This is a genomic window from Methanobrevibacter sp. (assembly GCF_017427765.1).
Taxonomy (GTDB): Archaea; Methanobacteriota; Methanobacteria; order Methanobacteriales; family Methanobacteriaceae; genus Methanocatella.
In genome coordinates this window covers 115344-171091 of sequence record NZ_JAFRSC010000033.1, presented here as the reverse complement: position 1 = coordinate 171091, position 55748 = coordinate 115344, and the positions used below count along the sequence as shown (strand labels likewise).

Here is a 55748-nt window from a genome sequence, read left to right as displayed (position 1 = left end):
GCCATTAAAGTCAAACCTAAATTAATGGTTTTAGGTTCCAAATGCAAACAGGACCCAATAGTAATTCCTTTGAAAGGTTGAGTTTCTTCATATTCGGCTTTAATAGATTCCAAAACAGGCATGTGTTTTTGAACCCATTCAATTTTTCTTACACCTTCAGGTGCAAGTGACATGTCCTTAACTTTACTCATAAAAATCACCATGATAATAATTATTAATAATATAATTATATTATTAGAAGTTATTAAATATATCTCAAAATTTAAAAAAAATACCAAATATTGCAAAAAAACAAAAACTTTAAATGTAATGATAAAAATAAATATATTTGTTAGATGCCGGGGTGGCTCAGCTGGTTAGAGCGCACGGCTCATAGGGTAATAAAGCAGTGCTCTGACTTATTCCTGGGATACCGTGAGATCGCGGGTTCGAATCCCGCCCCCGGCATCCAATATCCCAGGAATTCCATCTTAACTACTTTTTTTAAAACACTTTTTCAAAACATAACCATTTTATATTTAAGTAATAATATATAATATTGAGGTTTTGGAAATGTTATATAATACGCTTGGAAAAACAAACTTAAAAGTCTCAAGATTGGGTTTTGGAACAATGAGGCTTCCAACAAAAGGTTCTAATGACCAAATTGTTGAAGATGAAGCTACTGAAATGCTCACTTACGGGATTGAAAACGGAATAAACCTTATTGATACTGCATATCCATATCATAATGTAGAATTGTCCGGCAGCGGAAACAGTGAAATATTTTTAGGTAATTTTTTAAAGGAAAATAGCTATAGGGATGACATTATATTATCCACCAAATCACCTACATGGGCAATTGAAAAAAAAGAAGATTTCGATACCTTCTTAGATGAACAGCTTAAAAAACTCCAAACTGATTATATTGACATATACTTACTCCATTCACTTACAGAACCCATTTGGGCGCATATTAACGATTTGAACGTATTGGACTTCCTGGACGACTGTCTCAGTTCCGGAGTAGTGAAACATATTGGATTTTCATCACATATCGAAGTTGATTATCTAATCGAAATTCTAGACGAATATCCGAAATGGGAAGTGGCTCTAACCCAAATGAACTATCTTGATGAATACTACCAGTCAGGAGTAATGGGACTTAACTACCTAAAAGAAATTAATGTTGGAAGCATGATTATGGAACCGTTGCGCGGAGGCAGACTGGTAAATAATATTCCCGAAGAAGTTAAAGCATGGTGGGAAATAGCTGAAGTTAAAAGAACCCCTGTTGAATGGGCTTTACAATACCTATGGAACCGTGATGATGTGGATTGTGTTTTAAGCGGTATGACAAGTTTAAAACAGGTGAAAGAAAACATCAAATATGCCTCTAATGAAGATATCATTAATGAATATGACCAGGAAATCATAAGAGAAGTTGCAAGGCAGTATAAGGCTTCATCTTTGGGAAATGATTGTACAAGATGCGGTTACTGCATGCCCTGTCCTGAAGGAGTGGACATCGTTAACTGCCTAACCGAATACAACATTGCTCAAATGATGAGGGATCCTAAGGCCAGTGCAATGCAATATTTCTCATTAATTGGTGAGAATTCCAGAGCAGACAGCTGCATATCATGTGAAAAATGCCTACCATTCTGTACTCAAATGTTAAACATCCCTGAAGAACTTCAAAAAGTTTATGAATACTTTGGAAGTGAGTTTGACCACTTTTAATGGTGAAATGATGGATTATTGGGAAATCTTAACACGCCAATTAAGTCTGGTTACAAAAGAGGAACAGGAAAAATTCAAAAATGCCAAAATTGCAGTTATAGGTTGCGGTGGAATCGGAGGCCAGACCATTGAAATGCTTGCAAGAATGGGCGTTGGCGAACTTGTTTTAGTTGATGAGGATTCTTTTGATGTATCAAACCTTAATAGGCAAACATTTGCAACATCCGATGATATTGGCCAATCCAAAAGTGATGTTGCCGCCAGAAAAGTTAAATCGATTAATCCGAATGTTAAAGTTACTAATTTTAATGAGCGTGTAGATGCAGCAAACATTGAAAAAATCATTGACGAATCAAATATTGTTGTAGATGCTTTAGACAACATAATAACCAGAGTTATCACCACAAGACTTGCAAAAGAAAAATCAATTCCTTTTATTCATGGTGCAATTCATGGAACATTAGGCCAGGTTACTGTTTTTCTATCAAATACAATAAGTTATGAAGAAATGTTCAACCTGCCGTCAGCAGGTAAAGACTTGAGTGAAAAGGTCATTGAAGATTTGAATAAACTTACTTCAGGCGTTCCACCGGTTATCGGACCAACTCCAAATCTGGTTGGTTGTCTTGAAGCTATGGAAGCCTTTAAAATCATTACTGGAATTGGCAAAGTTACTGTTGCCCCAAAAATATTAACATTTGATTTATTGGACTTTTCATCGTTTTCGGTTGATGAAATCTAAACAGAAAATCAAATTTCAATTTATTTTTTATGCAAATTTAAACAAAATTTCATTATTTTTTAAAATTGATGTCATAATATCTACTAAAAAAACAAAATAATTATACATTAATATATGAAAATTTACATAATAGATATCAATTACTAGTTTTTTCAAAACATTTATATACAATAATATGGAATATATTTTTAAGTAGGAATATATTTTCCGACTGATTTTTACTAACCCGATAATTATTTAAGGTTATTGGAGCATGATTCTATGAGCGATATTAACGAAGAAAAAATGGAAAGAGTTATCGAACAAATGGTAGAAGACAACATTAAATTTATTCGTCTGCAATTTGTTGATATCAATGGTACTGTTAAAAATATTGTTATTCCATTCAATAAAGAAGATATGGAAGATTTAATTAATGAAGGAATGTTATTTGACGGATCCTCAATAGCAGGATTTGTCGGAATTAATGAAAGTGACTTGGTTTTAAAACCAGACATTAACACCTACTCCCGATTATCCTGGAGACCTGAAGAATCTGCAGTGTGCAGATTTATTTGTGACGTATGGACTCCTGAACATGAACCGTTTGTTGGAGACCCAAGAAGCGTTCTTAAAAAATCATTAGCAAAAATAGGTAAAATGGGTCTGCAATACAACATCGGTCCGGAACCTGAATTCTTTATCGTGGACATCGATGAAAACGGATATCCGATGCCATACGATGAAGCAGGCTACTTTGATGTGGAACCACTAGATAAAGGACCGGACTTCAGAAGAGAATTAACCCTAAACTTAGAAGAACTTGATTTTGAAGTAGAAGCTTCTCACCACGAAGTGGCACCAGGTCAAAACGAAATCGCATTTAAATTCAAAGACGCTTTAAAAACTGCAGATGCAGTAATTACATTCAAACAGGCTATTAAAGCTATTGTAGACAATATGGCTACCTTTGACCAAATGGACTACCGTGTAACATTTATGCCAAAACCGTTCTTCGGCGTTAACGGTAGTGGTATGCACTGTCACCAATCTGTGTTTAAAGGTGATAAAAACTTATTCTCAGACCCAGATTCAGAAAACGGTCTTTCAAAAGATGCGCTTCACTTTATGGGAGGATTGCTGAAACACGCTCCAGCTATTACTGCAATTACCAACCCGATTGTAAATTCATACAAACGTTTAGTACCAGGTTATGAAGCTCCAGTATACAGAGCATACGGTCTTAAAAACAGATCTGCTTTAATCAGAGTGCCTGCAGCACGTGGAAAAGCAACACGTATTGAATACAGATCACCAGACCCTGCATGTAATCCATACTTAGCATTTGCAGTAATGTTGGAAGCTGGTATCGACGGTATTCAAAACAAAATTGATCCTGGAGACCCAATTGAAGCGGACATTTACAGCATGAGCGAAGAAGAAAGAGAAGCACTTGGAATTAAAGTTTTACCAACAAGTTTGTGGGAAGCTTATCACTCCCTTGAAGAAGACCCACTCATTTTAGGAGCTTTAGGCGACCACATTTCAGAAAAATTCCTAGAGCTCAAATACCAAGAATGGGACGAATACCGTGTTCAAGTATTTGGATACGAACAAAGAAAATATTTAGATATCTAAATCTAAATATTATTTTTTTTATTTTGAATTTAATTATCCGATTAAATTTGAAAGTATGGAGCATCATTTATGTCTGAATCAGAACGCCGAATGATAGAAATACTAAGAATACTAAACGCTCAAGATAAACCAACAGGATCCAAATTAATTGCTGATGAACTAAAAAATAAAGGATTTAACCTAGGTGAACGTGCAGTTAGATACCACATGCAAATACTTGATGAAAAAGGATATACCGAAAGAATGGGATATTCAGGAAGGCAAATTACCGACCTCGGTCGTGAAAAATTGGAAAAGGGATTGATATATGACCAGGTTGATTTCATTAATTCAAAATTTGAAGAAATGATATATTTAGCTGACTTTAACTATATGACACAAAGCGGAAATGTAGTTGTCAATACATCAACCATTTATAATGAAGAGTCAATTAATATAATGAAAGATATTATTGAAAGTGGTCTTTGTGTAAGTCCTTACGTTAATTTAAATAAAGTTGGAAAGAAAGATAAAATTGAAGTAACAACATTGTGTGGAACAACAATCGACGGGATACTTCTAAATGAAGGAATACCATCACAACCAAAATATGGTGGGCTTTTAAAAATAGAGGACACCCACCCAGTCAAATTTACAGAATTGATTTCATACAAAAAAACATCCCTTACACCTCTTGATGCTTTTGTAAACACCAACCAGACATCTGTTTTAGATGTGATTACAAAAGGTAGTGGAATAATTCCTGCAAACTTTAGACTGATACCTGGAATAGGTAGGCAAAAAGCAGTAGACGTGCTCAATAAATTAAATAAAATTGGAATCGGAGGAATAATTGACATTTCAAAAGAAGGGGAAGGCAATTTAGGAATACCTATACCTGAAGGAATGGTTGGAATAACAATAGTTGGTGGTATAACACCATTTTGCGGTATAAAAGAGCTAGGAGAAGAAATAGACATAAAAATAGCAGAGGAAATAACTGATTTCAAAACATTATCCCCAATTGTAAATTCGATTACGCCTAGTTTAAAACCTGTAAATCCAAAAAAACACCCTCAAATACCATTCTTACTTTCAAAATCCTGGAATTTAATTCAGCAAGTAAATTTTGATGTTGAAAAAAGAAAAGGAGACATTATAGCTAATGTATCTTACATTAACAAAGACTATTTGGAGGATGCTTTAGGTGTAATGGAAGATACATTTAATTCCAATCCAAAATACATAAATCCATATTATAAAATTATTAATCACGAAACAAATGATGATAAAGTAGGTATTGCTACAATTTGCAGTTTAAGTATTGACGGATTGCTGATAAACAATGGAATAATGTCCAACCCAATTTATGGAGGATTACTTGAGTTAACCGAACCTCCCCTATTCATTGATCTGATATCATATAATGGTACAACAATAGATCCACATAAAATATTTTTATCAAAAAATATGACTTCCATATCACAAAATATTGGAACTAAAAAAATATTGGCCAGTTTTAAGGAAATTCCATACATTGCACGGGATTATGCTGTTCATTTACTCGAAATATTAAAAAGTACAGGATTTTCAATTTATAAAATAGGAAAACCTAGAGAAGTAACATACAATGCAAAAGCGGATAACTACAACTTTGGTATTGTGGCCGGAAGTGGACTTAACACCATCGGTGCAATAAAAGAAAATGGAATAGATATCGAAGTTAAAGCTATTGAAAAATTAATTCCATTTGAAGAAATGGATAGGTTGTAACTAAATTACATTTACTTCCACTTCTTCACCATTTTTAGGGTAATGGACAAATTCAATGATATCTTCTTCAAATTCATAAACATCAAGTTCAATAACAGAACCTAAATCACTTTCATCTAAAGAAATTAATAATTTAAAGCCGGGTTTACCATAATATTCAGAAAAATCTACATTCAAGACTTCACCTTCTGCAAAAACCCTATTATAAGAAATTTCAATTCTATCATGCATTTTTACATTTTCTTTTAAGTAATTTACGGCTTCTTTTGTGGTTAATTCTAATTCTTTCATGACAATCAACCTCACTAACATATAATTATATGTCATCATATATAAACTTGTTTGTATAATATCGAACAAAATAATTTTTCAATGAAAAATCAAACAAAAAATAATAAATAAAAAATAGAATTATAAAACTTCGATGACTGTTTCATCGCCATCATGAATATGGCGTATTTCTAATAAATCATCAGCAATCTCGTGTAAATCAACTTCAACAGATTGATTTAAAATTTCGCCGGTTAACTGTAAACCAACTCTAAGACCTTCACCAGTCACTTCATCCTCCTCAGTGATTCCTAACACTTCACCGGGAGCAAAAATACGATTATAAGAAATTTCAAAAACATCTCCAACATAAACATTATTTCTTACAAACTCGACTACTTCCTCAAAGGTCATTTCAACTTCTTTTACCATAATATCGCCTGCAACTTTAAAAAAAAGAAAAAAGAGAAGGAATTATAAATTCCTGTATTCTCTGATTGAAGTATATTCGTCGTCTAATTCGCCGTAAGTAGCTAATTTTTCTTTGTTAGCTTCAGCATCTAAGTAAAGGTTACCTTTACCGTTAAGACCAATATCTCCAGTATAGTGGATATATTTACCTTCAAAGACGGATCCGTCAACTTCAGGGTCAACTACAATACCATTAAGAACAAATCCTTCGAGTAATCTTCCGAGGAATCCGTGAATAATAATGTTACCGTTTTTCATTTGACCACCAGGCCAACGGTTTACGTCACCGTCAATTTCGATGATACCTTTGGTCATGTGAATACCGGCTAAGATATCACAGTTACCTTTAACGTGAATTCTTCCACCAGTTAGACATTCACCACATTGTTTACCAGCGTTTCCGCCAACAACAATTTGTCCTCCGGTCATACCTCTCCATTCACCAATGTAAGAAGCACCGGTGAACTCTTTGGTATTACCTTCAATTTCAAGGTATCCACCAGACATTTCTCTTCCAGCGTGAGCAGCTGCATCACCTTTAACAAGGATAGATCCACCGGACATTTCTGCACCTACGTGTAAATCTACACTACTGTTACATACGATGTTTCCAGCACTCATTTTACAACCTATGTATTTTACCCTGTTTAAATCTCCATTGAGAATCATTTCGACTTCAGCAGGTCCGTTAGCTTCTCCTTCTACAGTAATGTCGAAGAAGTCAGTAATTGGGAATCTGGAGTTTCCAATAGGAACTTGATATTTAGCAAAGTCTGCTTCAGTCCAGGAATAAATTTCATCAGGAATCAATTCATCAAATTCTAAAGCGATTGATGAAGTTTTTATTTGATCAAATGTAATTGTTTTCAAACTAAACACCCCTATTTACCATCAACATCTATTCTGATTGGGTTAGATACATAGTGGTCATGTACTGGATAGTTTTCCCATTTAACTGAGTAGTATTGGGTAAAGAACGGCATAATGTTGTCGATAACTTTTTGTTCTTGTTGTTCCCATCCTTTTACGTTAACCCAAACGTTTTGACTTTCTTTAACTTTAACAATTTCTTTATCTTTTACTAATATTTGACCATCTTTAATAGTGTATTCAGCTACATTGAAACCTTTTTCGATTTCATCAGGTTGTTTAGATGGGTCAATTTCATTAGGATTTATGTCATATACTGCAATGTCTGCTCTGTATCCAGGAGTAAGAGCACCTTTATCAGTGAATCCGTAGATTTTAGCTGGAGCAGCTCTTGTAATAGTTGCAATATCGTAGAAATCGTATTCTCTTTCAAGAGTTGGGAGTAAAGTTCTTTTGTTAACCCATTTGTGAACTTCGTTTTCACACATGTCTAATCTTTTCTCGTTACTCATCAACCAGGAGATAATTCTAGGATATCTGGTAAATGGTCCTGCGTTAGGGTGGTCAGTAGTTAAACATACTCTCCATGGATCTTCAATTAACAAGAATAATTCAAGACCGATAGCCCATTGTAAGGTACTAACAGGACTTTTCTTGGAGTAAATACATGGAATAATACCTGCTGCAGTTTCACATTCAATATCCTTGTTGGTCCATTTAAGACCGGATAGTCTGAATAAGTCGTATTCCATAGGAGCATCTGCAGTCATAGTAGTAGTTTCATCGAAAGTTACTTGACCGATATCACAAGTAATATTGTCTTTTTTGTTGAAATGTTTAGCAACTTCTTCAGCACCTGAGGTTACATCTTTCCAACTGTTACCTAAGTAAGAGTGGAATTGTAAGTGAGTCATGTGCATGACTTGGTCCCTGATTTCAGCTGCACCTTTACCTTTTTTAATACCATCCATAGCATCCATGGTTTGTAAGGTTGTAGGTACGTTACCTGGGTGTCCTAAGTCATTAGGGTGAATGTGGATAGAGTGAGGTAAGTTTAACATTTCGTTAGCTTTTGCTAAAGCAATAACAACTTCTTTAGAAGTTACATCAAAGTATGGTGCTTTATCATTGAAACCGTGTACGTTCATACCCCATCCCCATGCTTCACTTCCACATGGGTTTACGATTTTTACACCGTAACCTTTTGAGATTTTTAACCATGCTGCAATAAATGCTGCAATGTCTTCAATATTGTTATCTTTTGCATATTCCATTACAAACCAGTTGTTACCGAATAATGGTAAAGCTGGAATATCTAATTGTGGAATAGTTGCAATTTCTTCGTGAGTGTGTTTTGCTTCAAGAGGAGGCATAGCTGCTTCTACAACAGTACCGTAACCTAATCTTGAGTATCTGTATCCAGTTGCAGGACAACTTGGGATAGAGAATCCAGATTCTGATCTTAATACTTTAGTTTTTTGAGTAACACCTCTTCTGGAATCTTCAGGTCTGTATAATCTTCCAACTACTAATTTTGGACCTGCAACGTGAGCGTGAGGGTCAATACCTGCTGGCATGACTATTTTATCGGTAACGTCTAAGACTTTAGCATCTGCAGATACATTATCTACAATGACACCATCTTTGAACATAACGTCCATCTTTTCCCCGTTAACTTCGTTAGCAGGGTCATAGACAATACCATTTTTAAGAATATATTCCATTATATCACCTTTAGAGTGCGTTTGGATTTGGCACATATTTTGGAGCTACGTTTGGCTCTTCTCTGAGTTTCATTACTCTTTCTTTCAATTCACGGACAATCCATTCGTCGTCACGACAGGTTTCTGGTTTGTCGATAGCTTTCTTCATGTAGATAGGAACTCCATCCATACGGTAACTGGTACCAGCACATTCTACAGCAATGAATGAACCTGGCAATACTACGTCAGCAAGTTCAGTAGATGGACCCCAGTGAATATCGATTTGAATAACAGGAATGTTAGCTAAGTGTTGGTTTGCTCCATTAGGGAAGTGAGCACCAGGGTCAGCTGCAATAACCATGAAACAGTCTGGTTCTTTTCTGGTTAATAAATCGATAGTGTTGGTTTCTCCTAACATATATCTTGGGTAACCTCTACAGTAGTCAACACCAAATGCAAATCCACATTCGAATGCCATGAAAATGTTGAAACCGTTTACGTTAAAGTGACCTCTCATTGGAGTAAGACCCCATTTGGAGAATCTGTTTAAGTCTTGTACCATTTTAATAGCAATATCGATGTTTCTTTGTTTGGATAATGTGTGGGTTAAACCTAAACCGAAGAAGAGAACACCGAATTCAGCGCTTTTCATTTCTTCTGCTAATTCGTAAATATCTTCTTTAGGAATTCCAGAAATTACATCTTGGTATAATTCTTTTCCTCTGAGTACAGCTCTAATAGCATTGTAGAAACCGTAGTCTCCGTTTTGTTCAAATCCGATCCATTTGTCAGAACATTTTGCAGTGTCTGAGAATTTTGGATCCATGGTAATAACAGTTCTGTCGAATCTTCCTCTTTGTCTGAAGTATCCACGACAGAATACAGCATATCTTGCCATGTGTCTTGGGTGAGAGTTCATAGCGTTACTTCCAGAGTAAGCAATAACGTCTGCTCTGTTTTGAACTTCTCCTAAGGTTTGAATAGGGTAACCTGCGTTTTGCACAGCTTGTAAGGAAGGACCGTGACAGATAGTAGCTTGGTTATCTAAAACTGCACCGATGTATTCACCTAATGCTACTCCTTCTTTCATACATTCAGTAGAAGTTTCAGACCAACCGTAAAATACTGGTCTTACTGAGTTAGCAATGTATTCAGCAGCTTTATCTAAAGCAGTATCCCAATCTACTTCGGTAAGTTCTCCGTTTTCATCCCTAATCATTGGAACAAGTAATCTTTGGTCCATATCTTCCATAATTTTACTTGCCCCTAATCTGCATGCGTGTCTTACAGCAACAACGTGATTATCTTTTACTAAGTAATCTAAGTCGTCACAGTTACAACCACAGAATGCACAGGTACAATTTTCAACAATGTAATCATAATCAGTTACAGGTGGTTCATAAGTCATGGTCAATCAACTCCTCCCATTTACGTCCGTGATAAACAGGCAATTCACCTAAAGATTCCATGTTTTCAACAACATCGTCATCTTCTTCATCAACGTATTTTTTGTATACCCATCTCATTAAGTCTGCCATGAGTAATACTTTTCTATCAGTTTTTTCTACGGTACAACGAATACCTTTGTAAGTAGGGTCAGAACAACAGTAAGTATCGTGGCTTACAATAGTGTTAGCCCATGGACCTTTACAAATGAATACAGTACCTTCGTGAGGTGCATCTCTTGAAACTGCACAGTTTACTACTACTTCACCGAAATCGGTTTTAACAAGTACAGTATCCCAGTTGTTTACACCTAATTTTGCCATATCTCTAGGATCCATGTAACAGGTACCAGAAGCGTTTTTGTATTCTTCTTTTAAGGTGGATCCTCTTTTTTTACAAGCACCTTGGTAGATGTCAGAACCGGTGTTTAACATACATTTGAGTACGTCAGTAGTTCCTTCACCAGTAATTTTTACATCAGGTACTACAGGTTTTTCTAAATAAGTATTAGCATAATGCATAAAATAATCCCCCTATTCTAACCATATAGCATTTACTGGGCAAAACATTTGACATGTTCCACACTCTTCACATTTTTCAGGACTAAAGAGTTTGATAAATCCGTTTTCTACCATCATAATAACTTCTTCAGTCTTTGCACCATTACCACCAGCATTTTCAGGACTGATAGCTGCGTTAACAGGACAAGCGATTACACAAATCCCGCATCCTAAACAATTATCTTGATTAACTTTAAGTTCCATATAATCACCTAGTTTTTAATAGCGTCTAAAGCTTCATTCCAAGTTGCTGAGTTTGTAGGAGTGTGATCAATTTCGGTTCTTACTACTGTAATAGCTTCGTTAGGACATGCGTTAGCACATGCTTTACATTTAATACAGTAATCAGCATTAGCAATGACATGTTCCATTCTAGAACCAGGACCAGTTGATACAGGGAATGCTAAAGCATTACAACTACAAATATCTACACAAGCACCACAAGCTTGACATTTGTCTTGATCTACTTCGATAGTTCCTTCAAATGGTTTTTTGTGTTTTGCTGCATCAGTAGGACATACTCCTTCACACCATCCGCAGTATACACATGCATTAGAGTCAATTACAGAGTTTCCTGTAACTACTGCTTTAGCAGGGTCTAAATCATATTCACCATAGGAACAAGCTCTACAAAGTGCTTTAATAGCATTAGTAGGACAAGATTTTTTACATACGAGACAGTATACACATTTGTCTTTGTCAATAACAATAGATTCTTTTCCAGTTTCACTATCAACAACAATAGCTTCTGCAGGACATAATTCTTGACATACACCACAGTAAATACAGTCATCTTCATTTACTTCAATTTCACCAGTTACTAAGTCTGCACGACTTGGCAATACTCTTTCAATGACGATTGCATCACGAGGACATGCAATTTCACATCTTTTACAGTAAATACATTCATCATCATCGATTTCTGAGAAAGCGTTGTAGTGAGGATATGCATCAATTTCACGGATAGGTACATCGTTGATTGTTAATACTAATGCATCGACAGGACATAATCCGCTGCACATACCACATAATACACATTTGCTTTCATCAATGCTTATTCTTTGGACGTCAGGAGCTTCTTTGATGTTTTGGCCTATTTTGTCGTGTCCACTGAAATAAGTTTCAAAACCAACACGAGCATCGAGAGCAACTGCATTTAATGTAATTGCTTCAACAGGACAAGTGGATTCACAGATTCCACATCCAAGACAAACATGATCGTTGAAAGACAAATTTCTTACTTCCTCCGCTGACCTTGTAATGTCAAAGTTGTTGTCTTTAACTTCTTTTAAATTTCTAATCATATTAAATCTCCAAAATTTTTATAGAATTAGTTGGGCACTCATCTTTACATAGCTGACAACCGCAACATTGTATGGAGTCTGCATGTGCCGTTAACGATTCTAATTTAATAGCTTTCATCGTACATGCATTTACACATAAGCCACAACCAATACAAGAATCTTCTATATTTACTTCGAAATTTCTTTCTTGGCAAATATTCACAATTTTCCGACTCTGTTCCGGTTCGTTAAAAATAACTTCAGTCATTTTCAAGAAATCACGAGGAGAAAGTTCCGTAATAGTCCTTGCAACATCAATTGAGTTCCAAGACAAGTTACTACCGTTCAAATAATGTGAGATAGTAGATCTGTCAACACCCAGCTCATTTGCAATCGCCTGGTGACTTTCACCAGCATCTTTCAATTTGACTGCAGCCAAATATTTCAAACCAGATGCAATATGTTTTGGCATTTGAACCACCATGTGTAATGATTACACATATGTTTACTTATATAAATATATTTGCCTATAAAAATCAAGACACAAGCTTTATATACTACTGTGGGAATACTACAACAAAAAAATTTAAATATTTACTTTAAAAATAGATTTAAACATATAGATAGCTAAATTATCTTTAAAAAATAAAAAAACAATTTTAAAGTTTTAATTTTAAATTTAGATATTAATTTGCGATATTAAAAATTGTTTATATCGATTATTTTGTAATAAAAAATAGTTAAAAAGTATGAAAAAAGCATGGGAAATGATGAAAAATAGCCAAATTTTTAGGTTGAACAAAAAAATGTGTAGTAACTACACATCATAAAAAAATATAGTATTATTAATGTTAAAATATAATATTAAATTAGGGGATTATGAAATGAAAATCGCATCTGTTGTAGGTAAAAAAAATACCGGAAAAACTTCACTGACTGTAAAAATTATTAATGAATTAACAAAAAGGGGTTACAATGTTGCATCCATCAAACATTCACATCATTCCATTGAAATGGATAAGGAAAATACTGATACCTGGAAACATAAGCAGGCCGGAGCAAATCTTGTTGTGGGAGTTGGATCAACAACATTTTTCAATGCCCGAAAAGAGCATGACCTAAACAGAATTTTATACTTATTAAAACACTTTGATGACTTCGATTTCGTGATAATTGAAGGCTATAAAAGCTATAACTACCCTAAAATCATTACATCCCCCAATGTTAGAGACGAATATACAATAGCTGAAGTAGATTCATTTACAATAGATGACAAAGGAGTCAGTGAACTCGCAGATTTAATCGAAAACAGAGGCCATGATATTGTGGATACTCTTTTTGCAAATAATTGTGGGTTTAATAATGGAGAAACAATTGCAAAAGAAATCAGAGAAGGAAATTTAAGTGTTGATGAATTAGATGATGTTCACAGTTATTTATCAATCGATGAACATGTAGTTGGACTTAACAGATTCGTAAGCGACTATCTAAAGCAAAACATTATTGGTGTCATAAACACATTAAATCTTGAAGAGTATAATGTTGAAAATATAGGTAAAATCGAATTAGTGGTTCCAAATAGCCCAACATCACAAAAAAATGAAGATTCAGAATGCTCTATATTAATTAACAAAAAATCATTATATATTAACAAATTTACAAAAAATATCGTGTCAAATTCCATAAAAGCAATGATAAAGTCAATTAAAACTGAAGATAATGTGAAGTCAATCTTCATTCAGATTTCAGATATTGCAAATGGAGAACTGGAAAACTCCAACATAATTCTAAAAACCAACGACCACGATGTTGAAATAAACGAATTTACATCAGGAATCCTAAAAGAGACAATTTATGCAATTATTAACTCATTACACATTGATGAAGAAATTAGCGAAATCGAAATTAAGGTGGCAGATTAAATGACAGAAGAATTTGTTAAAGACAACTATAAAAGACCAATCATTTCACTAAGAATAACAATAACAAACAGGTGTAACGTCAACTGCTTATATTGCCACCATGACGGAATGGTTTCTTCAAAACAGGAAATGACCGCAGATGAGTTGTATATAATATGTAAAATTGCAAAAGATATTGGCGTTCAAAAAATAAGAATTTCCGGTGGCGAACCGTTAATCAGAAAAGATATTGTTGAAATTATTGAAAAAATAGCCAGTCTTGACTTTAAAGATATTTCAATGACAACTAATGGAACATATCTTGAAAAATACGCTCAGGGTCTAAAGGATGCGGGACTTGATAGAGTAAATGTCAGCCTCGATACATTAAACCCTGAAACCTATGAACTCATTACTAAAAAGGATTATCTGGACTCTGCTAAAGCAGGAATCCTAAAGGCCGTTGAAGTGGGACTGTATCCGGTTAAAATCAACATGGTAGTCATGAAAGACATCAACCAAAATGAAGTTAAGGACATGTTTAAATTCTGCAGAGATAACAATATGGTGCTTCAGCTGATTGAACTTATTGAAAGTGAAAACTGTGATGATGACAAATTCAGTGCGGATTATCATTATAAATTAGATATGATTGAAGAAAGGTTGGCTGATATAGCTGATGAGGTACATGAACGTAAGTTTATGCAGGGACGTAAAAAATATTACATAGACGGTGGAGAAATCGAGGTAGTCAAGCCAGTAGATAACTCTACATTTTGCGCAAATTGCTCCAGATTAAGGATAACTCCAGATGGAAAAATCAAACCATGTCTTTTAAGAAATGATAATTTAGTTGAATTAATTTCCCATGTCAGGAATGGTGAAAGTGATGAAAGACTAAAAGAAATTTTCCTTGACGGAATAAATAATCGTGAACCTTTTAATAAATAGGTTCTTTTATTTTTTAATTAAGAATATAACATTGTTAACTCAAGGTTTCAAAAAAAAGAAAAAAGGTGAATAAAGGAGAAACCCCCTTTATAACCATTTAGCTTTGGATACATGATCAGTGAATGGAAGTGGATCTTCACTACCCATACCTGGAATGTATCCGTAGATTTCTCTTACTTTGTTGTTTACGGTACTCCATACTTTAGCTACAGGGATTTCACATGGACATACTTCTGAACATTGACCACAGTTGGTACATGCGTCAACCATGTGTACTAAACGTGTTAAGTGGAAGAATGGAGCTGCAGGAGTGTATCCACCAGGTACCCATTCAGGACCTTCAGCTTCAAGACAGCAGTCTTCACAGAAACATAATGGACATGCTTCACGACAACCGTAACATTTCATACATTTGGAGAATTCATCTTCGTATTGATAGAATACGTCAATAATATCTCCAGTAGTACCTGCGTAATCGATTTCTTTTTTAGCTTGGGATTCTTTAAGCATGAAATTGTTAACGTTTTCTCTGATTTTGATACCTTTTTCGATTGGTTCTTCGGTAGCAATTAAACCTGCGTCAATTACTTTACCTAAAACGTCAGCACCAGTTTCAGTGAATACTTCAACAAAAGTAGCTTTTCCTGCTAAAGGACCGATAACTCCCCAGTTACCTAAAGCTAAGTCAGCGTTGGAAGGTATTTTGAGATTACATCTTTGACAGTTTTCTCTTCTACCCATACCTTGTTCTTCTAATTCATCGATTTTGAAAGCTTTTTCGCCGTCAGCAGTTTCCATGATAAGTTTACCTTTAGCGATTTCTTCTTTGATAACGTCTTTAGGATCTAAATCGTATACATCTCTAATCATGTTCATGGTTGGAACAGGTGACATAGTTCCACCACAGTTTACCCCAATCATAATGACGTTTTCTTCGATGATTTTACCTTTTTTCATTAATTCACGGATGGTCATTGCATCACAAGGTTTACATGCAACAGCGAGTTTCATGTATCTTGCACCATCTAAATATTTAGATACGAATTTAGCAATGTTTAAAGTACCACAGTGAATGGAACCTGCAGTTTTAATAACATCAGCAGGGTCGGTTATGAGGGTTGGTACACCATCATAAATATCGTGACCTTGGGTTACACCAACAACACCGTCAACGATACCTTCTTCTAATAAGTATTTCATGATAGTAGTTACTACTCCACCATATTCTCCTTTTTCTTTGATATCTTCAATAGCAGAGTATGCGTAGTACATATCGTTAATTTTTGCGCTCATTTAAATCTACTCCCTATTTATTTACCTACTTTTACGGTGGTAGTTGCCATGTTTTCAGCTTTAATTTCAGTGTCAGTACCATCTTTGTAGACTTCTCCTTTCATTTCAACAACATCTGGGAGTTTTTCTACTTGAATAGCACAAGCTTTCAATTCAACCATTTTAGATTTAGGGTCGAAAGAATCGGAGTTGGTTAATACATTAGCTGCACATTCTACAAAGTGCATTGGAATGTTTACAATACCTTCTCTGATATCATCAGTTACACGAGCAGGAATTGCGATTTCTCCTCTTCTAGAGAATGCTTTTACTACTTCACCGTTGAGAATTCCTCTTGCTTCAGCATCTTTGGTGTTGATTTCGATGAATCCTGTTTTTACCTCATTGTTTAAAGTTTCACATCTTCTAGTCATTGCTGCGTGGTAGTGGAACAATATTCTAGTAGTGGTTAATAATAATGGGTATTCTTCATCGACAGTTTCAACTGGTCCTTTGTGTTCTAATGCTTGGAAAATTCCTAAACCGTCAGGGTGTGCGAATTTTACTTTGTGCATTAATGGTTGACATGGGTCATCTTCAGATGGGCAAGGCCAGTGAAGAGCTTCAGGAGTGTCTAATCTTTTACGGTCCATACCTGCCATGATAGGAGCACATTCTCTGATTTCGTTGAAGATGTCTTCAGCAGTTTCGTAGTGGAATAATTCTCTTGGAACTCCCATTCTGACTGCGATTTCTTCCATGATTTTCCAATCTAACCATGCGCCTTCAGGAGGTTCTTGTGCTTTGTGTAAGCATTGTACTCTTCTTTCACCGCTGGTGAATGTACCTTCTTGTTCACCCCAACCTGCTGCAGGAAGTACTACATCAGCACATTGAGCAGTATCGGTTAAGAAACATTCTTGTACGACTAACATTTCTAAGTTTTCAAGAGCTTCTTTGGTGTGTTGTACATCAGCATCGGATAATACAGGGTCTTCCCCGTGGATGTATAATACTTTTAAGTCTCCAGCGTGAGCAGCGTTCATCATTTCTACTAAAGTTAAACCAGGAGTGGTAGGTAAGTTTACTTCATATCCGTATCCACTGTAGTAGTCATTGAACCATGCAGTAGTTTCTGGGTCTTTAACTTTTCTGTAACCTACGTAATCGGAAGGTAATGCACCCATATCACAAGCACCTTGTACGTTGTTTTGTCCTCTTAATGGGTTTACACCAGTACCAAGTCTACCAATGTTACCGGTTAACATTGCAAGGTTTGCAGTGGACATAACGTTGTCTGCTCCGTGAGAGTGTTCGGTAATACCTAATGAGTATACAATAGCTGCTTTGTCAGCAGATGCGTATTCAATAGCTAAGTGTTCAATTACTTCAGGTTTAATACCAGTAATTTCAGAAGCCATATCTAAAGTGTATTTTTGAACGGTTTCTTTCATTTCTTCGAAACCTTTGGTTCTGTAATGGATGAACTCTTCATCTTGTAATCCTCTGTCGATGATTACTTTAATCATTGCGTTCATTAAAGCTACGTCAGTACCGGTTTCGAATTGTACGTATTCATCTGCAATTTTAGCAGTAGGAGTGAATCTTGGGTCTAATACAACTAATTTAGCACCGTTTTGTTTAGCTTGGATTAATTTACGTCCAAACAATGGGTGAGCTTCCATGTTGTTAGAACCGATACAGAAGATGTAGTCAGCTTCTTTGATACTGTCGAATCCGTTGGTCATAGCACCTGATCCGAAAGTGTTAGCTAAACCTGCTACAGTAGGACCGTGACAGATACGTGCACAGTGGTCTACGTTTTGAGTTTGACAAGCTACTCTTGCTAATTTTTGAGTAATATAAATGTTTTCGTTTGGTGAACGAGCACATGCGTAGAATCCAACTTTGTTTGGATCTTCGTCAGATACTTCTTTGAGTTTGTTAGCAACTAAGTCTAGTGCTTCATCCCAGGAAGCTTCTCTGAATTCACCGTTTTCTTTTATTAAAGGAGTAGTTAATCTGTCTTCCCTATTAATAAACTGATATCCAAAGTTACCTTTTGGACATACTTTACCCTCATTTACAGGGTGTCTTTTTAAAGGTTCTACACCAACAATTTTACCGTCTTTGACAACGAAGTTGAGTCCACAACCAGTACCACAGTACGGACAGATTGTTGGTACATATTTTATTTCAACCATTTTATAATCTCCAAAACATATTTTTTATTATTAATATAATAAATTTAAAAAAAGAAGCTTATAAAAAAGCTTCTTTAAAATTTTTGTTTTCTAATCTAATCTTTGAGGTAAGTGTACCAGTAGATACAAGCTACAAAGACTGCTCCACCAATAATGTTACCGATAGTAACAGGTACTAAGTTATTAATGATAATAGTTCCCCAGTTTACACCTTCAGCGCCTAAGAACATACCTAATGGGATAAAGAACATGTTTGCAACACTGTGCTCAAATCCAATACATACAAACGCCATGATTGGGAACCAAATACCAACGATTTTACCGATGATATCATCAGATGCATTAGCTAACCATACAGCTAAACATACAAGCCAGTTACAACCAATACCCCTAATCATTGCTGTTACGAAGTCTAGTTTAACTTTAGCTTCTGATACTGCTATAGCTTTTGCAGCGATAGCGTTTGCTGGGTCAGCAGGAACAATTCCGCCCATGAAAGCGAGAACGTAAGCTACAAATAAAGCACCGACAAAGTTGAAAATCCAACTGAGTACCCAATTTTTAGCGAGTCCGCCTACGGAAGCAGAACCATCTAATACACCAAGGGTCATGAACATTACATTTCCTGTAAATAGTTCAGATCCTGCGAGAACTACAATAATCAAACCTACAGGGAACACTGCACCAAATACAAATTTTTCTAAACCGATTGGTGCACCTGCTTTAAGCATACCTGCACTTGCAACTACAGCTAATAAACCACCAAATGCAATATAAGCTCCTGCTAAGAAGGAGAGTAATATTACATTGACAATATTAGCAGAGTCTTTTGCGCCAGCGGTACCGGAAATTGCTTTTGCGGTATCAACTGGACTTTTAAAAGATGAACTCATATTATCAACCTCTTATTCCCTTTTTTTTATAATTTTTTATAATACTAATGAAATCCCTGTATAGAACAGTTCAAAGTATTATGAAAATATATTTATTATTTAATATATAAAAAGGCTTTGTCATCGTGCCCTAAAAGAAATATTTAAATAGGATAATCGAGTTATGTATAATTGTAATGATTAATCATTATTAATGAATAATCACATCGAAAATAATTCTTTTTTTTAAATTTAACATTGAAAAATCAATTATTACATCATTTTTTTAGTTAAAAAAAAATTAAATATCCAAAAAAGTTATTTTAATAAAAATTAATACACTTTATCGACTTTTTAATAAAATTATAAAAATACGAATAGAAAATGTTAACATATCATATATTTATATAGTGTAATATAATTCATACATCAAAAATAATGATAAAAAAAGAGAAAAAATAAGCGATATTCAATAAAATTGAACATCGAACCAAAAAGGTTTAATCACCCCGAAACCATCACTAATTCGCCAGTTGTCGGATCTTCATAAACTTTACCTATTTCGTTGTAACCACTATCTTCAATTCCGCCCGCATCAGTATAATTTTGCGAAAATGTATCTGCAGTAGAAACATCCTGAGTGGTCGATTTGGCATCTTCCAACATGTCCGGATTTACGGACAATGCTAAAATAGCGAAAATTAAAAAACCTAAAGCCAATACAAGCATCGCATCTGAAAGGTTATTTAAACCACCCATCGGATCATCATCCACGGCTTCAGAGATTCTGCGTCTTTTTCTAAGCATTTATTCACTTCCATTTACTTAAAGTTTCCAACTCCGCTTCGGCAAGAGTCTCCACAACGATCAAATCAGATTCATACCACTGTTTTCTGAATTTAGAAATTACATATGCAAGCGCCCCCACAGACAAACCAGTAACAGTTGTATCGAATGCAATTGTTAATGATTGAGCAAGAGTAGATATGTCTCCAGAACCTAAAGCAGCGAGCCCCGGACCCAAAGGAATTAAAGTACCTAACAGACCTAAACTTGGACCGACCTTAACAAGAATATCTGTTTTATTGCATGATTTGATTAATCTTGTTTCTTCTTCAGAAATTAAATCACTTGCTAAAGCTTTTCTTGCATCAGGCCCAATGTCATGATTATTTGCAATTCTAACTAAGACATTTTTTTGAAAATCGAATAAATTACTTTGGTTAATTTTTTCTTTCATTTGAGAAACATCACTGGAAAATGAAATATTACGTATCAATTCTTCTAATTCTGTTGATTTAATAGCTTTTCTTGAAATAAATTCATTAATTATTCCACCAAAAGCCAATAAAACAATGATAATAGAAACAACCAACAGGATTACAACAGGAGTTAGTAAACTCTCTGAAATTATATGAATTAATGAGGTTAATGTTTCAGTTCCTTGAATTATCATAAATTTCCACCCCTAAAGTCATTGTAAAGTAAACCTATAACCACAACAATAGCAAGCCCTATTATAACATAAATTAATTGATATGTAGGAGTTAATATTAAAAAAGAACTAAACATCGAATAATTTAAATCTTTTGTAGAGAAGTATGTTAAAGCAAAAATAAAAATCAATATTGATGCAAGAGACATATACTCTCCGATGATTATAGGGTATTCTCTTTTAGCATGAACTAACAAATTAGTAAGCTTGTAAACAATAAATATTGTAATAAATACAGATAAAGAATAAATTAAGGTATAAAATAATGTTAAATCCGCTTGAGAAGATAATAATACTACAGAGATAACAACCAATCCAATCAAAATATAAATTGATTTTTTCAAATTATTTTTACTATCCTTACGATAGTACAACATTACACAGAACAACAAAATAGCTAAAACCAGAAAGATATAGCTAAAATAATCCAGTGAAAATAAAAATCTGGATTTAAGATAGGGAGAAATATTCATTAACACAAATGAAACAATGAATCCTATAAAAGATATTAAAATTAATTTTTTTGTGTTTATTTTGTAATTTCCAACTAGAAGAGTAATATTTGCTGAAAACAACAACAGAATAATTAATAAATATCCTCCAATCAAATCCATTTTTTCAACCCAAATATTCTTTATATAATTAAATATTATCCAATAAGAATATATAAACATATCGTGAAAATTAATTTAATTTTAAAATAATGGATAAAAAACAATCCAATATGATATATAAAAAAATTAAATCATTAATATTAAAATAAAACGATTTTAATTAAAATGAATAAAAAAATAGAATAATTAATTGAATAAAATAATTACAATATAAATTACTCTTCAATCAATTCATAATATGATTCTTCAGCACATGACCTGCAAACCGGCTTTCCACCCCTTAGAACATGACGTCCATCGGATACCTTTTCACCACATACTGAACAAAACGCTGTAGTATAAGGTTTTCCAGGCATATCAGAACGGGACAGTTCTATTTTAACTTTATCAACTTTAAACAGTTCTTCAGGAGGAGTGCGTCTAAAACGAGCAATCATTTCCTCTTTGGTTTCTTCATCTTTGAATTTTTTGTTTGCATCGGCATCAGTGATTCTTAAAGCTTCACCGGTATCGGCATTATAGAATGTTGCTGCAAATTTACCATAATACATTTGCTTTAAAGTTCTTTTACCCATTGAACATCCGGTTACAGACTGGACAGCATCAGACATGCACCTGTCAATTTCTAAAAATACAATTAAATTCTTATGCTTTTGGTTTAAATCCATCCCCAACAACTCTAAACCATACATTGCCAATTTTGTTCCAATAGCTATTCCACCACAGACATGTCCATGAAAATTAGCCGCTTTTGTTAGCTGTTCATCATAGTCTTTTTCATTCATACTATCACCCTATAAATCTAATTTTAAATTTGTTTTCAAAGGTACACATACCTTTCTTTTATCATCCAGTTCTATTAATCTAACATCAATTGAATATGCTTTTTTCAAATTTTCTTCAGTTACAACATCATCAGGAGTTCCAAAATCTATAAATTGCCTGTTTTTCAAAATTGCAACCTTAGTTGAGCTTAAAAATGCATGATCAGGAAAGTGAGAAGACATTATAATTGAGAGTCCAGAACTTGCCAAATTATCAATAATCTCTAAAAGTTTAATCTGATTTCCAAAATCCAGGTGTGATGTCGGCTCATCCAAAATAAGAATATCAGGCTGCTGGCATAACACCCTTGCCAAAAATACAAGCTGTCTTTCCCCACCGCTTAAATTAGTATATTCCTTGTCTTTCAAATGTTCAATACCCAAAGTCTTTAAAGCATTTAATGCAATTTCCTTATCTTTCTGTTTTGGTGATTCGCCTAAATTCAAATAAGGCGCTCTTCCCATTATTACAACATCCAAAACTTTAAACGGAAATGACGGTACGTGAGACTGAGGAATGTAACCGATATGTTTTGAAATTTCTCTAAAAGACAATTTTTTGATATTCTTTCCATTTATTAATATTTCACCACTGTCTATATCATGCAAACCATTGAGACATTTAATTAAGGTGGTTTTACCTGTTCCGTTCGGTCCAAGAATGCATAAAACATCCCCCCTATCAATTGAAAAGCTGATATCTGAAAAAATTTCCTCACCATCATACGAAAATGAAACGTTTTTTACTTCAAACAGATTAACTACGACCATTCAGAGTACCCCCTCTTGAGCAGATACAGGAAAATAGGAACACCAATAATAGCGGTTAAAATACCTATTGGAATTTCAATTGAAATCAGAGCACGTGAAATATTATCTACAAGCAACAGAAAACTTGCACCCAGACTTAATGAAGCAGGAATCAGTATTTTATTATCCGGGCCGACAATCATACGTGCCATATGTGGAATAATCAAACCTACCCAACCGATGATTCCGCTGATTGATACTGCAGCCGAAGTAAGCAGTGTACATCCTGCGATAATTAATAATCTGATGCGGGATGGGTTCAAACCTAATGACTGAGCTTCCTCATCACCCATTGCAAGCAGATTCATATGCCATCTTAACGCCAGCAATATTGCGGCACCTATAATGACAGGAATAGCAATCATCAATATCTTATCCATAGTTATTGAAGCCAGACTACCCATCAGCCAGTAAACAATTTCAGGCAATTTGTCATCAGGATCGGCTATAAATTTTATTGCAGATATCAATGCATTGAAAAACGCTGAAATAGCCACACCTGATAAAACTAAAACTAAAATTCCCCCTGCCTTATAGGTTCTGGATATAATATATGTAAATGAAACGGAAATTAATCCAAAAATAAAAGCAAATATTTGAGTAATTATATTAGCGCCACTAATTAGAATAGCTAAAGCTGCACCAAAACCCGCACCGTTAGAAACACCCAACAGGTCTGAAGATACAAGAGGATTTTTAAAAATACTTTGAAAAGCAGCACCCGCCATAGCCAGGCTAGCACCTACAACCAATGCACCAATGATTCTTGGAAGTCTTATTTCATATACAATGGTTGTCAATGTTGAAGAAACTTGCATTTGTGGAAAAATAGGGCATAAAATTGTCTTAACTACATCAACCGGACTGATTGGGTATCTTCCCAAAAGAAATGATGCGAAAAATAAAACAATTGGAAAGAAAATTAATAGCACGATACTAATAATTTCCTTTGTTTCCTTATCCATGAAAATCTCCTACAGATTTGATTCTTTTAAACCTGAATCAATCAATAACTGTTTTGCCTCATCATCACTTAAATCAAAGTGATAGAAATTGCTATAAAATTCTTTGGTTGCTGACACCATATCAATATCCTTGTAATCATCAGGATAAATTACTTTTGCAGTCCATGGAACTCCAATTATCATATTTGCTCCCACAGGTCTGTCGAACCATTTAAACGGAGATTGTGGAGATAAATAAACCTCCTTGTTTTTAACTGCATTGATGCTTGCCCAATTAGAATCGGAATAAACTTTTGCATAAAATTCAGGGTCTCCAGTGATGATTACATCAGGATTCCAACTGATTACCTGTTCTATAGAAACCTGAATTCCGCTAGTGGTATTTCCCTGATTTGCTGCATCAGCCACATTTTTTCCACCGACAAGATCTATCAGCTGCCCGTGTGTGGAATGGGACGGATTAGTCTGAAGACCATCATCCCCCTGAGCATAATAAACTGTTTTCTTATCGCCATCTGATAATTTAGATGCTCTGTCGTGGACAATATCCAAATATTTATCGTTGAAGTCTGTCAACTGCTTAGCCTTATCTTGAGCTCCGATGATTTCCCCCATGAAGGTTATTGAAGAGTCAACTTTTTCCACATTTGTAGTATCGTTAACAGCAACTACAGGAATTGTTCCAAATTTCTGTTGACGTTCATTGACAGTTGCCAAATCACCATCTCCCCCTTCATCAATTGATTCGATGATTATATTAGGTTCAGTGGCTATAAACTCTTCATAGCTACCGTCCTGAGAACCATACCAACCCCCAACAACAGGATAATTGGCGTATTGGCTTGGAACATATTTCAATTCATCTTCTGTCCATTGAAAGTTAACCGCCTTCAGTTTATCAGGAGCAATCATATACAATACTGTAGTCATCGGAGGGCTTGTAGCAACAACATTATTGACGGATGCAGGTATTGTAACAGACCTTCCAACCATATCAGTTATATTTTTGGACCCTTGGGTTTCGACACTTGAAGGGGACAAAAACAGATGGGTTGCAATTCCCGCCACAACCAGAATAACTAACATTAAAATAATTACTTTACTTTTTTTATTCATGCCAACCACATGTATAATCTATTTACGATAAGAATATATATTTATAACATTTTAAATAATTTACTAAAATCAAATATGCTTAAAAATAATTTAAATCCAAATTATCTGGATAATTATTATCTAATTATTAAAAATTAGACAAAATATTAATTTTATAGAGTATAGATGAGAATTATCAATATTTATAAAATATGTTAATAATCCATAGAATAACGAAAGATTATAGCATGAAAAAATTATATAATTTATAAAAGAGGGAAAACATGAAAGTTGAAGAAATTGATGCTATAAATTTTAAAAATGGCACTGCCGAAAGTGCTAAAGAAAAAGTAGTTCAGGATGAAACAATCACATTAACAATAAACAATGAAATCAGCCGTAGCCTATCAGCAATAGAAGATTCACTTGAAGAATTTGCAGTAGGTTATCTTTTTAACGAGAATATGGTAAAATCACTGGATGACATTAAGCATATTGAAGTCAAAGGTACTCAAATTAATGCTGAAATTGACGATACGCTTTTAAAAACAAATGAAACCGTTCTCTGCTCTGATTCTGCAGGAGGATGGAGAAGCAAAATCAAAGATGTCAATCCAGTGAAATCCAATTTTAAAGTCCATGTAAATGAGCTAATAGATAGAATTGAAGAGTTAAAAGACAATGCTGAAATCTGGCAAGCTACAGGCGGAACACATGTGGCTGGAATTGTTTTCAAAGACAATTTCATAGTAAAAGAAGATGTAAGTCGTCATGTTGCAGTTGATAAAGTCATAGGATACGGATTATTGCATGATTTTGATTTATCCCAATCTTATGTAATTTACAGTGGCAGAATGCCTGCAGACATGGTAATAAAAATGACAAGGGCAGGCGTGCCCATTCTGGCATCCAATGCAGCACCTGCAAATTCAGGATATAATATTGCAAAAAAAGGAAATATTACATTGGTTGGATTTTTAAGAGGCCAACGCTGCAATATTTATAATAATCAAAATAGAATAATTTTTGACTAAATTATTCTAAAACAGCGTGTCTGGATTGCAGATCACTTTCTGTTTGTTTCATTTTCTCCATTAACTCAGAGACAATTGCATCTAAAAATACTAAAGTGGTTAACTCAAATGCAGTACCCAAAGGAGCTAATGAGGTATAATTACCATGAATTTGACGTTTCATATAGTTTTCATCGTCAACTTCCTGATTTGTTCTTCCTTTAACAAGTAGATAACAGTCAGCTAATTGTCCAAGAGTTGATTCTGGATATGAAGTAACAGCTAAAACTTTAGACCCCCTATTTTTAGCTATTTTAGCAGCGGAAACAATAGTATTTGTCTCACCTGAACCTGAAATGGCAATTATACAGTCATCTTCATAAATTGCTGGAGATATAGTTTCCCCTACAACATAAGCACTTAAACCTAAATGCATCAATCTCATAGCAAATGCCTTTGCCGCAAGACCAGATCTTCCCGCACCCGTTACAAAAACATTTCTAGCACCAATAATTACATTTTCAAATTCATCGACAGTTTCTTCATCTAAAAATTCTTCAGCGCTTTCAATATTATTCAATATCGCCCTAATTGAAGTTTTCATTATTTCCATTTTATCTTAATCCCAAAAATAGTTATTATTATATTTGATTTAATCTTTATATATAATTAATGAAATTACAAAGTAGGGGACTTATAAGCTTGGATATAAATGGTAACATTTATGACTATAAGTTATACCAAAGTCTAGAATCTTTATCTCGAACAAAATCCCAAAGAAAATCTGCTAAAGAGTTAAATATTTCACATACTGTTTTTAATAGAAGATTACTTAAAGCAGAAGATAAATTAGGCTTCAAAATAACAGAAAAAGTAGGCAATGGGACAATTCTTACAAAAAATGGACTGCAATTATTGGAAGAATTCCAGAAATATGTAATAAAAATTGAAAAAACAAGCAACATCAACATTGCCGGAGGCCACATCAGTTCGGGACTTTTAGAAACCATAAAACACCCATTCAACACCAACATCTACAGCAGCAGCGATAGAGATGCATTTGAACTGGCTAAAAGAGGAGCTGTTGATATTTTAACATTAGACGATCCTTTAATAGCATATGAAAGAGATATTGACTTTACACCAATAGCTTATGACCATCTCGTCTTAATCTCAAGCCCGAACAGTGCGGAAGTTAAAAGTATTGCAGATTTAAACAATCTGGATTTTGTTAATGTCACCGGCTCAGCGCAAAGGCTTGCATGGAATACACTGAAACATTACGATATAAATTATAACATCAAATATAAGGTTAATTCACAGTTTGACGCTTTCAAGCTAGTGAGAAACTCACAAAACTTAAACTGTTTTTTAAATGCTAGTTATTTTAAAGGAAATGAACTTTTAAGATTCGACACAAGACATGTGATTAGTTTAATTAAAGTTAACGAAGATAAAGCTGAAGTCGATGAATTTATCGATTATCTGTTAAATGACGGCCAGGACGAAATAAAAAATCAGGGCTTTGAACCCTTATAAATTACTTATCAAATGCTCTTGGCAAAAGTGAAATTAATTAAAGATATATATTATTTTTACACAAGTGTGATTTTTCACACATCCTCCGATGTGTACTTTCAAAACATTAAATAACAATAAGATACAATATTAAATTGAAGAACAAAAAGGCGATATTATGGTTAAAAACAGAGATTTACTAGCAATTGGTCACTCTGCTCATGATTACATTATTAGAGTGCCGGAATTTCCAAAAGCAAACTTTTCAGCACCAATTACCAAAATGAAAACATTCAATGGTGGGGCAGCAGCTAATGTAGCATGTGTTGGAGCTAAATTAGGATTAAAAACTTCTTTGGTTTCAGCTGTTGGTGGTGATTTTAAAAAGACAGAATACTTCGAACATATGCAGAATTTAGGCATTGACACAGATTCCCTTATTATTGTTCCAGGCGAAGCCACACCTACAGCATTTGTCTTAACAGATGATAACGATGACCAAATCAGTTATTTCTACTGGGGTGCAGCACGTGAATTTGCAGAAAGTAAAGTACCTACTTCCGCAATAAAAAATGTTGAAGCCATTCATTTGGCCACAGGTGACCCGGATTTCAACTGGAAATGCTCCGAAGAGGCAAAAAATGAAGATTTGCTTGTCTCTTTTGATCCTGGCCAAGACCTTGGAATGTATGAAACCAAAAAATTAAGGGATGTTTTGCAAAATACAACCATTCTTTTTGGAAACCATCATGAAATCGAAAGAATATTAAGTGCTTTAGAAATCGATTTGGATGGTCTTAGAGAATTAGGCCCTAAAATAATTGTCAAAACATGCGGATCCAACGGCAGTGAAATATATTCCAGCGAAGAAAAGATAAAAATCGATGCAATTAAAACAGACGTTGTTGACCCAACTGGAGCTGGAGACTCATACCGAGCAGGATTTTTATCAAGATTCCTGAATGGAGAATCTCTTGAAGAATCCGCTAAATTTGCATCAACTGTATCATCATTCATTATTGAACATCAAGGATGTCAAACAAACATGCCAACCTTTGATGATGCATTTGAAAGAATGAATAGATTTTACTAATTCTATTCTTTTTTACTTTTTTTTAAAGTTAACTTTATTTTTATCAATATGCCTTTAATTTAATATTTAAAAATTGACATTACTTATTTTTTAAAAATTGATTTATATATATCAATAAAACTAGATTTACAAAAAATCCTATTAATTTAAATACTATTAAATAAAAATAAGTGATTATCAAATATTGTGAGAATATTTTAAAATAAATTTGACTGTTATAAATCTTATTTGAGGGATGATTAGATGACACAAATTAGTGATGCAAAAAAAGGTATTTTAACCGATGAAATGAAACATGTGGCAGAAATAGAAAATGTTTCAGAAGACTTTATTTTAAAATCAGTGGCTGAAGGTACTATCGTAATACCAAGTAACGTTAATAGAGATATTGAAGCTTCAGGTATTGGTGCAGGATTAAGAACAAAAGTAAACGCAACTGTCGGAACTTCAACCGATATTGTTAATTTTGATGAAGAAGTATTGAAAGCACAAATCGCTATTGATAACGGTGCAGACTGTTTAATGGAATTAAGTATCGGCGGAGACTTAGATGTAATAAGAAGAAGAGTATTGGACATGTCTCCTTTACCAGTAGGTTCAGTACCTGTTTATCAGGCAGCTATCGAAAGTATCAGAAGAGACGGTTCTGTAATTTACATGACTGAAGACGATTTATTTAACACCATCGAAAAACAAGCTAAAGATGGTATTGACTTTATGGCAGTTCACAGTAGTATTAACATTGAAACATTAACCAGACTCAAAAGACAAGGTCGTGTAACCGGACTTGTTTCCAGAGGAGGTTCATTCATGTCAGGATGGATTGTAGAAAACGAAAAAGAAAATCCATTATATGCTAACTTTGATTATGTTTTAGAAATTGCTAAAGAACATGACGTTGTTCTTTCACTTGCTAACGGTATGAGAGCAGGGTCTATTGCTGATTCAACTGACAGGGCACAAATACAAGAATTGATCATTTTAGGAGAATTAATTGACAGATCCCGTGAAGCTGGAGTACAATGTATGATTGAAGGACCTGGACACATTCCAATTAACGAAATTCCAACAAACGTAATGATTCAAAAGAAAATGTGTTCAAATGCTCCTTTCTATATGTTAGGACCTATTGTATGTGATGTAGCACCTGGCTACGACCACATCGTATCTGCAATCGGTGCAGCATCCTCAGCTAAAGCTGGAGCAGACTTCATCTGTTATGTAACTCCTGCAGAACACCTCGCTTTACCAAATCCTGATGACGTAAGAGAAGGTGTAATTGCTACCAAAATTGGAGCTTACGCTGGAGACTTAGCAACAGGCCAAATTGATGGTTCACAAGATTTAGCAATGGCTGAAGCTCGTAAAAAACTTGATTGGGAAGCACAATATGAATGTGCAATGTTCCCAGAAGCTGCGCGTGCAAAAAGAGACCAAAGACCTCCTGAAGAAGAAGACACATGTACAATGTGCGGTAACTTCTGTGCAGTAAAAATCGTTAACGAATGGTTAGACCAATCCGACTCTGACCTCATCAAATAGATAGATTCCTATCTATTTTCCTTTCTTTTTTTGAATATACACCACCAACCGATAATTACTTAATGATACATCATCAACTCTTGATTTTGAGCTTAACATCATTCCATTTCACCACCCCACCAATAATTTTAAGGTTTAATAAAACATATGTTATATGAAAAAGGGGATAAAATGGAATCAATTAATGAAGCATCAAAAAAGGAATTAATCGAAACAATTGAAACTTTAAAGAAAGAAAATTCAAAAGCCAAAGACGAATTAATGGACAAAGTAAGAAACCTTGAAGGAGAACAACTCAAGGCAAATATCAGCAACAGACAACTGGAAGGCAAAATCAAAGAACTGAAAGGCGAAATCAACTCATTTAAGAAAACACCATTAATTCTTGCAACTATAACCGAAGTATTCGACAACAATCAGGTCGGAATTAAAGGTAATGTCGGCCATGAATTTTTAGTAAACTACCCAGGATCAATTAATAAGGAATTGCTTGAACCTGGAGCAAGAGTAGCGCTAAATCAAAATAGCTTAACAGTAGTTAACGTATTTCCAGCAAAAAAAGATAAGGACGTAAGTGCAATGGAAATTGACGAAAAACCAGATGTTACATACGAAGACATTGGAGGGCTTGAGAATCAAATTGTCGAAATAAAAGAAACTGTTGAGCTTCCAATCAAAAAACCTGAAATATTTGAGGAAATCGGTATTGACCCTCCAAAAGGAATTTTACTTTACGGACCTCCAGGAACCGGTAAAACTTTACTTGCAAAAGCCGTGGCAAATGAAACCAACGCAACATTCATCAAGGTTGTTGCTTCCGAATTTGTTAACAAATACTTAGGGGAAGGTTCTAGAATAGTGCGTGATGTTTTCGATATGGCCAAAGAAAAATCACCTGCAATAATATTCATTGATGAGATAGATGCCATCGGAACCAAAAGAGTCGGAAGCAGTGAAGGAGCCGACAGGGAAGTTCAAAGAACATTAATGCAATTATTAGCCGAACTTGATGGATTTGAATCAAGGGGAGATATTGGAATAATTGGAGCAACCAACAGACCAGATATTTTAGATGAAGCGCTCCTAAGACCCGGCAGGTTTGACAGGACAATCGAAGTTCCAAATCCTAACAAAATCAGCAGAGAAAAAATCCTAAATATACACACTTCAAGAATGAAATTAGATGAAAACATTGATTTTGATACAATAAGTGAAATCACCGAAGGATTTTCAGGAGCTGATTTGAAAGCCGTTTGTACAGAAGCTGGGATGTTTGCAATACGGTCCGAGAGGAAAAAAATAATTTCCAAGGATTTCTTAGATGCAATTGATAAAATTTTAGGAAATATCAAGGTTAGTTAATTTAACTAATCTTTTTATATTAATAATTAGATAATATTACTATAATCTTATTTTAATGATAATTTTTTTATAAATAACGGTGAATATAGATGACACATTGGATTGAAAACATAGCTAATGAATTAAGTAAAATGGATGTAGAAGAACATATCATTGCAAGTGGAACCTCAATTTCTGGTTCAATACATATTGGAAACTCTTGCGACATATTTGTAGCTAACGGAATTGGAAAGAAATTAAGAGAAAAAGGAAAAAAAGCTAAAACAATATGGATTGCTGATGACCACGACCCATTAAGAAAAGTTCCATATCCATTACCTGATGATTATGACAAATACTTAGGAATGCCATATTCAATGATTCCATGTCCTGACGGATGTTGCGCAAACTTTGTAGAACACTTTGAAAAACCTCTGCTTTCAGTTATGGACGACTATGGAATAGAAATGGAAGCCAAATCCGGTTTTGAAATGTATAAATCAGGAGTTTATAACGATTACATCAGAACATCCTTAGAAAAAGTTGAAGAGATTAAAGAAATCTTTAACCAATACAGAAGAGAACCTTTAGCTGATGACTGGTTGCCATACAACCCAATCTGTGATGAATGTGGCAGAGTAAATACCACACAGGCTTATGATTATGACGGAGACATCATCAAATACAGATGTGAATGCGGCCACGAAGGTGAAATGGACATTAAATCCGGAAACGGTAAACTCACATGGAGAGTGGAATGGGCTGCAAGATGGAAAATATTCGGAACCACATGCGAACCATTCGGAAAAGACCATGCAGCAAGCGGCGGATCATACGACGTAAGTAGCGTAATATCTGAAAAAATCTTTGATTACCCTGCACCTTATCCAGTGCCATACGAATGGATTACCCTAGACGGTGAAGCAATGAGTAAATCCCACGGAGTATTCTTCGCACCTGACGAATGGTTAAAAATCGGACCTGCTGAAAGTCTTCACTATTATCTATTCAGGTCAAAACCTATGAAGGCAAAAGATTTCTCACCAAAAATGCCTTATTTAGACTTCATTGACCAATTTGATACTGTAGAAAAAGTATTCTATGATGAAGTGGAAGCACCATCCGAAAAAGAAGAAAGAAAATTCAAAGAAATCTATGAAATAGTCCAAATCAATGAAGGAAGTCTGCTACCGTTCAGACCTCCATTCAGATTCTTGGTCAATGCTTATCAAATTGCAGGCGATGATTTGGAAAAAATCTTTGCAATACTTAAAAAGAACTCACAATTAACTAAAAGCTTCAAAGATAAAGAATTTGGTGATTTAACCGAACTTGAACTTGCACAATACAGAGAAAGAGTTGACAATGTAAAATACTGGTTAGACACTTACGCTCCTAAATTTGTTAAATTCCAAGTTCAAACTAAAAATATTCCAAAATTACCTTTAACAGACGAACAGAACAAGTTTTTATCTGATCTGGCTGATTTAATGGAAACAACTGAGTTTAATGATGCAACCGCATTACATGATGCAATGTATGAAATCCTAGAAGCTCAAGGATTAAAACCTCAAAAAGGTTTCCAAGCTATTTACAAAATGATTCTTGGTCAAAAACAAGGCCCTAGAGCAGCATCATTCTTGTTAAGTTTAGATAAAGATTTTGTTGTAAAAAGATTAAGACAGGAAGCTTAATCTTTTAATTTTTCTTTTTTAGATTAAACTTTTGAATTCTTTAGCCATCCAAACATCATCTATGAATTCATAATCCAATTTTTTAAAGATATCGATTAGGATATCCTCTTTGCTGTCAAAACTAACCAGAATTCTGCTAAATTCATAATCAATAGCTATTTTTTCAAGTTGCCTGATTAATTTGTAAGCTATTCTGTCCCTATCATCATAGGAATTTAAAAAAAGAGTGGTAATTTCAGCCGAAACAGAATCATATACTTTAAAACTTGTACAACCTACAGGTTTGCCAAAATTCATTAAAAGCAAAACTACTTGAGGCTCTGTTATCGAACAGCCAAAAGAATCACAAAAATCTATGAATCTTTCATCTCTCTCATCAGTGACTATAATTTCCATTATTTGACCTCCGTAGTATTTCCAACCTTTGCAAGTTCCTCATCCCAGATTTCTGAATTGTTGCAGGTAAACTTTAAAAATAAATCTCTACATCGAATATCATTTAAAACGACAACTTCAACATTATTGCACTCAAGAAAATTTTCCGCTCCCAGCAGAGTCGTATTTTCTCCAATGACAACACGAGGAATGTTATATAATATTACTGCCCCCGAACACATCGGACAGGGAGATAATGTAGTGTATAATGTGCATTTAATATAATCTTCATAATTTAAACGGCCGGCATTTTCAAGTGCATCCATCTCAGCATGTAAAACAACTGAATTGTTTTGAATTAATCTGTTATGGCCTCTGGATATGATTTTATCATCTTTAACTAAGACCGCCCCTATTGGAAGTCCTCCTTCAGATAAAGATTTTTCAGCTTCCTTAATAGCTTCATTCATGAAATAGTTATCATCCGTCATATTAAAAAAAAGAATAAATTAGATGAATTAATCATCTTAATCTATTGAATAATCCTTTATTGGATTTCTTTTCCAATTCCTCTTCAAGTTTATTAATAGTGTTATTTAAATCACTGATTTTACTTTTAGATTCATTAGATAATTTATCATAACTGCTTTCTTTAAGTTTAAGTTGAGTTTTAAGTGAAGAGATTTCTTCTTTGTATCCTTCAATTTCTTTTTTGTTTTGAGCATCAACTTCATCTTTGTAATTTCCTAATTCAATGAGTTCTGCTCTTAATTGGTCAACTTCTTCAGAAAGAGTTACGTTTTCTTTTCTTGCATCAGCTAATTTTTCTTTAAGATCATCAACTTCAGCATTTAAGTTTTTATTTTCCTCTTTAATATCAACAATATTAATTGAATCCAATTTCTCTTTATAATGATTAATTTTAGATTCAAGTTCTTCACGAATAGAAGTAATTTCAGATTCTAATTTATCTGCCCTTACTTTATTTACAGCACTTTCTGCACCGAGTTTTCCTATTTTATTACTTAAATCTGCATTAATATCTAATTGATCAAAGTATTTTCTTGTTGATTTTTCTAATGCATCAGTCAATTCAACTTTTAATCTATTTAACTCAGCATTTTCTTTTTTGAGTTTTGGAATAATTTTATTTGTTAAATAATTCAGCTCACTGGATTGGTTAGATAATTTTTCATCTTTTTCTTTGATTTTCTTTTTCAAATTATCTACCTGTTTGGAATTATTCTTTTCTGCCGGTTTATCTGCAGGTTTTTCATCAGCTTTTTCTTCGACAGGTTCCTCAACAGGAGCATCCTCAACAACAGGCTCATCAACAACAGGTTCCTCAACAGGTTCCTCAACAACAGGCTCTTCAACAACCTCATCAACAACAGGTTCCTCAACAGGAGCATCCTCAACAACAGGCTCTTCAACAACAGGCTCTTCAACAACCTCATCAACAACAGGTTCCTCAACAGGAACTTCTTCAACTACTGGCTCTTGAGAGACTTCTTCAACAGGAGGTTCACTAGCTTCTGGAGCCTCTTTTTTTCTATTTTTAATTTTATCTAAGTCTAATTTTACTTTTTGGCCATACATGGCATTTATTGGTTTATCATCTGACATTAAAATCACCAAAATAGCAATAATAATTTAAAAATTCAACGACTAAATACAATATAAATTTTAGTTAACAACATATTTAACTATTGTTAATGGTGAGATTTCACACTTGCAAATATTATTAATATTATGAAAAACAATAATTATATACTGAATTAATTTTGTAAATTACGGAGATACCATGGATTATTTTGATAGATTAGAAGCAGAAACCCATCACCTATATGAAATAGCTAATGAAGCAAGGTCAAAAGGGTTGGATGTTGAAACAGAAACAGAAGTACCTTTAGCAAAGGATTTAGCTGAAAGAGTAGAGGGGCTAGTTGGCCCTGAAGGCGTGGCACAAAGAATTAAAGAATTAGAAAAAGATATGGACAGAGAATCTGTTGCTTTTGAAATTGCAGCAGAGATTGCATCAGAAAAGTTTGAACTTACCGGTGAAAAGGCCGATTATGACCAGGAGCAAAGATGTGACCAGGGTTTAAGAACAGCACTGGCAATTCTTACTGAAGGAGTTGTAGCTGCACCGCTTGAAGGAATTTCCGCTGTAAAAATTAAAGAAAATTTCGATGGAACAAAATACATTGGAGTTTACTTTGCAGGACCTATCAGAAGTGCAGGAGGTACTGCCGCAGCATTATCCGTTCTTTTAGGAGATAAGATTAGAAGAGCTATTAATCTTGATGAATTTAAACCAATTGAAGATGAAATCGAAAGGTATGTAGAAGAAGTAGAACTTTACGAATCCGAAGTTACAAATTTACAATACTCACCAACACCAGAAGAAGTGAGGTTTGCAGCTAATCATATTCCAGTAGAGGTATCCGGAGAACAAACTGACCAAGTAGAAGTATCCCACAGAGATTTGGAACGTGTTGAAACCAATAACATCCGTGGTGGAGCACTTCTTGCGATGGTCGAAGGAGTAATCCAGAAATCCAAAAAGATTCATAAAATTTCCAAAAAGTTAGGTCTCGACTGGGAATGGCTTAGTGAATATTCCAAACCTAAAGAAGATTCCGGAAGCGATGACAGCAGCGAATCAGACGTTGTAAGTGAACCTAAATACATTCAGGATATTATCGGTGGAAGGCCAATTTTAGGATATCCTTCCGAAAAAGGAGGATTCAGACTAAGATATGGAAGATCCAGAAATACCGGTCTTGCAACAATGGGAGTTCATCCTGCAACAATGGCATTGCTTGAATTTTTGGCTGTTGGAACACAACTTAAAATTGAATATCCTGGAAAAGGAAATTGTGTTGTACCCGTAGACTCCATTGAGGGCCCAACAGTTAAACTTAAAAACGGAGACGTATTAATACTTGACAGCGTTAAAAAAGCGCGTGAAGTTAAAAAGGATGTCATTGAAATATTATTCTTGGGAGATATGCTCGTTGCATTTGGAGAATTTTTAAGAAACAACCAGCCATTATATCCCTCCGGATGGTGTGAGGAATGGTGGATTCAGTTATTGATGCGCAGCGAGAAATTCGATGAAAACAACACTGATTTGGACTTGCACAAACTTGAATACGAATATCTTCCATCAATTGAAGCTCTTAAATTATCCAAAGAATATGATATACCTCTGCATCCGAAATACACTTATTGCTATAATGATGTTACCATACAAGATTTGAACTCATTAATTGATTTGATAATCAAATGTAAATCAAGTTACAAACCTAATGAAGGAATAAAACTGGATTTATCATATCCTAAAAGAGTTCTGGAAGTCATTGGAGTTCCACATACTGTAAGAGATGGAAAGATTATAATCGATAAAGACCACTCTTATGCTCTACTTGTAACATTATCCGATAAATTACCTCAAAAAGAAACAACAATTGAAGCCGTTAATGCTGTTTCACCTGTTGAAATTAAAAATAAAGCGCCGGCATATATAGGTACTCGTGTGGGAAGACCTGAAAAGTCTAAAGAAAGGTTAATGAGACCTGCACCACATGGATTATTCCCTATTGGAAATTATGGAGGTTCAAGAAGATTAATTGCGACAGCCGCTAAAAAGGGTAATGTCAAAATAGAATTAGCCAGAAGGAAATGTACAAATCCTGAATGTGGAATCAGCTCATTTAACTCACTTTGTCCTAAATGCGGACATCCTACTGAAATAAGTCCGTATAGTCAAAAAAATATACCACTCGCCTCAATGCTTAAAAAAGCGTCAGACAACGTGAAAGTCAGAAGAGTGGATGAGGTAAAAGGTGTTGTCGGTATGATATCAGAGGCAAAATTACCTGAACCTCTTGAAAAAGGAATACTAAGAGCTAAAAATGAAGTGTTTACATTTAAAGACGGTACAATACGACATGATTCTACCGATTTGCCTTTAACTCATTTTATTCCAAAAGAAATTGGAGTTACAGTTGAAAAACTCCTGGAAATGGGTTATGAAAAAGACTGTTATGGAAACCCTATTGAAAATGAAGATCAAATCATCGAGCTTAGAGTCCAGGATATTGTAATTTCAGACAATTGCGGCGAATATTTACTTAGAACTGCACAATTTATTGATGATGAACTTGTAAGGTTCTATGATATGGAACCGTTTTATAATGTTAAAGAAAAAAGTGATTTGATTGGACATCTGGTAGCGGGACTTGCACCGCACACATCCGCAGGAGTTCTTGGAAGAATTGTAGGATTTACAAAAGCTTTGGGATGTTATGCGCATCCTTATTTCCATTCTGCAAAACGTAGAAACTGCGACAGTGATGAAGATGCAGTAATGCTGCTTCTCGATGCATTAATTAACTTTTCAAAAACATACTTACCGAATACTAGAGGAGGAAGTATGGATGCTCCTTTGGTTTTATCTTCAAGAATAGATCCGGAAGAGATAGACGACGAATCTCACAATCTAGATATTTTCGAGAGATTCCCTGTTGAATTTTATGAAGAAACCTACACTCCTCATAAACCGGCTGATGTATTGGAATACATTGACAATGTAGAAATGCATTTGGGAACACCAGAGCAATATGAAGGGTTAATGTTTTCCCATCATACCTCCAATATCCATGCAGGACCTACAATCTGTCTTTATAAAACATTGCCATCCATGAGAGAAAAGGTAGAAGCCCAAATCAGTCTTGCTGAAAAGATTAGAGCTGTTGACCAAAGAGGTGTTGTTGAGAAAGTTTTATCATCTCACTTCCTGCCGGACATTATGGGTAACTCAAGGGCATTTTCCAAACAGAAGGTAAGATGCACCAAGTGCGGTTCAAAATACAGAAGAATGCCGCTTACCGGAAAATGTAAATGCGGAGGTAATTTAATCCTTTCTGTTTCAAAAGGATCAGTTACAAAGTATCTCGAAATTTCACAGGAATTAGTTAATAGATATCCAGTTTCTCATTACCTGCGTCAGCGTTTAGAGATTCAGGAATTTGGTATTAACTCATTGTTTGAAAGTGATAAATCCAAGCAAAGTTCATTGGACATATTCTTCTAGCAGATTACTTTTCAAATGCTCTCGGACATTTTGTTTTTAATATTAATTACATATTAAATTTCAGAGTATATAAATAACGTTCGAATAATGACGAACAATTTATATACTATAAGATTCTAATTAATAATTAGAGTTGTTCGTATAGATACGAACAATAATTATACAAGTGATTACATAAAGTATGGTATGTGAGAGAATGCTCTCTCGTTTACTTTTTATGCTTTTTTAAAACGTAGGAAAAATGGTGGTGAAATATATGGAAAAAATATCAGAATTAGGTAATAATTTAAATGAAACCGTTAAAATTAATGTAGAAAAAAATAACGGTATCAAAGAAAGATTTAGCTACGAAAAGCTAGTCAAATCATTAGTAATGGTTGAAACACCATTCTTTGAATCTGACAAAATTGTGGCTACAGTAGTATCTCAATTATACGATGGAATCAAAACCAAAGAAATTAAAAAAATCGTATACGAATGTCTTGAAGATATAGACCCTGAAATAGCAAACAAGTACTTAGCAAGTACCCAATTGAAAGTACGTACTTCCAGAGATACTATTGAAGCATTTGACTTATCAAAAATTGCTAACACCCTGATTGAAGAAACCGGTGCTAGCCAAGAAACTGCTTTTGAAATTGCTACTGAAACCTGGAAAGAACTTAAAAAATTAAATGTTGAATACTTAACCGCTCCAATGATTAGGGAAATGGTTAACACCAAATTGATTGAATACGGTTTAGAAGACTTAAGAAGCCGTTACACTCGTTTAGGTATCCCTGTATACAACATTACCTCTTTAATTGAAAATGGTAACAGAGATAATGCAAATATGATTCACAACCCTGAAAGTATTCACAAACATGTAGCTGACGAAGCATTAAAACAATATGCACTTTTAAAAATGTTGCCTGCACACTTAGCTGATGCACACATGTCTGGTGACATTCACATTCACGATTTAGAGTTTTTCGCTGGAAGACCATTAAACTGTATGCAACATGATATCAGAACTTTCATCAAATACGGTCTTAAAGTAGACGGTACCGGTGACCACACATCCATTGCAGGTGCACCAAACCACATGGAAACTTTAATGAACCACACCGGTGAAATTATGCTTGCAGCACAACAAAACATGTCCGGTGGACAAGGAATGTCCTTATGGAACGTATTTGTTGCTCCATTTGCAAGAGGAAGAACTTATGATGAAATCAAACAATCTGTACAAATGCTTGTCTACAACTTGAACATGGCATACGCAGCAAGAGGATCCCAAGTGCCATTCACAAGTATGGCATTAGAATTCGGTGTTCCTGATTTCTTAAAAGATGAAACCGCATACGGTCCAAAAGGTAAAGTGGTCGGAACTTATGCAGACTATGAAGAAGAAACCAGATTAATCCAAAGAGCATTCACTGAAACTTTACTTGACGGAGATAACGAAGGTAAACCTCATTTATTCCCAAATACTATTTACACCCTCCGTAAAGAAACAATGACCAGTGAATACGAAGATGATATCCGTTTAGTACATGAATTGTCTGCAAAATACGGTTCATCTTACTTTGTAAACATGTTCCCTAAATACAGAGGAAAAATGGCAAACTATATGGGCTGCAGAACCTGTTTACAAGACACCTGGACTGGTGACTGGGACCAAGACTGTTTAAGAACTGGTAACCTTGCATACGTAACTCTAAACTTCCCAAGAATCGGATACCAATCCAAAGACGAATCCCAAGTATTTGAATACTTAGACGAATACATGGATTTAGCAGTTGAAACCTTAATGCTTAGAAGAGAACAAGGATTAAAATGTTTAAATGACTTCCATATCTTACCGTTCTTAAAACAGCAAGTTGCTGAAGATTCATACTACAGAATCCAAAACTCAACATTGTCATTTGGTTTCGTTGGACTTAATGAAATGTTATTATCCTTATTTGGCGAAGGTATCGAAAATCCAGATGCAAATAAATTTGGTGTAAAATGTCTCGAATATGTAAATGATAGAGCAAACCAATTAAAAGACGAAACTGGACTTAGATGGTCTGTTTTACAAACTCCAGCTGAATCTACTGCATACAGATTTGCAACTCTTGATAAAAAACAATTCGGAGATGAAGTTATTGTTCAAGGTGACGGAAATGCTAACTACTACACTAACTCCTCTCACGTGCCAGTAGATACCAGTGCTTCTTTAATTGAAAAAATCAAAATTGAAGAGCAATATCACAGCTTAACTCCTGGTGGACACATCTTCCATGCATTCATGGGAGAATCTTACTCAGATCCAGATTCATTAATGAGCTTAACCAATAAAATAGCTAAAAAATCCGACATCGGATTTTGGGCTTACAGCTCAGCTTTAAGTTTCTGTCTTAAATGTAAAACTTTAATGAAAGGGTTAAATAATACTTGCCCTACCTGCGGTGAAAGCGAAGATGTAGAATGGTATGATAGGATTACCGGATACGTTCAACAAGTTGGACGTGCAAAATCTGCATCCGGAGGATGGAACCCAGGTAAACGTCAAGAATTAATTGACAGAAGAAGATTTGAAGATAACTAAATGTTATCTTCTTCACACCATTTTTTAAAACCGAAAAAACCATCGACTAATATTTTTTTCAAAAACAGAAAATTTTTTAAAAATCGCCGAAAAAGTAAAAGTATATTAATACCATCAAACTAAAATTATAATATTATCATATCACTGATGATAATTTGTTATTTTCATATTCTATGTTACTAGTATTTATGGGCTTTTTTAATACTAGGTAGCTGATAACATAGATTCAATTATATACCCAGACGAGAACTGATTTAAGAGGTAATACAATGCAAAGATCAAGAGGATTAAAAAGTAGATCAAGAAAAAAAATGACTAAAGTACAAAGACCGGGTAGAACTAACCCTATTACTAACAGACTCCAAAAATTCGAAGAAGGAGACTTAGTTCACATTACTATTAACCCAAGTATCCAAAAAGGACAACCATCTCCTAGATTTCATGGAAAAACTGGTAAAATCACTGGTCAGAAAGGTAAAGCATACATCGTATCCTTAAAAGATGGAAACAAACCAAAAGAATTAATTGTTAGACCTGACCACTTAAAATTACAAAACTGATTTTTATGATCGGAAAAAACATCATTGAAAGCGAACCTATATCTGGCGCTAAAGTTAAAAAAGTTCTTGAAGACTTTTCTGAAGATAATGAATTAAATTATGAGCAAAACATTACTTTAAATCATCTTGCTAGATTCAGAAGATATTCTGTCGAAGATTCAGAAGAGATTATTGAAAAACTTCAAAGCGAATTCAAATTAAGACCAAAAGTTGCGGTTCATATTGTAGATTTAGTTCCTCAGGATTTAGCTGATATGAGGTTAATTTTTGCAAAAGAACCAGGTCAAGTTGACAAAGAAGAAATGGAAAAAATTCTTGAACTTTTGGAACAATATGATATTATCGAATAGTTGCTAACTATTCCCTTTTTTTATTTATTTTTACAATTATCAAATCAATTTTTATGCGCTTTTTTTAGATATGTTTATTACATTTAAAAATAAAAACTAATAATAAGATTTATGTTAAGTCAAATTTTTGACTGACAACAAACAATAGTGAAGTGATAAGATGAATAATAATAACAAAAAAGAGAGGACACCAGCAGTAAAAAAAGAAGAAAATGCTGTGATACTTGATTATTTAAGTAGAGGATATGTTAAATCTGACATGTCTAAATTTGGTGGAAAAGCAATTGCTCAAGCTATTGGTACAGAACAATTCACTTTACTAGAATTAGCTCCTAAAAATGGCGTAGATTTAGAAATCCAAGATACAGTATATATTGGGAAAGGAAAAAGAGATAAAATTTATAGAGTTCTTGGCAAATTGAATTTCGAAAATCTTACTGCAACAAGTAGAATAGAACTTGAATATGCCATTCGTGACATCGTAGAAGCTAATGAAGAAAAATTTGTTGCTTTCTTCAATAATGCTGAAGCACTAAGTACCAGGCTTCACAGCTTAGAGCTAATTCCGGGAATTGGTAAGAAATACATGTGGGATATTATTAATGCAAGAGAAGAAAAACCTTTCGAAAGCTTTGCAGATATTTCCGAAAGACTCCCTACTTTAACAGACCCTGCAGGAATGATTGTTAACAGAGTTAAACAAGAATTAGACACCACAACTGTTAGAAGAGGGAAACGTAAATATTACCTATTTACACAAGCCCCAAGAAGATCAAGATAAAGTGATAATTTGAATAGTGAATCTTCCCAATCCCTATCTAAAGAAACCAAAAACATCTTGAAGGAATATGGAATAAAGTTAAATAAAAATCTCGGTCAAAATTATTTAATCGATAAGAATAAGCGAGACCAGATTATTAACTTCGCAAACATTGACAAAAATGATGTTGTTTTAGAGATAGGAACTGGGATAGGAACACTAACTATTGAACTTGCCAGACGAGCCAAAAAGGTAATCGCTATCGAGCAAGACCCCAATATTGCAAATATACTAAAAAAACGACTTAAAAAAGAAAAAATAGATAATGTAGAGTTAATAAATGATGATGCACTAAACGTTGATTTTCCATATTTCAACAAAATCGTCTCAAATCTACCTTATCAAATTTCATCACCTATAACTTTTAAATTTTTAAATTATGATTTTGATTTAGCCATCTTAATGTATCAAAAAGAGTTTGCAAGACGCATGAATGGCTCTGTTGGTACTAAAGATTATTCCAGGCTTTCTGCAATGCTATATTTTAAATGCGATGTCGAAACTTTAACGGATGTAAGTTCAGAAAGCTTCATACCAAAACCAAAGATTGATTCAACAGTAGTTAAATTAACTCCAAAAGAAAATAAAATCCCCGATGAGGATTTTAAGATATACTCAAAATATACAAAAGCTTTATTCCAGCATAGAAACAAGAAAATCAGAAATGCTTTGATTGATTCAAGACATATCATCTGTAAGCTTGACAAAAAAGAGATGAAAGAAAAAATCAATGGTATCAAATCAGATGAGTTGAATGAATATCTAAAGCAAAGGGTAATAGCTATTAAGCCCGAAGAAATATTATTTTTATCAAAAGAACTGAATTCAATTTTAAATGAGTAAGATATTATGCCTGATTTTATTATAAATACTGATGACAACGTCTATATTCCTGCTGAAGACAGTTATCTGTTAGCAGATAATTTGGAAATTAAAGAAGGGCAAAGTGTTTTAGAAATTGGAACCGGATCGGGCATTGTTGCAATGTATGCTTCAAAACTAACCGACAATATTACCGTGACAGACATTAATTTTGATGCCTGCGAGCTTGCAAGAAAAAATTTTGAGGCAAACAATATCAAAAACATTGAAATTCTATTTGGAAATTTGTTTGAACCTGTGAAAAATAGAAAGTTTGATGTAATTTTATTTAATACTCCATATCTACCAACTGAAGATGATGAAGTTATTGAAGACAATTTAAATTATGCATTTGATGGTGGATTAAATGGCAGGAAAGTTATAGAATTATTTTTAAATGAAGTGGGAAATCATTTAAATGATGGTGGAATTGTCCAGCTGATTCAGTCTTCACTTTCAGACAATGAGAAAACTTTAGACATGCTGGATGAATTGGGATTTATTGCAGAAATTGCCGCTTCAGAGCACTTCTTTTTTGAAGACATCACATTAATTAATGCATACAAAATTTAAAAGGTGAAAATTATGGAACAATGGAAAATGTCAATTATAACAGGAATCGCACTGATAATACTTGGAATAATATTCATTATACTTAGAGGTCACGTAAGCATTTGGCTGGCGATAGTAATTATATTGGGTATTGCAGATATTGTAATAGGATTAATAAGAAAAAATAGATAATAAGGAGAATTATAATTCTCCATCAAAAACAAGTTCAGCAGGACCTTCCATGAAAGCTCCAATGGACTCGTCTTTTTGATAAACGTTGAATTTTAAGTCTCCACCAGGCAAATGAAGTAGAATATCTTCATCGAATAAACCTAGTTTATAGCCTGAAATAGCTGTGGAAGTTGCACCTGTACCGCATGCAAGTGTCACACCGGCGCCTCTCTCCCAGGTAATCATTTTACCTTCGTTTTTAGAGATAACTTCAACAAAGTGCACATTGATTTTTTCAGGGAAAACTTCGTGAGCTTCGATTGCAGGACCGTATTTGTCTATGTCGATTTCATCCACATTATCAACAAAGATTATCGCATGAGGATTTCCGACACTGATAGCAGTGAGGTTGAAAGTTGTATCGATAACCTCCAGTTCACCGTCTAAAAACTCTTCCTCATCAGATGTCATCGGTATTTCAGGAGTTTTGAATGTTGATAAACCCATATCCACCTTGAATAATACCGGTTCATCATCTTGTAAGGTAATCTCAATTGTTTTGATTCCTGCCCTTGTCTCAACAGTCATTTTTTCCTGTTTTAGAATACCTTTTCTGTAGACAAAATCACCAAAGCATCTAATACCATTGCCGCACATTTCAGCTTCGCTTCCATCTGGATTGAACATCCTGTATCCGATGTCAGCTACCTCAGATGGTTCTACAAATAAAACACCATCCCCGCCTACTCCAAAGTTTCTGTGGCATAATATTCTGCATGCTTCAGGTTTGTCAGCTTCAGGAATGACTTCCCCTTTACTTTCATCGATTATTGGAAAGTCATTGCCTATTCCGTGCATTTTTGAAAATTTCAATCCTTTTAAATCTACCATAAAAATCAACTTATTTTAAGTGTGGAGGTACAGACTGTTTTGCATATAAATCTTCAAAGGTTTCCCTTTCACGTACCAAATTACATTTTCCGTCAGTTACCAATACTTCAGAAGCCAATGGTCTTGAATTATAGTTGGATGCCATTGTAAATCCGTATGCGCCTGCATTCAATATTCCCAATACATCTCCCTCTTCAACATCAGGCATTGGTCTGTCACGTGCGAATAAATCTCCGGATTCGCATACGTTTCCTGCAATATCGACTTCCTGAGTATTTTCAGCATCCATTTTGCTTGCATCAACAATATGGTGGTATGAATCATACATTGCAGGCCTTAAGAGAGTGTGGAAACCTGCGTCTACACCTATGAATTTTCTGTAACTTTGTTTTACACTGTTAACAGTAACGAGAAGAACGCTTGCATCCCCTACGAGGTATCTTCCAGGTTCCAAATACATTGTAGGATTTCCCATGTCATATTCATCCAATTTTTCTTTAAATAAACCGATATTAACTTCAGCAAATTTATCCAAATCCACAATGTTTTCTTCAGGAGTATATGGAATTCCTACACCACCACCGAAATCAACAAATTCAAAGTCAATTCCAGCTTCCTGGTGAACTTTTCCGGCAATGTCCATTGTTGATTCGATAGCTAATTTGAACGGTTCAGGATCAAGGATTCCGGATCCGATATGGGAGTGCATACCAATAGGGTTGAAACCTAATTTTTTTGCCATTTCATAGACTTCTACAGCTTCATTGTCCATAATACCGAATTTACTCATTACTCCACCGGTAATACAATGGTCGTGGTGTCCTGCACCTACCATCGGGTTAACTCTAAATGAGATTTTTAATCCTTCAGGATCAACTACTTTAGCTAATCTTTTAAGTGCTGATACGGAATCGATATTTAAAACCGCACCTTCGTCATGTACGAATTTCAACTCGTCGTTGGTAATGTTGTTACCTGTAAATAAAATTCTGTCTCCGGAAAATCCGAGCATTTTAGATATGTGAACTTCTCCAGGAGATACAGCATCAATACAGCAACCTTCAGACTCTAAAATTTTCATTACAGCAAGGTTGGTATTAGCTTTACATGCGTAAAAGACTTTGAAATCAGAATAATATTTTGTAAAAGCACCATAAAATCTTTTATAGTTATCTCTTATTCTATTCTCATCAATTACATAGGTTGGAGTTCCAAATTCTTCTGCAATATCAATTGCATCTGCTCCACCAATATCCAAGTGGTTTTTATCATTAATTTTAATATTTAAATCCATAATTAAACTCCTATAAAAAGTTACATTATGTTTTTACATATTCCCCTCAATCTATTTAAAATTATTTAAGGAAATGATTTTGCCGATTGAATTAATAATATTGAAATGAAAATATTAATTAGGTGATAGTATGGATATGCCTTATGGTTTAACCGTTCGGGGAATAATCAAAAATGAAAACAATGAAATTTTAATAGTCAAAAGACACCCTAAAAGTAAAACAGACCCTGAAATGTGGGAATTGCCTGGTGGAAAAGTTGAAGCAGGAGAATTTTTTGCCGATGCGCTGATTCGTGAAATTAAAGAGGAAACTTCACTGGATGTTAAAGTAGGAGACTTTTGTGAAGCCATTCAGAATGACTATATGCACAAAAGAACCGTGCAGCTAATGATGTATCTAACCGACGTTACCGGTGAAGTTGAAATCAGCGAAGAGCACACAGACTGGATGTGGGCTAATTTAGAGAAAATAAAAACATTGAAAATATCCACATCACTTGAAAAAGTATTAAAAAAAAGAAATTGGGAAATCTAATCAACAAAAGTTTGATTATCTAAACCCAATATGCCCATTCGGCAGTGTGGACAAAGTGAAGATTCGCCTAAAACATGAAGCTCATCTCCGCAATCCGGACAATAGTCATAGCTGTCATCAATGAATACTGTCAAATCATTAGTGTGATCTTTTAAAATCTCTTTCATTAATGAATCTTCCAGATTTGCATTATTTTCATGAATAACAAACTTGTTAATCTGTTTTGAGCAATCCTTACAGTAATATCCGTAATACTTTCCGGAAAAGTCATTCGGTTTGTCATCGAAATCATTCAAATCAACATCACCAACATGGAAATTTCCTTCAATGTCAAGTGCGAATGCCTTTTCAAGCTTTAAATCCAAATCCTTGCCGCAAACAATGCAGTTTTGGAACTTATTGTCGAAATCTATGATTTTGGTATTATCATCCATATTTTCTATAATCTGGATGATAACCTCTTTTGAAATGGTGGGGGATTTTTCGCTGATGTGGAAATTATAAATAAATTTCTTGCAGTTATAACAGTAATATTTATAAATTCCCCCTGAAGCAAGGGAGTTGGAAGCTTTTTGAGATGAACTGACCGCCAGCATACCCACATGAACCTTGCCTTCACTATCAATCCAAAATATATCAGAGGAATCGTCATATTTAAATCCACAATCACTGCAAGAATATTCAGTACGTATGCCCATTGTATCACCTATAAAATTTCATCTAAAGCATTAACAAACTCATCAATCTCTTCTTTTGTAATTATTAATGGTGGAACAAATCTTAAAACATTGTCTGCTGTACAGTTGATTAAAAATCCGGCTTCGCGAAGTTTATCAACATATTCAGCACCAGGTTTTGTTAGCTCCAAACCAATTATTAATCCTTTACCTCTTACATCGGCAATAATGTCCTTGTCTAATTTTTTCAATTCAGCGATGAAATATTCGCCGACTTCATTAACATTATCAAGGATATTTTCTTTTTCAAAAGTATCTAAAACAGCATTGGCTGCTGCGCATACCAAAGGACCTCCGCCGAAAGTGGTTCCGTGATCGCCAGGTACAAATGCTCCAGCCACTTTTTCAGTTGCAAGGATTCCGCCCATTGGGACTCCTCCGCCAATACCTTTAGCCATTGTCATGATATCCGGTTTTACACCAAATAACTCATGTGCAAATAAAGTTCCGCATCTTCCAAATCCTGTCTGAACTTCATCTACGATAAATACAATGTCCTTTTCATGACAGAGCTCTTCAATTTGTTTTAAATAATCTGCATCAGGGACATTTACTCCACCTTCACCCTGAATAGGTTCAACTATAATGGCGGCAGTATTTTCGGTTACTGCTTCTTTAATGGCTTCAATATCATTATATGGGACATTGATGAATCCTTTTGGCATGACAGCCTTAAATGGTTCATGGTACTCCTCATGACCAGTTGCTGCAAGAGTCATTATTGTTCTTCCGTGGAAAGAATCAACAGTTGAAATTATTTCGCTTTTACCAGTGTATTTTACAGCTAACTTAATGGCACCTTCATTTGCCTCAGCACCACTGTTTGCATAAAATATTCTATCAAAGCTAGTCAAATCAACCAATTTTTTAGCATATACCAAAGCTGGTTCATTGTAGTAAATACTTGAAATGTGAATAAGCTTTTCTGCCTGGTCCTGAATAGCTTTGACTAGTGCAGGATGATTGTGACCTAAAGCATTAACTGCAATGCCTGCAAACATGTCCAAGTATTCATTTCCATCAATATCAACTACTTTTACACCATCTCCATGGTCTAAAACGATTGGTTGTCTTGTAAAAGTATTAATGAAATAATCATCTTCAATTTTAATTAATTCTTGAGTATTCATTTTAATCCTCCATAAACTATTTAATCATTAACATTTATAATAATAATATTATTTAAAATTGGTGATAAAATGAAAGTCGCAATTATTGAAACTGATAAAGGGAACATTGAACTTGAATTGTTCCCAAATGAAGCACCTGGAACTGTTGCTAACTTTGAAAAATTAGCAAATGAAGGATTTTATGATGGTTTAACATTCCACAGAGTAATTCCGGACTTTGTAATTCAAGGCGGATGTCCTATTGGAAACGGAACTGGAGGACCAGGTTACACAATCAAATGTGAAACTGAAGGAAACCCACATAAACACGGTACTGGTGCATTATCCATGGCACACGCAGGTAAAGACACCGGTGGAAGCCAATTCTTTATTACACACTCACCACAACCACACTTAGATGGTGTTCACACAGTATTTGGTCAGGTTATCAAAGGCCAAGATGTTGTAGATGCCATCCGCCAAGGTGACAAAATGAATAAAGTCACCATCGAAGAAAGATAATTTCTTTATCTTTCAACCTTATTTTTTATTTTTTACTGTAAAATTGCTTTTGTTTTGTAAAATTGACCTCAAACAAAAGTTAAATTATAAATAAAACCTCCAACATAGTTAATATAAGATTTTAACTAATTTAGAAGTCATGGAGGCCCAGATAGTATGGAAAACCTCACAACACTATGCAAAGAATGCCACGAAAAGATTCATAACAAAGAGTTGAAATTCAACAAAAAAGTCAAATCATTCAAACATGCTTCCCACATGAATATCATGAGGAAAAGATTGGTTGAATTGCTTAAAAATGAGTTTGATAATGTTTTTGAAACTTTCGGGTATCTGACTAAATACACTCGTGAAAAACTTGGTATTAGTAAGTCCCATTGCAATGATGCATATGTAATCAGCCATAATTTCAATGCAGAACAATCCAATGTCGAATTCTTATATCGCAAAGTCAGAAGACATAACCGTCAAATCCATAAATCCAAACCTGGAAAAGGAGGCATACGAAAACGCAACCAATCACCCTACATCGTTAACGGATTCAGAAGGTTTGATAAAGTACTGTATAATGGAATAGACTGTTTTATCACAGGCAAACGCAGTAGCGGTTACTTCCAATTAAAAAGATTTGATGGTGCTGTTGTCAGTCAAGGAGTAAGTAGTAAAAAGTTAAAATTATTAGAACCAGTGAAAGGCTGGTTAATAGCATGGAAGTTGGCAAATTCCTCCCCGACCTAAAAGAGGTCGAGATATCCTTTGCCAAAAATAAGATGAAGGAATGAAAATAGCACAAAAACTTAATGTTTTAAGAAAATATAGAAATATGGTTGATTACGACTCACAAAAACCTCAAAACATAAAGCATACCTACAACCGGTGCCAATTTAAATCAAAAAGAATATTTGAATTATTAAAAGAATTGAATTAATTCGAAGCACCATTAGATTTGATTCCAACTAATGAAGCAAATACTGATGCTAAGCATAACACCACACAGATGATACATGTTATCTGACAGCTTTGAATTAACAGAGGGAAGTATTTTTCAACTATCGGTACATTACCCATCACAAATGCAAAAATTAATGTTAATATTCCCATACTCATTGCCTGGCCAACAGTACGCATTGTTGAAACCGCAGCGGATGCGACTGATGTGTCTTTAGGTGGAACGGAACCCATAATAACATTTGTATTTGGAGGTGAAAACAATCCAAAACCAATACCATAAAGAACCATAGCCACTATTAAAAATTCAAAGGAAGTTTCATTGCTTAAAAATGAGAATAAAATCAAGGAAACTGTACCTAATCCCATTCCGATTGCGGCCAATTTTTGAGGAACATGTCTGTCAGACAACCTGCCTGCAATTGGAGCAAGTATCACTTGACATATTGGTGCAACTAAAAGAATAATACCTGCAATTTGTGAATCAAAACCCTTAATGTATTGCAGATGATAATTTAAAATTGTTGTTACAGCATATGTCGCCAAATATGCGCACAGAGAAGCAAAATTAGCTGACAGGAATTGACGATTTTTGAAAAACCTTACATCAAAGACAGGATTGTCCTGCTTTAATTCTATAAGGCAAAATACAATTAAAAAGACAATGCCCAAAACAGTTAAAATTACACCAAATGTCTGATTTAGTATTGTAAATCCATATATGAACAGGACCATTCCAATTCCATATATTAATGATCCTTTAAAGTCGATTGGAACATTTTCAAAAGTAATCCACTCATCTTTTACTTTGAATAATAGCAGTGCCAGGATTACAAATAAAAATGGAACGCCGAATAAAACTACAGACCTCCATCCCAAATTATAATTCAATACACCTCCAAGAAATGGAGATAATGACAGCCCGATATAAACGGCAGTAATATTAATTCCCAGAGCTTTTCCTCTCTCCTGAGGCTTAAAAGCTGAAACTACCATAGCCATTGATGTGACATTGATTAAAGACAGTGAAATTCCCAATATTAAACGGCATGCCAAAAACTGCTCTGACGATGTGACCAAAACATTAACAACAGAAATTATAATAAAAAGAACAATACTTAAGACTGTAACCTTCTTAAGACCATATTTTCCGGAAATCTGACCTCCCGGAACAGACATTACAGCTACAACCAACAGAAAGATAATTGTAACCCAATTTTGAACAATATTGCTCATCTGAAATTCGGCAGCGATTGTTGGAATTACAACTGTCACTGCATTGACTGCAAAAACAGTGAAAAATGACAATACCGAACAAATCAAAAGAATTAGGTTTTCTGATTTCATAATTATCTTGTGTGTTGTACTAAAACTATGTTAATTCCGTTGGGATCTATAACTCTAGCCATGTACCCAACTTGAGTTTCAACAGGTTTTAAAGCAATATTAGCTCCCTTTTCCTCTAATTTTTTAATCTCTTCATTAATATCTTCAACATCCATGCCGATAGAATAGATTCCAGTTTCAAAAGCAGTACTTTCGATTAATTCCAGTCCAGCAAATCCATCACCATTAAGCAATGTAATTTTACCGCCCGGAACATCAAATTCCTCATCAAAAGTAAAATCAAAAGTTTCTGTGTAATATTTGACGCTTTCAGCCATGTCATCAACAATCATTGTAGCATATCTGATTTTCATGAAAAATAGTATATTTTTTATCAGATATAATAAATTCTATTTCAGTTTCTGCATTAATCCGGACATGCGCGCATAATGGAACATGTACAGCTGAACATAACCTGCATTTTCTCCAAATTGCTCCATTCCAAAATCCCTTACCTTGGATACACTTATATCTTTTCCATCAAAGTACAGGTGAGATACAATGCGTTTTATCCAAACATCAGATGGAAACGCCTCTTTAAAATTAAAACCATAAAGCAATATGCAGTCAGCGACTTTAGGTCCTACGCCCGGAACTTTTAAAATGGTGTCAAATGCTTCATCATATGACATTTTATAAATTTCCGAGAGGTCCATTTCAACTGTAAAAAATTCTGAAGCCTTTTTCATATAGGGTGCTCGATATCCGACACCACATGATTTCAAGTTATTTCCACAAGATTTACCGCAAACCAACGATTCTTCATCATCATCTTCGAATAAATCCTGAATTATTACTTTATCTGGAAATGTATAATAATTATCAAAATAGTTATTTCCCCATTTTTCTTTCATATCGCACATGGATTTTGTCCATCGTTTGATAGAATTATTTGCCGATGAAATTGATGAGATTATACATTCAAACTCATCCTTTGCAAGAAATAGTCTCAAGCCATTGCAAAATTCTGACATTTCACTGAGTTCTGCATGATTGGACAAATACTTATAAAATTTATTCAAATCAAAATCCAAATCGTAAATATACTTCAATTTGGAAATTGCCTGCTTTTTTGAAATATCTCCTGTAAAATCAAAATCCAAATAATCTCCAGATTGTTTAACATCAAAAAGAACCGGTTTATCCCTAACCATGACAACTTCTCTAAAAGAGTCATTTTCCCTAAACCATGGAGGCTGAGAAGTCTGACCGGACATTTGGGTTAATTCCAAATCAATAGGGGCTTTAATTATCATAATCTAACAGCCACATTATTTTCTTTTAAGTATTGTTTAACTGTGCCTATTGAATACTGATTAAAATGAAATATGCTTGCTGCAAGAGCTGCACTGACATCGGTTTTTTCAAATACTTCCAAAATATGACTCGGCTCGCCAACACCGCCACTTGCAATAACCGGAATATCAACTGCATCATTGATAGCTTTATTTAACTCAATGTCATACCCATTTTGAGTACCGTCACCATCCATACTGGTCAAAAGAATTTCACCTGCACCCAAATCCTGACATTTGACTGCCCATGCAATAGCATCTATGCCTGTGAACTCACGTCCGCCATAAATGCTTGTATCAAACCAGCAATATCCGTTTTCAGTTTCAATGACAATCTTATCCGGCACGTCATCCGGATGGTCCACATATCTTCTTTTGGCATCAATTCCAATTACAACTGCCTGTGAACCTACAACTTTGGAAGCTTCAGTCAAAAGTTCCGGATTTTTAATTGCCGCAGTGTTTGTTGAGCATTTATCCGCTCCGGCCTTTAGCATTTTAATATAATCGTCAACTTTTCTTATTCCACCGCCTACACAGATAGGCATAAAAACATTTTCAGTCAACCTGTCAATAACATCGGCCATGGTGGCACGTCTTTCATGTGATGCAGTAATATCCAATACGACTACCTCATCAGCACCTTCCTCATAGTAACGTGTTGCAAGATCTACCGGATTACCAGCATATCTGATCTGTTTAAATTCAACACCTTTAACGACTCTGCCTTCTGGAACTTGCAAATCACAATCTAGACAAGGAATAATTCTTTTAGTTAACATGAATATCAAAATAAATAAAAAAAAGTAGTATTGTTTTAAAAAACAATATCTAAGCTGAGTATCTTAAAACAAAACAGAATATAGCTAAAATTATAGTAGCAATAAGAACATGCTCAGGGGAAAGTTTTGGACCTAAACTTTCTTCATCAAAGTATCTTACTAAACCTGCACCGGTTTGAGGCATAGAAATTTTATCATCTTTTTTCGCCATAATAATTCTCCCTTAAATTAATCAATAAAAATAACTGTATATAATTATTTTATTACTAGTATATAAAGTTTAAATTTTTTCTTTTTTGATTACTTTAATATCGCTGATTCTTGTATCCGGGTATTGACCATCCTCATCTTTTTCGACAGCTTTTACCATGTCCCATACAGTAAGCAATGCTACACTAACACCAGTTATTGCTTCCATTTCAACACCAGTTTTGCCTAAAGTATTAACTGCGCATGTAGCTATTATTTCAGTGTCTTTAACTTCAAAATCAAGTTCTATTCCTGTTAAGGCTAACGGATGGCAAAGTGGAATAATTGATGAAGTGTTTTTAACTGCCTGAATTCCTGCAATTTGAGCAGTAGTTAAAACATTTCCTTTTTTGATTTCCTCATTTTGAATTAAATCTACTGTATTTTTGTCTAAAAAAATACTTCCTTTTGCAATAGCTCTTCTTTTTTGGTCAGGTTTTGAGCCAACTTCAACCATGTGTACTCCACTGTCTGTTAAATGTGTAAATTCATCTCCCATAATATCTACTTCTCACTTACTTCAATTACATCTAATTGTTCGCAAATAGCATTAACGCCCAATATTTCACCTACATTAGGTTTGCTTCTTCCTTCATCGCCGGAAATTAATTCTTTAATGTATAGTCCACCCTCTGTTTTGATGGTCATTGCAAATGTCATATCATCAATTATTTCATATGACAAATCAAGAACATGTTTAATGCGCACCATATCGGTACGTCTTCTAAGTACGCGCAATGGTGTTTGCTGGTGGATTTCATTTAGTTTTGTTAATTCATCGAGTTTGGACTCGTCAAATGCCTCATCACATTTAACGATTGCCCTATAAACTTTATACGTATTAGGTGAGGACTGTTTAATTTCAGCTTTTCTTGGCCTTTCACATGGATGGAGATTATGATAAGCAGTTTTTCCCTCATTTATCTTATTTATTTCAGATTCCAGTTTAGCATAATCCAGATTTCGGATTCTCGGTTCTTTAATTTCCAAAACGA

57 protein-coding genes, 1 tRNA gene and 1 pseudogene (1 of these 59 only partly in view) are annotated in these 55748 nt (G+C 34.5%); 24 read left to right on the top strand and 35 right to left on the bottom strand.

Features of this window, described 5'->3' with window-relative positions; all coding sequences use genetic code 11:
- A partial coding sequence (locus tag IJL02_RS11325) for an adenosylhomocysteinase (RefSeq protein ID WP_292816475.1) occupies positions 1 to 191 on the bottom strand: 191 nt, incomplete at its 3' end.
- Positions 192 to 337: 146 nt separating this feature from the next.
- Here IJL02_RS11325 and IJL02_RS11320 point away from each other — a divergent pair.
- From IJL02_RS11320 to IJL02_RS11300, 5 genes are all read left to right on the top strand, one after another.
- Positions 338 to 447: transfer RNA gene (locus IJL02_RS11320), tRNA-Met, on the top strand.
- A gap of 105 nt (positions 448 to 552) precedes the next feature.
- Positions 553 to 1722 (top strand): aldo/keto reductase, encoded by a 1170-nt coding sequence (locus tag IJL02_RS11315; protein ID WP_292813805.1) that lies wholly within the window; start codon positions 553 to 555, stop codon positions 1720 to 1722.
- A gap of 10 nt (positions 1723 to 1732) precedes the next feature.
- Positions 1733 to 2464 (top strand): HesA/MoeB/ThiF family protein, encoded by a 732-nt coding sequence (locus IJL02_RS11310; protein WP_292813800.1) that lies wholly within the window; start codon positions 1733 to 1735, stop codon positions 2462 to 2464.
- A gap of 261 nt (positions 2465 to 2725) precedes the next feature.
- Positions 2726 to 4081, top strand: a complete 1356-nt coding sequence (gene glnA, locus IJL02_RS11305; RefSeq protein ID WP_292813796.1) for a type I glutamate--ammonia ligase — start codon at positions 2726 to 2728, stop codon at positions 4079 to 4081.
- Positions 4082 to 4150: 69 nt separating this feature from the next.
- Positions 4151 to 5833 carry a DUF128 domain-containing protein gene (locus tag IJL02_RS11300; protein ID WP_292813792.1) on the top strand — a complete coding sequence of 561 codons (1683 nt, stop codon included), beginning with the start codon at positions 4151 to 4153 and terminating at the stop codon, positions 5831 to 5833.
- Here the strand turns inward: IJL02_RS11300 and IJL02_RS11295 are convergent, their stop codons facing one another.
- From IJL02_RS11295 to IJL02_RS11255, 9 genes are all read right to left on the bottom strand, one after another.
- On the bottom strand, positions 5834 to 6124 hold the full coding sequence (locus tag IJL02_RS11295; protein WP_292813787.1) for a DUF2097 domain-containing protein: 291 nt from the start codon (positions 6122 to 6124) through the stop codon (positions 5834 to 5836).
- Positions 6125 to 6244: 120 nt separating this feature from the next.
- Positions 6245 to 6535, bottom strand: coding sequence for a DUF2097 domain-containing protein (locus IJL02_RS11290; RefSeq protein ID WP_292813783.1), 291 nt, complete (start codon positions 6533 to 6535; stop codon positions 6245 to 6247).
- Between the two features lie 42 nt (positions 6536 to 6577).
- A complete protein-coding gene (locus IJL02_RS11285) occupies positions 6578 to 7453 on the bottom strand; it encodes a formylmethanofuran dehydrogenase subunit C (RefSeq protein ID WP_292813781.1) in 876 nt (291 codons plus the stop codon).
- A gap of 2 nt (positions 7454 to 7455) precedes the next feature.
- On the bottom strand, positions 7456 to 9171 hold the full coding sequence (locus tag IJL02_RS11280; RefSeq protein ID WP_292813913.1) for a formylmethanofuran dehydrogenase subunit A: 1716 nt from the start codon (positions 9169 to 9171) through the stop codon (positions 7456 to 7458).
- 7 nt (positions 9172 to 9178) lie between these two features.
- Positions 9179 to 10555 carry a formylmethanofuran dehydrogenase subunit B gene (locus IJL02_RS11275; protein ID WP_292816473.1) on the bottom strand — a complete coding sequence of 459 codons (1377 nt, stop codon included), beginning with the start codon at positions 10553 to 10555 and terminating at the stop codon, positions 9179 to 9181.
- Complete coding sequence (locus tag IJL02_RS11270) at positions 10545 to 11114, bottom strand: molybdopterin dinucleotide binding domain-containing protein (RefSeq protein ID WP_067040048.1); 570 nt, start codon at positions 11112 to 11114, stop codon at positions 10545 to 10547. Before IJL02_RS11270 ends, IJL02_RS11275 begins: the two co-directional genes overlap by 11 nt.
- 12 nt (positions 11115 to 11126) lie before the next feature.
- On the bottom strand, positions 11127 to 11357 hold the full coding sequence (locus IJL02_RS11265; RefSeq protein WP_292743149.1) for a ferredoxin family protein: 231 nt from the start codon (positions 11355 to 11357) through the stop codon (positions 11127 to 11129).
- An 8-nt stretch (positions 11358 to 11365) separates the two neighbouring features.
- Positions 11366 to 12457 (bottom strand): tungsten-dependent formylmethanofuran dehydrogenase subunit FwdF, encoded by a 1092-nt coding sequence (gene fwdF / locus IJL02_RS11260; RefSeq protein WP_292816469.1) that lies wholly within the window; start codon positions 12455 to 12457, stop codon positions 11366 to 11368.
- Position 12458: 1 nt separating this feature from the next.
- Entirely contained in the window at positions 12459 to 12920 is a 462-nt protein-coding gene (locus IJL02_RS11255) for a 4Fe-4S binding protein (protein ID WP_292816467.1), read from the bottom strand.
- Between the two features lie 400 nt (positions 12921 to 13320).
- Here IJL02_RS11255 and mobB point away from each other — a divergent pair, with 400 nt between their 5' ends.
- Both mobB and moaA read left to right on the top strand, forming a co-directional pair.
- Positions 13321 to 14358, top strand: coding sequence for a molybdopterin-guanine dinucleotide biosynthesis protein B (gene mobB, locus IJL02_RS11250; protein ID WP_292816464.1), 1038 nt, complete (start codon positions 13321 to 13323; stop codon positions 14356 to 14358).
- The gene (gene moaA, locus IJL02_RS11245) at positions 14359 to 15288 is read left to right on the top strand and encodes a GTP 3',8-cyclase MoaA (protein WP_292816462.1); all 930 of its coding nucleotides are present in this window, start codon (positions 14359 to 14361) and stop codon (positions 15286 to 15288) included.
- An 87-nt stretch (positions 15289 to 15375) separates the two neighbouring features.
- Here the strand turns inward: moaA and IJL02_RS11240 are convergent, their stop codons facing one another.
- The 10 genes from IJL02_RS11240 to IJL02_RS11195 form a co-directional block, all read right to left on the bottom strand.
- Positions 15376 to 16581 (bottom strand): Coenzyme F420 hydrogenase/dehydrogenase, beta subunit C-terminal domain, encoded by a 1206-nt coding sequence (locus IJL02_RS11240; RefSeq protein WP_292816460.1) that lies wholly within the window; start codon positions 16579 to 16581, stop codon positions 15376 to 15378.
- A 17-nt stretch (positions 16582 to 16598) separates the two neighbouring features.
- A complete protein-coding gene (fdhF, locus tag IJL02_RS11235; RefSeq protein ID WP_292816458.1) occupies positions 16599 to 18764 on the bottom strand; it encodes a formate dehydrogenase subunit alpha in 2166 nt (721 codons plus the stop codon).
- 95 nt (positions 18765 to 18859) lie between these two features.
- Entirely contained in the window at positions 18860 to 19657 is a 798-nt protein-coding gene (locus tag IJL02_RS11230; RefSeq protein WP_292816456.1) for a formate/nitrite transporter family protein, read from the bottom strand.
- 483 nt (positions 19658 to 20140) lie between these two features.
- Entirely contained in the window at positions 20141 to 20443 is a 303-nt protein-coding gene (locus IJL02_RS11225; protein WP_292816453.1) for a DUF2149 domain-containing protein, read from the bottom strand.
- Between the two features lie 4 nt (positions 20444 to 20447).
- Positions 20448 to 21092, bottom strand: a complete 645-nt coding sequence (locus IJL02_RS11220) for a MotA/TolQ/ExbB proton channel family protein (protein WP_292816451.1) — start codon at positions 21090 to 21092, stop codon at positions 20448 to 20450.
- The gene (locus tag IJL02_RS11215; RefSeq protein ID WP_292816449.1) at positions 21089 to 21745 is read right to left on the bottom strand and encodes a peptide ABC transporter permease; all 657 of its coding nucleotides are present in this window, start codon (positions 21743 to 21745) and stop codon (positions 21089 to 21091) included. Before IJL02_RS11215 ends, IJL02_RS11220 begins: the two co-directional genes overlap by 4 nt.
- A gap of 215 nt (positions 21746 to 21960) precedes the next feature.
- Complete coding sequence (locus tag IJL02_RS11210; protein WP_292816447.1) at positions 21961 to 22530, bottom strand: FmdE family protein; 570 nt, start codon at positions 22528 to 22530, stop codon at positions 21961 to 21963.
- A 9-nt stretch (positions 22531 to 22539) separates the two neighbouring features.
- Positions 22540 to 23340: an ABC transporter ATP-binding protein gene (locus IJL02_RS11205; RefSeq protein ID WP_292816444.1), complete on the bottom strand. Its 801-nt coding sequence runs from the start codon at positions 23338 to 23340 to the stop codon at positions 22540 to 22542.
- Positions 23331 to 24344: an iron ABC transporter permease gene (locus tag IJL02_RS11200; RefSeq protein ID WP_292816442.1), complete on the bottom strand. Its 1014-nt coding sequence runs from the start codon at positions 24342 to 24344 to the stop codon at positions 23331 to 23333. Before IJL02_RS11200 ends, IJL02_RS11205 begins: the two co-directional genes overlap by 10 nt.
- A gap of 9 nt (positions 24345 to 24353) precedes the next feature.
- Positions 24354 to 25460 carry an ABC transporter substrate-binding protein gene (locus tag IJL02_RS11195; RefSeq protein WP_292816439.1) on the bottom strand — a complete coding sequence of 369 codons (1107 nt, stop codon included), beginning with the start codon at positions 25458 to 25460 and terminating at the stop codon, positions 24354 to 24356.
- A 263-nt stretch (positions 25461 to 25723) separates the two neighbouring features.
- Between IJL02_RS11195 and fdhD the strand changes: the two genes are divergently transcribed.
- Positions 25724 to 26473, top strand: a complete 750-nt coding sequence (gene fdhD, locus IJL02_RS11190; RefSeq protein WP_292816436.1) for a formate dehydrogenase accessory sulfurtransferase FdhD — start codon at positions 25724 to 25726, stop codon at positions 26471 to 26473.
- Position 26474: 1 nt separating this feature from the next.
- Here fdhD and hxlB read toward each other — a convergent pair whose 3' ends face one another.
- Entirely contained in the window at positions 26475 to 27065 is a 591-nt protein-coding gene (hxlB, locus tag IJL02_RS11185; protein WP_292816434.1) for a 6-phospho-3-hexuloisomerase, read from the bottom strand.
- A 59-nt stretch (positions 27066 to 27124) separates the two neighbouring features.
- Here hxlB and IJL02_RS11180 point away from each other — a divergent pair, with 59 nt between their 5' ends.
- The 5 genes from IJL02_RS11180 (at position 27125) to lysS (ending at position 33640) form a co-directional block, all read left to right on the top strand.
- A complete protein-coding gene (locus IJL02_RS11180; RefSeq protein ID WP_342765190.1) occupies positions 27125 to 27991 on the top strand; it encodes a LysR family transcriptional regulator in 867 nt (288 codons plus the stop codon).
- Between the two features lie 157 nt (positions 27992 to 28148).
- Positions 28149 to 29063 (top strand): carbohydrate kinase family protein, encoded by a 915-nt coding sequence (locus tag IJL02_RS11175; RefSeq protein ID WP_292816430.1) that lies wholly within the window; start codon positions 28149 to 28151, stop codon positions 29061 to 29063.
- A 243-nt stretch (positions 29064 to 29306) separates the two neighbouring features.
- Positions 29307 to 30605, top strand: coding sequence for a phosphomethylpyrimidine synthase (gene thiC / locus IJL02_RS11170; RefSeq protein ID WP_292816427.1), 1299 nt, complete (start codon positions 29307 to 29309; stop codon positions 30603 to 30605).
- A 171-nt stretch (positions 30606 to 30776) separates the two neighbouring features.
- The gene (locus IJL02_RS11165) at positions 30777 to 31967 is read left to right on the top strand and encodes a proteasome-activating nucleotidase (RefSeq protein WP_292816425.1); all 1191 of its coding nucleotides are present in this window, start codon (positions 30777 to 30779) and stop codon (positions 31965 to 31967) included.
- Between the two features lie 89 nt (positions 31968 to 32056).
- Positions 32057 to 33640 (top strand): lysine--tRNA ligase, encoded by a 1584-nt coding sequence (gene lysS, locus IJL02_RS11160; protein WP_292816423.1) that lies wholly within the window; start codon positions 32057 to 32059, stop codon positions 33638 to 33640.
- An 18-nt stretch (positions 33641 to 33658) separates the two neighbouring features.
- Here the strand turns inward: lysS and IJL02_RS11155 are convergent, their stop codons facing one another.
- Genes IJL02_RS11155 through IJL02_RS11145 form a run of 3 tightly spaced genes read right to left on the bottom strand, consistent with a single transcriptional unit; the run spans position 33659 to position 35641 of the window.
- Entirely contained in the window at positions 33659 to 34036 is a 378-nt protein-coding gene (locus IJL02_RS11155; protein ID WP_292816421.1) for a hypothetical protein, read from the bottom strand.
- Positions 34036 to 34506 (bottom strand): nucleoside deaminase, encoded by a 471-nt coding sequence (locus IJL02_RS11150; RefSeq protein WP_292816420.1) that lies wholly within the window; start codon positions 34504 to 34506, stop codon positions 34036 to 34038. Before IJL02_RS11150 ends, IJL02_RS11155 begins: the two co-directional genes overlap by 1 nt.
- Before the next feature lie 31 nt (positions 34507 to 34537).
- On the bottom strand, positions 34538 to 35641 hold the full coding sequence (locus IJL02_RS11145; protein ID WP_292816418.1) for a hypothetical protein: 1104 nt from the start codon (positions 35639 to 35641) through the stop codon (positions 34538 to 34540).
- A 178-nt stretch (positions 35642 to 35819) separates the two neighbouring features.
- Between IJL02_RS11145 and polC the strand changes: the two genes are divergently transcribed.
- The 8 genes from polC (at position 35820) to IJL02_RS11105 (ending at position 45026) form a co-directional block, all read left to right on the top strand.
- A complete protein-coding gene (gene polC / locus IJL02_RS11140) occupies positions 35820 to 39116 on the top strand; it encodes a DNA polymerase II large subunit (protein WP_292816416.1) in 3297 nt (1098 codons plus the stop codon).
- A gap of 244 nt (positions 39117 to 39360) precedes the next feature.
- On the top strand, positions 39361 to 41691 hold the full coding sequence (gene nrdD, locus IJL02_RS11135; protein WP_292816414.1) for an anaerobic ribonucleoside-triphosphate reductase: 2331 nt from the start codon (positions 39361 to 39363) through the stop codon (positions 41689 to 41691).
- 269 nt (positions 41692 to 41960) lie between these two features.
- On the top strand, positions 41961 to 42251 hold the full coding sequence (locus tag IJL02_RS11130) for a 50S ribosomal protein L21e (protein ID WP_292816412.1): 291 nt from the start codon (positions 41961 to 41963) through the stop codon (positions 42249 to 42251).
- A 5-nt stretch (positions 42252 to 42256) separates the two neighbouring features.
- Positions 42257 to 42601 (top strand): RNA polymerase Rpb4 family protein, encoded by a 345-nt coding sequence (locus IJL02_RS11125; protein ID WP_292816410.1) that lies wholly within the window; start codon positions 42257 to 42259, stop codon positions 42599 to 42601.
- 160 nt (positions 42602 to 42761) lie between these two features.
- A complete protein-coding gene (locus IJL02_RS11120; protein WP_292816408.1) occupies positions 42762 to 43382 on the top strand; it encodes a DUF655 domain-containing protein in 621 nt (206 codons plus the stop codon).
- A 9-nt stretch (positions 43383 to 43391) separates the two neighbouring features.
- Complete coding sequence (gene rsmA, locus IJL02_RS11115; RefSeq protein ID WP_292816406.1) at positions 43392 to 44264, top strand: 16S rRNA (adenine(1518)-N(6)/adenine(1519)-N(6))-dimethyltransferase RsmA; 873 nt, start codon at positions 43392 to 43394, stop codon at positions 44262 to 44264.
- Positions 44265 to 44270: 6 nt separating this feature from the next.
- Positions 44271 to 44855 (top strand): HemK2/MTQ2 family protein methyltransferase, encoded by a 585-nt coding sequence (locus IJL02_RS11110; protein WP_292816404.1) that lies wholly within the window; start codon positions 44271 to 44273, stop codon positions 44853 to 44855.
- A gap of 12 nt (positions 44856 to 44867) precedes the next feature.
- Positions 44868 to 45026 carry a hypothetical protein gene (locus IJL02_RS11105; RefSeq protein ID WP_292816402.1) on the top strand — a complete coding sequence of 53 codons (159 nt, stop codon included), beginning with the start codon at positions 44868 to 44870 and terminating at the stop codon, positions 45024 to 45026.
- A gap of 9 nt (positions 45027 to 45035) precedes the next feature.
- Here IJL02_RS11105 and dapF read toward each other — a convergent pair whose 3' ends face one another.
- Positions 45036 to 45896 (bottom strand): diaminopimelate epimerase, encoded by an 861-nt coding sequence (dapF, locus tag IJL02_RS11100; RefSeq protein ID WP_292816400.1) that lies wholly within the window; start codon positions 45894 to 45896, stop codon positions 45036 to 45038.
- 10 nt (positions 45897 to 45906) lie between these two features.
- Positions 45907 to 47190 carry a diaminopimelate decarboxylase gene (gene lysA, locus IJL02_RS11095; RefSeq protein ID WP_292816398.1) on the bottom strand — a complete coding sequence of 428 codons (1284 nt, stop codon included), beginning with the start codon at positions 47188 to 47190 and terminating at the stop codon, positions 45907 to 45909.
- Between the two features lie 130 nt (positions 47191 to 47320).
- Between lysA and IJL02_RS11090 the strand changes: the two genes are divergently transcribed.
- The gene (locus tag IJL02_RS11090) at positions 47321 to 47725 is read left to right on the top strand and encodes an NUDIX domain-containing protein (protein WP_292816396.1); all 405 of its coding nucleotides are present in this window, start codon (positions 47321 to 47323) and stop codon (positions 47723 to 47725) included.
- On the opposite strand, the gene IJL02_RS11085 is transcribed toward IJL02_RS11090, so the two are convergent.
- Complete coding sequence (locus IJL02_RS11085; protein WP_292816394.1) at positions 47722 to 48423, bottom strand: hypothetical protein; 702 nt, start codon at positions 48421 to 48423, stop codon at positions 47722 to 47724. The two genes, IJL02_RS11090 and IJL02_RS11085, sit on opposite strands and share 4 nt — an antisense overlap.
- Positions 48424 to 48431: 8 nt before the next feature.
- A complete protein-coding gene (locus IJL02_RS11080; RefSeq protein WP_292816392.1) occupies positions 48432 to 49592 on the bottom strand; it encodes an acetylornithine transaminase in 1161 nt (386 codons plus the stop codon).
- Between the two features lie 69 nt (positions 49593 to 49661).
- On the opposite strand from IJL02_RS11080, the gene IJL02_RS11075 reads away from it, so the two are divergent.
- Both IJL02_RS11075 and IJL02_RS11070 read left to right on the top strand, forming a co-directional pair.
- Positions 49662 to 50093, top strand: coding sequence for a peptidylprolyl isomerase (locus IJL02_RS11075; protein ID WP_292816390.1), 432 nt, complete (start codon positions 49662 to 49664; stop codon positions 50091 to 50093).
- Between the two features lie 144 nt (positions 50094 to 50237).
- Positions 50238 to 50831: pseudogene (locus IJL02_RS11070) on the top strand (HNH endonuclease); the annotation flags it as partial.
- 186 nt (positions 50832 to 51017) lie between these two features.
- Here the strand turns inward: IJL02_RS11070 and IJL02_RS11065 are convergent.
- The 7 genes from IJL02_RS11065 to IJL02_RS11035 form a co-directional block, all read right to left on the bottom strand.
- Positions 51018 to 52388: an MFS transporter gene (locus tag IJL02_RS11065; RefSeq protein WP_292816386.1), complete on the bottom strand. Its 1371-nt coding sequence runs from the start codon at positions 52386 to 52388 to the stop codon at positions 51018 to 51020.
- 2 nt (positions 52389 to 52390) lie between these two features.
- A complete protein-coding gene (locus tag IJL02_RS11060; RefSeq protein ID WP_292816384.1) occupies positions 52391 to 52741 on the bottom strand; it encodes a VOC family protein in 351 nt (116 codons plus the stop codon).
- A 36-nt stretch (positions 52742 to 52777) separates the two neighbouring features.
- Positions 52778 to 53683, bottom strand: a complete 906-nt coding sequence (locus tag IJL02_RS11055) for a DNA glycosylase (protein ID WP_292816382.1) — start codon at positions 53681 to 53683, stop codon at positions 52778 to 52780.
- Positions 53680 to 54504, bottom strand: a complete 825-nt coding sequence (hisF, locus tag IJL02_RS11050; protein WP_292816380.1) for an imidazole glycerol phosphate synthase subunit HisF — start codon at positions 54502 to 54504, stop codon at positions 53680 to 53682. The genes IJL02_RS11055 and hisF overlap by 4 nt, the downstream gene beginning before the upstream one ends.
- A 49-nt stretch (positions 54505 to 54553) precedes the next feature.
- Entirely contained in the window at positions 54554 to 54715 is a 162-nt protein-coding gene (locus tag IJL02_RS11045; protein WP_292816377.1) for a preprotein translocase subunit Sec61beta, read from the bottom strand.
- Positions 54716 to 54784: 69 nt separating this feature from the next.
- Positions 54785 to 55252, bottom strand: a complete 468-nt coding sequence (gene moaC / locus IJL02_RS11040) for a cyclic pyranopterin monophosphate synthase MoaC (RefSeq protein WP_292816375.1) — start codon at positions 55250 to 55252, stop codon at positions 54785 to 54787.
- A 5-nt stretch (positions 55253 to 55257) separates the two neighbouring features.
- A protein-coding gene (locus IJL02_RS11035) for a tRNA pseudouridine(54/55) synthase Pus10 (RefSeq protein WP_292816373.1) crosses the window boundary here: on the bottom strand, positions 55258 to 55748 show its final stretch. It continues 718 nt past the right edge of the window; only the last 491 of its 1209 coding nucleotides appear in the window; its start codon lies off the right edge, out of view; it ends in the stop codon at positions 55258 to 55260.

Excerpts from the sequence above, each read along its gene's own strand:
- IJL02_RS11210 (WP_292816447.1), bottom strand. The coding sequence starts at position 22,530 with ATGAATGAAAAAGACTATGATGAACAGCTAACAAAAGCGGCTAATTTT.
- IJL02_RS11265 (WP_292743149.1), bottom strand. The coding sequence starts at position 11,357 with ATGGAACTTAAAGTTAATCAAGATAATTGTTTAGGATGCGGGATTTGT.
- moaA (WP_292816462.1), top strand. The coding sequence starts at position 14,359 with ATGACAGAAGAATTTGTTAAAGACAACTATAAAAGACCAATCATTTCA.
- IJL02_RS11090 (WP_292816396.1), top strand. The coding sequence starts at position 47,321 with ATGGATATGCCTTATGGTTTAACCGTTCGGGGAATAATCAAAAATGAA.
- IJL02_RS11055 (WP_292816382.1), bottom strand. The coding sequence starts at position 53,683 with ATGATAATTAAAGCCCCTATTGATTTGGAATTAACCCAAATGTCCGGT.
- hxlB (WP_292816434.1), bottom strand. The coding sequence starts at position 27,065 with ATGGAAATAATGAAAACTTCAATTAGGGCGATATTGAATAATATTGAA.
- IJL02_RS11165 (WP_292816425.1), top strand. The coding sequence starts at position 30,777 with ATGGAATCAATTAATGAAGCATCAAAAAAGGAATTAATCGAAACAATT.
- IJL02_RS11180 (WP_342765190.1), top strand. The coding sequence starts at position 27,125 with ATGAAATTACAAAGTAGGGGACTTATAAGCTTGGATATAAATGGTAAC.
- dapF (WP_292816400.1), bottom strand. The coding sequence starts at position 45,896 with ATGGTAGATTTAAAAGGATTGAAATTTTCAAAAATGCACGGAATAGGC.
- IJL02_RS11275 (WP_292816473.1), bottom strand. The coding sequence starts at position 10,555 with ATGACTTATGAACCACCTGTAACTGATTATGATTACATTGTTGAAAAT.
- IJL02_RS11130 (WP_292816412.1), top strand. The coding sequence starts at position 41,961 with ATGCAAAGATCAAGAGGATTAAAAAGTAGATCAAGAAAAAAAATGACT.
- IJL02_RS11225 (WP_292816453.1), bottom strand. The coding sequence starts at position 20,443 with ATGCTTAGAAAAAGACGCAGAATCTCTGAAGCCGTGGATGATGATCCG.
- IJL02_RS11240 (WP_292816460.1), bottom strand. The coding sequence starts at position 16,581 with ATGAGCGCAAAAATTAACGATATGTACTACGCATACTCTGCTATTGAA.
- hisF (WP_292816380.1), bottom strand. The coding sequence starts at position 54,504 with ATGTTAACTAAAAGAATTATTCCTTGTCTAGATTGTGATTTGCAAGTT.
- IJL02_RS11075 (WP_292816390.1), top strand. The coding sequence starts at position 49,662 with ATGAAAGTCGCAATTATTGAAACTGATAAAGGGAACATTGAACTTGAA.
- IJL02_RS11195 (WP_292816439.1), bottom strand. The coding sequence starts at position 25,460 with ATGAATAAAAAAAGTAAAGTAATTATTTTAATGTTAGTTATTCTGGTT.
- IJL02_RS11310 (WP_292813800.1), top strand. The coding sequence starts at position 1,733 with ATGGATTATTGGGAAATCTTAACACGCCAATTAAGTCTGGTTACAAAA.
- fdhF (WP_292816458.1), bottom strand. The coding sequence starts at position 18,764 with ATGGTTGAAATAAAATATGTACCAACAATCTGTCCGTACTGTGGTACT.
- IJL02_RS11045 (WP_292816377.1), bottom strand. The coding sequence starts at position 54,715 with ATGGCGAAAAAAGATGATAAAATTTCTATGCCTCAAACCGGTGCAGGT.
- IJL02_RS11060 (WP_292816384.1), bottom strand. The coding sequence starts at position 52,741 with ATGAAAATCAGATATGCTACAATGATTGTTGATGACATGGCTGAAAGC.
- fdhD (WP_292816436.1), top strand. The coding sequence starts at position 25,724 with ATGAAAGTTGAAGAAATTGATGCTATAAATTTTAAAAATGGCACTGCC.
- fwdF (WP_292816469.1), bottom strand. The coding sequence starts at position 12,457 with ATGATTAGAAATTTAAAAGAAGTTAAAGACAACAACTTTGACATTACA.
- IJL02_RS11110 (WP_292816404.1), top strand. The coding sequence starts at position 44,271 with ATGCCTGATTTTATTATAAATACTGATGACAACGTCTATATTCCTGCT.
- IJL02_RS11300 (WP_292813792.1), top strand. The coding sequence starts at position 4,151 with ATGTCTGAATCAGAACGCCGAATGATAGAAATACTAAGAATACTAAAC.
- glnA (WP_292813796.1), top strand. The coding sequence starts at position 2,726 with ATGAGCGATATTAACGAAGAAAAAATGGAAAGAGTTATCGAACAAATG.
- lysA (WP_292816398.1), bottom strand. The coding sequence starts at position 47,190 with ATGGATTTAAATATTAAAATTAATGATAAAAACCACTTGGATATTGGT.
- IJL02_RS11230 (WP_292816456.1), bottom strand. The coding sequence starts at position 19,657 with ATGAGTTCATCTTTTAAAAGTCCAGTTGATACCGCAAAAGCAATTTCC.
- IJL02_RS11080 (WP_292816392.1), bottom strand. The coding sequence starts at position 49,592 with ATGAATACTCAAGAATTAATTAAAATTGAAGATGATTATTTCATTAAT.
- IJL02_RS11255 (WP_292816467.1), bottom strand. The coding sequence starts at position 12,920 with ATGGTGGTTCAAATGCCAAAACATATTGCATCTGGTTTGAAATATTTG.
- IJL02_RS11290 (WP_292813783.1), bottom strand. The coding sequence starts at position 6,535 with ATGGTAAAAGAAGTTGAAATGACCTTTGAGGAAGTAGTCGAGTTTGTA.
- IJL02_RS11065 (WP_292816386.1), bottom strand. The coding sequence starts at position 52,388 with ATGAAATCAGAAAACCTAATTCTTTTGATTTGTTCGGTATTGTCATTT.
- IJL02_RS11085 (WP_292816394.1), bottom strand. The coding sequence starts at position 48,423 with ATGGGCATACGTACTGAATATTCTTGCAGTGATTGTGGATTTAAATAT.
- IJL02_RS11220 (WP_292816451.1), bottom strand. The coding sequence starts at position 21,092 with ATGATAATTCAAGGAACTGAAACATTAACCTCATTAATTCATATAATT.
- IJL02_RS11105 (WP_292816402.1), top strand. The coding sequence starts at position 44,868 with ATGGAACAATGGAAAATGTCAATTATAACAGGAATCGCACTGATAATA.
- IJL02_RS11125 (WP_292816410.1), top strand. The coding sequence starts at position 42,257 with ATGATCGGAAAAAACATCATTGAAAGCGAACCTATATCTGGCGCTAAA.
- IJL02_RS11155 (WP_292816421.1), bottom strand. The coding sequence starts at position 34,036 with ATGGAAATTATAGTCACTGATGAGAGAGATGAAAGATTCATAGATTTT.
- IJL02_RS11200 (WP_292816442.1), bottom strand. The coding sequence starts at position 24,344 with ATGGATAAGGAAACAAAGGAAATTATTAGTATCGTGCTATTAATTTTC.
- IJL02_RS11295 (WP_292813787.1), bottom strand. The coding sequence starts at position 6,124 with ATGAAAGAATTAGAATTAACCACAAAAGAAGCCGTAAATTACTTAAAA.
- moaC (WP_292816375.1), bottom strand. The coding sequence starts at position 55,252 with ATGGGAGATGAATTTACACATTTAACAGACAGTGGAGTACACATGGTT.
- lysS (WP_292816423.1), top strand. The coding sequence starts at position 32,057 with ATGACACATTGGATTGAAAACATAGCTAATGAATTAAGTAAAATGGAT.
- thiC (WP_292816427.1), top strand. The coding sequence starts at position 29,307 with ATGACACAAATTAGTGATGCAAAAAAAGGTATTTTAACCGATGAAATG.
- IJL02_RS11315 (WP_292813805.1), top strand. The coding sequence starts at position 553 with ATGTTATATAATACGCTTGGAAAAACAAACTTAAAAGTCTCAAGATTG.
- IJL02_RS11205 (WP_292816444.1), bottom strand. The coding sequence starts at position 23,340 with ATGGTCGTAGTTAATCTGTTTGAAGTAAAAAACGTTTCATTTTCGTAT.
- IJL02_RS11120 (WP_292816408.1), top strand. The coding sequence starts at position 42,762 with ATGAATAATAATAACAAAAAAGAGAGGACACCAGCAGTAAAAAAAGAA.
- mobB (WP_292816464.1), top strand. The coding sequence starts at position 13,321 with ATGAAAATCGCATCTGTTGTAGGTAAAAAAAATACCGGAAAAACTTCA.
- IJL02_RS11175 (WP_292816430.1), top strand. The coding sequence starts at position 28,149 with ATGGTTAAAAACAGAGATTTACTAGCAATTGGTCACTCTGCTCATGAT.
- polC (WP_292816416.1), top strand. The coding sequence starts at position 35,820 with ATGGATTATTTTGATAGATTAGAAGCAGAAACCCATCACCTATATGAA.
- IJL02_RS11145 (WP_292816418.1), bottom strand. The coding sequence starts at position 35,641 with ATGTCAGATGATAAACCAATAAATGCCATGTATGGCCAAAAAGTAAAA.
- IJL02_RS11215 (WP_292816449.1), bottom strand. The coding sequence starts at position 21,745 with ATGGATTTGATTGGAGGATATTTATTAATTATTCTGTTGTTGTTTTCA.
- IJL02_RS11270 (WP_067040048.1), bottom strand. The coding sequence starts at position 11,114 with ATGCATTATGCTAATACTTATTTAGAAAAACCTGTAGTACCTGATGTA.
- IJL02_RS11150 (WP_292816420.1), bottom strand. The coding sequence starts at position 34,506 with ATGACGGATGATAACTATTTCATGAATGAAGCTATTAAGGAAGCTGAA.